Here is a 57,671-nt window from a genome sequence, read left to right as displayed (position 1 = left end):
AGCAGCACAGCCTCGATCGGCCGGCCGGGTGGTGCCGCGAGGACGATTCCTGCAAAGGGGACGTCTTGGGTTGTCGTGGCGTAGTGGAGCGCGTGGAGGGTCCCTTCACTGTTCCCGAACCCGACGATCCTCGAGGAATCGACACACTGCAGCCCGGACAGCACCGTGACGGCCTCCACCAGCTCGTTCAGATGCGACTGCATGCTCATCGTGCCGGTCAGCGCCTCGACGTTGTCCATCGCGTGTGGACCGGATGCCCGCTTGTCGTAGCGAAGCGACGCGATACCCGCATCGGCGAACGCCTCTGCCATGAGCCGAGCGCTCCCATTTTTGCCGGGCAGCAGTGGCGAACACCAATCGCGGTCGGTCGGCCCGCTACCGGCGACGAAGACCACTGCAGGGAAGGGCCCCTTACCGTCAGGGCAGACCATCGTGCCTTCCATCGTGATGCCGTCCAGCGTCCATGTGACCTCGCAGGTGTGTGTCATGTGTGCCTTTCTTTCGTCCGGCCGCGAACCGCGGCGGAACTGATGGGGTTGGGCGGAATCGGTCGGTAAGCGGCCTGGAGCGGCGTCGGCTGATATCGCTCTTGCCACATCGGCGTTATGGTTGGGGCTCCGATCGATTCGAGCGAGGGGTGCCCATGACGTGGAGCACCAGTGAGCTCGCAGAATTGGCGACGACCACCGTCAACACCGTCCGGCACTACCACCGGTGCGGCCTGCTCGACGAGCCACATCGTCGCTCCAACGGTTACAAGCAGTACGGCGTCACGCACCTGGTGCGTCTCCTGCAGATCAGGCGGCTACGCGACATCGGCGTTCCACTCGCGCAGATCGAGACCACCGGTTCGGGCGTCGGCACCTCGGCCGAGGTGCTCACCGCCATCGACACGAATCTTGCCGACGTCATCGAGAGCAGCCTTCGCACTCGCGCCCAGATCGCATTGTTGCTCGAGCACGGATCGATCACCGAGGTCCCGGCCGGCCTCGAGCACACCGCGCTGGGCATGACTCCTGCCGAACGATCCATGGCTCTGGTCTACTCGCAGATATACGACCCCGAAGCGATGGACGATGTCCGAGACATCATCGAATCCGACGACGACGCGGCTACGATCGCGTTCGAAGCTTTGCCTGCCGACGCCGACGCCGACACGCGTACGCGCCTCGCCGACGAATTCGCGGACACCATCGCCAAAGCAATGGTCGAGTACCCGTGGATGAGCGAACCGAATTCCCGTCTGATGGGAAGCCCGGCGTTGGCGGGAGAGGCCATCGCCGAGACCATTCGAGAGTTCTACAACACTGCGCAACTCGACGTACTGCTTCGTGCCACCGTCATCGCTCGACGGCGACACCGCTGACCGGTCTCCCGTCACAAGACGCAGAGTGAGTCGTCGGAAGGCATCACGAGGTCGATGAGATAGTCGGCAACGATGTCGTCTACGCACGCGTTCCCCGCGATGATCGCTCCGTGCTGCTCACCCTGGACGGTCACCAGGCTGCCACCGAGCGCGTCCGCAAGGTTGACGGCACCCTGGTGCGGAGTCAACGCATCGCCGGTCACGGAGACCGTCAAAGTGTCTGGTAATCCTTCGATTTCAGTCGAATAGGGGTAGCCCAATGTGGGCTCGACGGGCCATTGCTCGCACGTATCCCGCACACCCTCGACCGATCTTCCCGAATCGACGAAAGGATTCGCATCGAATGCTGCGCGAATCAGTGCTGTTTCCTCGGCCGGACTGTGGCGTTCTTCGTCGATACAGTTGATCGCACCCGTCGCTTCGAGGGTGTTCGCGTAGGTGCCGTCTGCGCTGCGATCCTGGTAGATGTCGCTGAGTGCAATCAGTGAGTCTCCTCGGCCGTCACGCAGTTGGGCAAGGCTCATGACCACGGGCTGCCACGCCTCCTGTGAATAGAGACCGAGGACAACGCCCCCGATTGCTTTGGTGAATGTCAGTTCACGACCGTCCGCGGCCGGCAGTGGTGCATCGATCAGGGGCCGCACGAGGCTGTGGAACACCTCGGTTGCCTGCGCCGGGTCCGGTCCCAGTGCGCAATCAGGTTGTGTGGCACAGAACTTCGCGAGCTCGTCGAATGCACGTTGCATCCCGCCGGCCTGCTGAATGCGTCGTTCCTTCGTTCCGGCGAGCGGGTCCATCGCACCATCGAGAACAAGTGCCCTGACGTTCTCCGGGAACATCTCCGCGTACACCGCGCCCAAGCGGGTTCCGTAACTCGCACCCGCGTAGGTGAGTTCGTCGTCGCCCAGCGCGGCGCGCATGACGTCCATATCGCGTGCCACATCACGTGTACCCAGGTGGGCCAACGCGTTCTCTCCCCCTGACCCTGCGGCGCAGTTCTCATAGAATTCGCGGGTCGATTCTTCGGACATCGCATGCGGCAGAACGCTGATCGCAGCGCTGATCGCGTCGGCTTCACGCTCGTCGTCGTCGAAACAGTTCACCGCGGGTGTCGACGCACCCACACCACGCGGATCGAACCCGACCAAGTCGAACCTGTCGGTGATGTCGCTCTGCGCCCACGCGTCCGCGGTGGTTGCCGCGAACTCGGTTCCCGAGAACCCGGGGCCACCCGGATTGAGCACAATGGAACCGATCGGATCAGCCGAACGTGCCGGAATCCTGGACAGCGCGATCTTGGCCGTCTCCCCCTCTGGATTCATGTAGTCGAGTGGCACATCCATGCGTGCGCACTGGTATTCCATTGGTAATCCAACAGTTTCACCAAGCGGGAGGTTCGAAGCAGGCGGGGCACAATCCTCGAAGTTCAATTGCTGGCTGTAGAACTTGTCGAGAGATCCGGCGTCGGGCTCGCCGTCCTCGGGTGCGGTGTTCTGGCTGCAGGACGCGAGCAACGCCATCACCGCCACAGCCGCACCCGCTTTCAGTCCTAAGTGAGTACGCATACGCCCATTACGCACTATGTCGTCGGCACACAGTCAAGAACGATGTGGTCTCCGCAATCAGTCGGTCGCGGTGGTGTGCCGGCGAACGGGCTGCCGATGTCCCCATGTGCCCCAACGCCACAACCACTCGAGCGGTCCTTGCATGAAGTGCCGTAGCCACAACACGCTGGCGACCCATTGTGCGAGGAGTATCGCGCCTGCCGTACCCAACAGTGTTGCCCACGAGGAGCTGTCGGAGAAGTTCAACACCCACCCCGCCGCCAGCATCAACGGTGCGGCACCGACGTAATTGGTCAAAGCCATCCTGCCCAACGGACCGAAGGCCACTTCCAGAATTCGCGACACACCGGTGGACATCAGCAGGGCGAGCGACGACATGTACACCGCTGCGACAGCAAAACCCGCTGCAGCGGACTCCGTACTGAAATACGACATCTCGATCGTTCTGGTCTGCAGGTAGAGCAGCGGAATCGCGGCAACGGCACCGACGATCAGCACGATCGTCGCACCACGGCGCGACCGACCGATGGCCGACACGACACGGTACCGGGTGAGGACAGCACCCAGAAGGAGCATCCCCGGAGTCAGGCTGCTACCACCGCCCGTGAGAAGAAGGCTCCCCACGATGAGTGCAACCGCCGCAACCGCGGAGACCCGCCGCGACATCCACGTGCTCGGAAGCAAGACGACGAGGCCGACTACCGCCAGCGGTAGCAACGCAGATCCGGGTTGGAGCACGTTGAACGGGATTCCGATGGCGAGCAGGAGCAGCAGTCGCCGGAGCAGGAGTAGCCGGGGACGTATCACCCGGCGGGCAGCGGACTCGTAGAACATCGCAAATCCGATGCCGAAGAGTAGAGCGAAAATCGGGAAGAAACGTTGTTGCACAAGTAGGTGCAACCAGCCGCCTGTGTTGTCGAGCGAAGGACGCTCGTAGAGGCCCGGTGCGGTACGGAAGCCGGTGAGAGGCCCGATGTTGACAAAGATGATGCCGCACAATGCAACACCACGAATCACATCGAGGGTGGGTATTCGGCTGACGCCGGTTTCCAAAACAGACTGCTGCTCAGTGGATGTCACGTGCTGATCTTCCTCCGCAGGTTCGAGCGTGGCCATCCGCACATCAACGGGCGGAAATCCACGACTCGAACGCGTCGGTGAACTGCTGCGAGAAGGGCAACGGCTCTCCGTACTCGGCACCGGTCGAAGGTTGGTCGCCTACATCCTTGAGGACATGGTTCGCCGTCTCGAGATGCGTTGTGCTGAGCTTCGTCTGCGCCAAGACGTCGTTGAGACCGGCCACGTCGACGCACCGAATTTGCATGTCCTTGTCCGAACAGCTTGTGAATACTGCCATCGAGGGCGGCAGGGCCGCCGCCATGGCGATCGGATCGAGTTCGTCCTGAGTGGCCAGCATCGTGGCACCCGCCGGAACCATCCCTATCGAACGTAGTGGTTCCGGGAGATCGTTCGGAATTGTCCCTGAAGTGCGGATCTGGTCCACCGTGCGGTTCAAGGACGATACGAGGTCGACACCATCCACATCCACCAGCTGTCCGGATTCCACGAGCCCGGCGACCTGACGCATCATGATGTCCAATGTTCGCGCCGTCTGTGGTTGCACCAGGCCCATCGATGTAATGGGCGGCACCTCGCCGGCCTTGCCAGTGGCCAGCGCCAACGCCACAAGGGCACCCTGGCTGTGCCCGACCAGGCCGATTCCAGAATTCTCGATACCCGGCCGATCGGCGAGGAAGTTCGCCGCCGCGGCGGCCTCGTGTAGGTATACATCGTGCCCGAGTTTCGACGAGTCCGTCTCTGGGTCCAATTCCGTTGCACCGGTGCCGGATTTGTCGTACCTCAGGCTGGCAATGCCGTGGCGAGCCAAGACGTCGGCCAAATAGCTCAGTGTGCCGATCGATCCTTCGGCGTGAACGTTGTCGCCATTCCTATCCGTCGGCCCGGAACCCGCGATCAGCAGTACGGCCGGAACAGCTATGCCGGTGTCGGCCGGCATTCGTAAGCTTCCATGAACCGTTTGCGCCCCATTCTCGAACGCGACTTCTTGATCCTTGCCCACCGACTGTGCAGCTGGGCTCGCACTCTGCGTGTCCGGAACGGAAGGGCCTCGCGTGCACGACACGATGGTCAATAAGAAAACACCGGCCAGTACCGCCGTCAAGTTCGTGAGTTTCATGTCCTTCTCTCCAAAGTTGCCCGGTCAGAGCCCAAGTCGGTGCCCTACGCTCACACACGCGCTCGCGTTCCGTCAGCGGTTCAGGAATCGAACGCGCCGCGAACCGAAACTAGTGAGTGTTCCAAGGACAGGGTCAAGCCCGAGGGTTTCGACCTGTCCAACCTGTCCGACCGGTTCACCGGGTTCGGCAATGCTCACCTGCCCGTTTCCGCACGGATGGTCGGATCGGTGAAGCTGGGTGCCGGGCCGTCGTGCTCGGAGCTTCCCTCGATCGGCGTCCAGGACTCGTAGGTGAATTCCTCCAGGGGCATGGGCTTGGCATGTGCAACGATCATCCGTGGTGGCCGATCCCCTCCGCGAAGGAAGTCGATCACCGGTCGATCGACTTCATCTGTGCCATAGGGGAAAACACCATGAACGCTCTCGTTGTCGACCGCGATCAGGCTTGTATTCGGCAGCTGCGTGCCCGCGACCTGACCGGCTTCCCACGGCGTCATCGAATCCAACTCGCTCTGCAAAACGATGGTCTCCGGGAAGTCCTCGCTCAACGGAGGCATCGCCGAGTCCGTCGGCCAGAAGGCACAGGCCTGCGGCCCATCGAGCAGTCCACTCTGCGCCGAGAAGGGCGCAGCGAGCGCCGTTCGCTCGTTGAATTCCTGCCAGTATTCGAGGCCCTGAACCCACTGCCCATCGGTGCATTTCGTGAAGTCGATGACCTCGTCGTAGGTACCGCGAATCAAACCGGCGGAATCGTCTTCCGGTGACGCGGACAGCGCCGCCAGGACTTCGTGGGCCGCCGTGCGTTGCTCCTCGGTGAGGGTGTCCATCCCGTCGACGATGCGGCTCGCGGAGGCAACAGGAATCGTAGGGGTCGCGGCGCTCTCACCTTCGGCGATGATCAGCGAAACAAGCTGTCCAGCAAACGGATAGACCACCGGGCTGGAGAACGCAACGTTGAGATTCGTCGACGCCCATGCGTAACGGGCAGCGAGCGAGCGCTCCGGGCCACTGGTAGCCGCGAAGTAGCGATTCCAGATCACCTCGGGGTCGCCACCGAGACCGTACGTGGCGTCGTTACGCGCAATCCAGTTCATCATGTGCAGCCGGAACTGCCGATCGCGGCCCTCGTGCGCCACGTCGTACAGACTTTGAATCGAGTCCTGCGTCGGGTCCGTGGCCGAATCGAGAACCATGCGCTCGACGTTGGCCGAAAAGAGGCTGCCGTACCAAGCGCCGAGCCACGTGCCGTACGAGTAACCCATGTAGGTCACCGATTGGAGCCCGAGAAGGTGGCGGATGAAGTCCATGTCGAACGCAGTCTGTTCGGTCGTCATGGTTGCGACATCGGGGTCGACCGAGCACGATTCGCCGATCGCGCGCGTCTCCGCGTCGGGTCCATCGGCCGGATCGTATCCGTACTCGCACTGCGCATGACTGGACTGGCCGAGGCCACGCTGATCGAAGCTCACATAGTTGGTGGTCGGCCGCAATTCGGGGGTGTACATCTGGACGGTCGAGCTGTAAGACAGACCAGACGCGTACGGCCCACCTGGGTGGGTGACGACTGTAGTGTGGTAGTCAGGATCGGACCGATCGATGTTGTGTGCCTGCGAGATTCGCACATCCCACGTTTTCTGCGTATCGGGATCGTGCCAGTCCCGCGGGACCTCGATCGTCGCGCACTCGACGTTGGACACGTCCGCGCCTGGAATCGGCGGTCCGTCGTCGTTGAACTCGCACGGTTCCCAGAGGAGTTGCTGGTCGGCCAGAGGTCCTGCGAGCGCCGCAGTATCGGGCATCGCGCTGCCGGGTCCATAGCCGCTGACGGTCGAGGCGGACTGCGGCGGCGATGCCATAGTTGCCATCACCACGACGCCGGCCAATCCGATGACACCGGCAGCAAATGTGGCCGAGAGCAAGTACCTCCGCCGGCGCGCCGCTGTACTCGGCACGGTCTCGTCCAACGGCACGTGAGCTCCTCGTCATCGGACACCGCTCGATCGCGACCAGCGCTCAACGCGGTGTCCTGGTATGACGGTAAAGCTATTCCGTGTTCCGGGAACAGGGTCAACAATGCAACCGTCGCAGTTTCCTGAGCAGGATGTCGTTCATCACCGAGATCACTCGAATCATTCTGCACAGCAGTCATATTGCATTCTGTCCATTCCACGGTTGCGTCCCGAACTGCGGCCTCAGCCGGGCGCGACCACGTCGAGGGCGAAATCGAAGTTCCCGACCCATGTCGAGCGAGGCCGATCATGACCAGACCCGTTCCTTCCAGGTAGTGCGCCATTCTCACAGCGCCGACGTCCCGCGGGCGAAGCGCGAGGGTGTCGACGAATGCCGCAACGGCCGCCTTTGCACCCTCGTCGTCACCGGCAATGAAGAACTCCATCGGTTGCCCTTTGGCCAGAACGGCACCGAAGGTGGTGTTGAATGCCTTCACCACATGGGCAGATCGATGGACACGAACTGGCTGAACCCTCGTGAGCGCCGCGCCTGCGATGCGTCGTCGACGCACGCCATCAGGTGAGCGTGCACCTCGAGCGAGGCCTGCAGAAGTCGGGTCTGTCCGGGGCCGATTACGAGGTCCTCGCGTTGCTGTCGGATCACGAGCGAGACCGCATGCCGTCCCATGAGCTGCGCGATGCACTGGGGTGGGAGAAAAGCCATCTTTCGCACCATTTGCGGCGCATGCCGAAGGGCGGGCTGATCGGCCGCGAGCCCAACCCCGACGACGCTCGCAGCACCCTGGTCTGTCTGCTGGCGGTCGGGCGCTCCGCCGTCGAGCAGGCGGCACCCGGGCATGTAGCGGATGTCCGCCGAAATTTCATCGATCTACTCACCCCGACCGAGCTCGACCTGCTCGCCACCCTCAACGAACGGATTCTGCAGCACCTCGGCACGAGTGGCGACTCCCCCGCCGATGACGAGTCTTCGTGAACCTCACTCACCGGCTGCGGACCCCTGCAAACACGGCAACTCTGTACATGGTGGCGCGTCACCTTCGCGCGATCACGCCGGACTCGCGGCGGCGATCACGCGCCGACCTACCGTTGTCGTGACGACCGATGTCACCACTGCAGCGACCGTCAGGACACCGATCGCAAGCAACGGCGACGCGGCCGCCACCGGGTTGCCCAGCTTGACGTAGGCAAAAGGCGCGACAGCAATTGCTGCCCCCACAATCCCAACCCATCCGGCCGTCACCACTGCCAGCGCGGATTCGATCGACAGCATGCGCCTCGTCTGCGTCGGCGTGGCCCCGATCAGCGACATCGACGCGAACTCACCCCGGCGGTGCCCGAGCGCGGCGACAGAGGTGTTGATCGCCGCGATGGCCATGAATGCTGCGACCACTCCCACCACCGCGTAATTGATCGACGCCATCAACTGCCCCTGCGGACCCGTTGCGCCCGAGGCATTCTCGATTCCCTGCATACTCAGTGTGCCGACCGTGACTCCGATGAACAGCGTCAGAAACGTAACGATCGGCCGAACGCCCTGCGTCCGAACCGCATTGATACTTGCTAGGTGGCCACCGGCGCCGAGTGCGGCAAGCGGAACAGCGAGGAGCGTGCACGTCGCGGTCAATGTTTCCTCGGCGCACAGCCCCAATCCGATAGCGATGAAGACCGTTCCCGGCCCGGCTGTCGCGGTGGCCGCGGCACCATTGGGGTCTACCGCGAACGCCGCGGTCGATGACGCTAGCCCCACCATGACGAACCCCACGGCCACTCCACGCCGCCGACGAGTTCTGCTCGCCCGACGCACCTTCGTTCGTATCGAACCGTATTGTGCAGCAACACCACTCGCAGCCGAAAGGATCAGTGCCGCCAGGATGGGCAATGTGACGCCCGGCGCGTAACCGGTAGAATCGTCGACGATTCCGATCGAATGCAGTCGGCCGAGGACCACCCGCCCCAGACCGATGCCCGACGCAGTGGCCGGAACAGACACAGCTGCCGCAACCAGCGTGATCTCGATGGTCACGAGTAAGCGCATCTGACGGTCGCTTGTGCCGACCCGGCGCAAGATGTCGAACTCCACCGAGCGGGACTGCGACACGACACCCACCGTCGACGACACAGCGAACAGTGCAATCGCCAGGATCCATCCGCCGAGGATCGCGGGAAACAGCACCAGGAACCAGCGATCGTCGGCGCTCGATGCATCCACGCTCGACGCAAACAGACCCACAAAGGCCGAGACCAGCGCTATCCCACCGAACAGCACGACGACCGTGGGTAGATAACGCTCGCGGCTGAATCGCAGGGAGTGGATTGCATAGTGCAACATGCTCACACTCTCGAGACGAGATCGGTCAACCGCGCGGCCGCAGCGGCCGCAGTCGGAGCGTCGAGTCGGTCGACAATCCGGCCGTCGGCAAGGAACAGAACACTGTCCGACGCGGCCGCAGCCACTGGATCGTGCGTGACCATCACGATGGTGCGACCCGAATCGGCAATACCGCGCAGAATCCGGAGAACGACTGCCGCACTCGAGAGATCGAGCGCGCCGGTCGGCTCGTCCGCGAACACGATCCGCGGATCGTTGACCAAAGCGCGCGCGATGGCCACGCGCTGCTTCTGTCCTCCCGAGAGCTGATCGGGTCGAACGTCGACACGACCGGCCGCGCTCTTTCCCCAACCTCCAGCCACCTCGGTGAGCCCCACCATCTCGAGCAGGCGTGTCGATCGAACCGCGTCCGGCCTCCCGCCGTCGAGCCGTAGTGGAAGCTCGACGTTTTCGCGAATGGTTAACGCGGGCAACAGATCGAACGACTGGAAGACGAAACCCATTGCGCGTCGGCGAAAGCGGGTGAGATGGTCGCCCCGAAGCGCAGTGACATCGGTGCCGTCGAGAACAACTCGTCCCGTCGTCGGTGATCGCAAGCCAGCCGCACACAGCAAGAGTGTGCTTTTGCCGGATCCCGACGGCCCCATAACGGAAACGAACGAACCCGCAGGGATGTCGACGTCGACACCCGATAGCACCGGTACTTCCCGTCCACCTTCCTCGTAGCTGCTGGACACATTCTCGAGTGATAGGAACACGGGAACCCCTTACCTGAACGATCGTTTAAAACGAACGTTTATATAATAGCAGTGTTACCGTGTCCAGGTGAGTCACCGAGACAACTTGTTGTCGGCCGCGCGTACCTGTCTGCTGACCAAGGGGTACGCCCACACCACCGTTCGCGACCTGGTCACGTCATCCGGTGCGAATCTGGCGTCCATCAGCTATCACTTCGGGTCGAAGGATCAGTTACTCACGCGCGCTTTGCTCGAGCTCAACGCCGAATGGGGTCGCGAGCTGTTCGCCGTACTCGACGTGGCCCACGATTCGACACCGGTCGAGCGCTGGGCCCGCATCATCACGTCGATCCGGTCGAACAGGCCACTGTGGTTCGTGAACTTCGAGTCCATCGGGTACATCGATCGCGATCCCGAGATCAAAGCGCTCAACACCGAGGGCCAGCGCCGATCACGGACCGCACTGGCTGCCGCGTTCGGCGACCTCGAACCCGGTGCGGATGCAGCGACGATCCACGCCGTCGGATCCCACTACTACTCACTCCTCACCGGGCTCGCGATTCAGATTCTGACCAACCCAGACGATGCGCCTACGGCCGAGAACATCGTCCACGCGGACAGCCGTGACGCAGAGTCCATCCAGCCCTCCGGTAGACGGCCGACTCCAACGACGTAGGACCCTGTTCGGGGCCGATCGAGCCGGACCGCGCGATCGATTCGAGTGATACCTCGAGTAGTACGCCCATCCACGACGAGTTGCAGAACATTCTGGGCATCGCCACCACCGACAGAGATCGCAGCGTGGAATCGCTCATCGAAACCGCACCCGAGACTGGACCCCGACATCCCCGGGGGCGACATCAGCGAGGCTGGCGACAGCACGAGAAAAGCAACACGCTGCCTTCGCCGCGTACCAGCTCGCCAAAAATCAGGAGCACACCCTCGCTGGCGCGAGGGGACAATCCGACCCCGATATCACACTGGTCGTCGAGGACGACGAGCTTCGCAGTGCGCCGTGCAACCCTTCCGCTCTATCGTCGACAGCGACGCCGTGGTCTTCAGCGCGGATTCCCCGAGTCGTTCCATCCTCGACCAGATAGCCGACAAGTGGTCGACCATGTCCGTGCTCGACAAGCCACGACGCTACAACCAGATCAATAGACGCCTCGAAGGCCGAACCCCCGATGCTCAACGGCCGCAACGATGCCGACCAGAGTTGGTGCCGAAGATTACGCCCACGGACCGACGAGCTCGCTTCGATAGAACGTTGCCAGAGATTTTCGGCAATCTGGACGGACTCGGGAAGCAGACAATCTAGGTGTAATGCCCAACGGCCACATGGAGTTCGAGCCGATCGACTGCAGCGATCGAAGTCTCGAAATCGGCGAATCGACTATTGCCGTGCGCCAGGAGGAAAGCCATGCCGCCGTGCAGCAACTGCGGCGAACAAAGTGAATACGATCAGACCGAGGGTGACGACAGGAAACCACCCTGGTCCGGCACCGCTGAGAAGTACCCCACCCAAGGCACTTCCGAGGAAAATCGCTCCGTTCGCGACAGTCGTCAGGATCGAGTTGGCAACGTCGGCGTCTCGACCGGATACATCGGCGAGTGCGGTTTGCAAGAGCGGCGCGGCACCGCCGAAAGACATGCCCCACAGGATCACTGCCGCCACGAACACCGCCGGATTGCTTCCCACGACAGCCAAAGCGGTGGCTCCCAGAGCGAACGCGATCAAGTAGATCAGGACGAGCCGTCGCAGAATGCGGTCCGCCAGCGCTCCCACAACGGCAATGCTGGCCATCGCGGCCACCCCGAACATCGCCAGCACCACATCGACTCTGAGCCCTACGTCCATATCGTCGACGATGGGTGCGATGTACGTGTAGAGCAGGTTGTGGGCGAGGAACCATCCGAGCACCACAGCAATGATCGGCGCGACGCCGGAGAGCAGAAAGACGCGGCTCAACGGCGTTTGCGCAGTGGAATTCTGTCCGTCGGAATCGGGAACTGATACCACCACCCACGCGATCAAACCGAGGGCGATCACAGACATCAGACCGAAGGTCCATCGCCACCCGATCAGCGTTCCGAGATACGTCGCAAGAGGCGTGCCGACGGCGAAAGCAACAGGCGTACCCGCCATCGCCACGGTCAGCGCCTTTCCCGCCAACGCGGGCGGCGCTATTTTCCGGGCGTACCCAGCGAGCATCCCCCAGACCACCCCGGAGAAAGCCCCCGCAACGAAACGCGCCAACAGTGCAATCTCGAACCCAGGCGCAAGTGTTGTGATCGTATTGGCCACCACGAACCCACCAACCGCGATGAGCAGAATCGGTTTACGTCGCCAACCACGCGTGAATGTGATCGCAGGAATCGCGAACAGCACCGCTCCCAGTGCATACGCGCTGATCAACTGCCCTGCCGCGGCCTCCCCGACACTCAAACCCGCTGAGAGCTGAGGTAGAAGCCCGGCAGGAAGTGTCTCGGTCATGATGACGATGAATGCGGTCGCTGACATCGCCAGCAGCGCTGACCACGGAAGTCGCTGTTTGCTTCTACCTCCGGCCGGCGTCGGAGTTGTCGAGCTGTCGGTGCTGCCCTGAATGACTTCTGGATTGGTCATTCCGTAAGTCAACACCACCGGCACCCCTGTTGCCAAATAATTGGATCGATTAGTCTGTAATTCACCGAACATCGAAACACGGAATGGAACCGCAATGAGCAGAACCGGGAGGCCACGCCAGTTCGACGAGGACCGCGCTCTCGAAGCGGCTATGGTCCTTTTCTGGGAGAACGGCTACGAGGCCACGTCATTGGCGCAACTACGAAGCAGCATGGGTATGTCTTCGGCCAGCTTCTACGGTGCGTTCGGATCCAAGGAAGGGTTGTTCGCCGCCGTGGTCCAGCGGTACATCGACAGCTACGGCCGCGCGACCGCCCCACTGGCAGACGAATCCATGGACCCTCGAGACGCTCTGGAGAAGACGTTGCGTGGCTCGGTAGCCATGCAGACCGATGCGACGCATCCCCTCGGATGCCTGGTCGGGCTGGGCGGAATAATCGACGGTCCGGACGCCGGAAAGCACTCTGCTCTGGCAGCCCGGAGGTCTGTTGATCGCCGCAACATTGCCGCGCTGATCGAACGAGCTGTCGATCGAGGTCAACTCGACCCGAGCATCCCGATCGACGCAACCGCGACACTGTTTCACAGTTTTCTACTCGGACTGTCACCGCTGGCCAGAGACGGTGTAACCGCCGATGCACTTCAGGCATCGGTCTCGGCAATGATGACGTTCTGGGATTCGATGCACTCGCGGTAGCCGAACCACCCTCTGCCACAACATCTCCGGCCGCGGACCTTACCGACGATCAGGGTGCGGGGGCCGAGGCGAGGTCGCACTGGGCACCGGGTGCCGGCGATTCGAGGTCCACCAGGTAATCCGCGACTATCTCGTCGACGCATGCATTGCCCGCGAGGGAGGCACCGTGTTGCTCACCCTCGACCGTGAGCAGGCTGCCGCCGAGCGCCTCGGCAAGCGCGATGCCTCCTGCGTGTGGAGTGATGCCGTCGCCTGTCACGGATACTACAAGGGTGTCGGCGAGGCCGTCGGGCTCGTCGGCCAAAAGTCGGTTCAGCGTGGGCTCGACTGGCCAGTTCTCGCAACCGTTTCGCGAGTTCTCGACCGCAGTGCCGGGGTCTATGAACGGCGCGGCGTCGAACACGGCCCGCTTGAGCGCCGTCTCCTGTTTCGGGGTGTGGCGATCTTCGTCGAGGCAATTGATCGCGAGCAGCGACTCGAGATCGCTCGACGAGGTGCCGTCTGCAGCACGGCCCTGTAGCGCGTCCCGCAGCGCAAGCAGCGGAGCACCGTTGCCGGCTTTCAGTTCGCTGATCCCCTCGAGCACGATGGGCCACGCTGCGTCGGTGTAGAGCCCCACGATGACGCCGGAGAGGGCACCGATGAACGTCAGGTCGCGGTCGTCGGTTGCGGGTGCTGGGGACTCGACGAGCGGCTGCACGAGGTTCTGGAACTCGGTCGTGGCGGCGGCAGGATCGGTTCCGAGAGGGCAATCGGTCTGCGTCGCACAGAATTTCGCCATCTGGTCGAACGAGCGACCGATGCCGTCGAACTGCTGGATTCGCAGATCGTGCGTGCTCATGCCGGGGTCGAGCGCGCCGTCGAGCACAAGAGCACGCACGTTGTCGGGGAACATCTCGGCGTACACGGCACCCACGCGCGTTCCGTAGCTGAGCCCAGCGAAGCTGAGCTGCTCGTCGCCGAGCGCCTCGCGCAGCACGTCCATGTCGCGAGCGACGTCGCGCGTGCCGACGGCAGCGAGCACGTGCTCTCCGCCCGAGCGCTCCGCGCACTGCTCCGCAAGGTCGCGAGTCTCGTCTTCCGTCCAGTCTTCTGCGCCGGAATCGTAGGAGGTGAACTCGGCGTCGGCATCGCGCTCGGTATCGGTATAGCAGTCGATGGCGGGTGTCGATGCTCCGACGCCACGCGGGTCGAAGCCGACGATGTCGAATTTCTCGGTGACCGGGCTGTTCGCCCACGCCAGCGCCAGGGTGGGCGCGAACGCTACACCGGACATGCCAGGGCCGCCTGGGTTGACCACAACTGAACCGGTCACGTCGTCGCCGCGCGCAGCCACTCGGAGGAGAGCGATCCGAGCGGTGTCGCCGCTCGGGTTCGCGTAGTCGAGAGGAACCTCGAGCGTTGCGCATTCTGCTGCCACGCCAGGCGGCGGAAGGCCGGGTGCCTGCGCGGGTGCCTCGCATGCGGCGAACTCGAGCGTTTGGCCGTAGAAATGTCCGAGCGAGGTGTCGCGTTCGGGCGTTGACGCGTCGGTTGCGACACATCCGCTAAGCACGAGCAGAACGCTCGCGCTCACTGCGGGGACGAGAGTAAAAGCGCGAAGGCGCATGGTGTCTCCTTAGGACGTGCAATGGTGGTCGCGAACCATCAGAAAGAGCGTTCCCGGGGCGAGGTCAACCGTGGCGTCGAAAATGCTGACTCAACCAAAGGGAGGCCAGTGCCATGGACCCGCGTTGAACGATCTTTCACGCACAACCACTGCAGAGTTCGTTGTGCATGGGCAAATTCAGCACTATGTCCTTGGGACACAGTCAAGAACAGGGCGAGTCTTCTGCTCGGTCATTGTGCCCCGCGGTGCACTTGCGTGCACCGGACGCCGAGCGGTTCAGAAGCCATGCCTCTGACCCTCCCCCTCGCATTCGATCTAGTGGAGTGCACCGATGGGAACCAACAAATCGACGTCGATGTCGATCCGACCTCGACGACATTGAAAGCACAGAACCGAATGCTCTGATGTAGTTGCGCGCAAGGGCTTTTTGGGACTGGACGGGTCTGCGGTCGCCATCGTGCTGCGACATGTTGTCCGTCAGCTACTCCTGGCGTACTGTCCGTGCCACCCGTATGGACGTTGTGGCCGGGAAGCATCCCTGCGTGTCCACTACCGGCGGCGCGTTGTGACGTAGCACGCTCGATGTCGCCACAACCGAGGCGAACGCGAACGTACCGCCACCGAAAGGTGGTTACTTTACTACTGTTGCGCCACAATGACTTTCGCTGATCGATGGTCGTCGTATCGGCACCCTCTATGTGATTCGCGGTGTCGCATTTCGTGGCGTCATCTTGTCAACATCGGACCCCTGACCGGATGTCGAACCAGGTTACGGCAGCCACGATCGTCGGGATTCGTGATCAGTGACATGGGCACGCCTGATCGGGTCCGCGCGGCCACAGCTTCTTCACCAACCGCGAAGGCCCTGACACGAGCGCCCTGGTCTGCGAGTACGCCTTGCGTCACCCCAAGAAGTGACGCAACGCCTTGCCCATCCGCCCACAACCGTCCGACGATGCGTCCCACCGACCGTAAGGAGTCATGATGACAGTCCCCAGTTCCGTCACTCGTCTAGAAGCCGCAATCAACTCGCACAACGCGGAGGACATTGCCGCATGCTTCTCGATTGACTACGTCTCCGAAGTTCCGCAACATCCGATGCGGAACTTCGTAGGTCGCGAGACCGTGGAACGTAACTGGACGGGGATTCTGGCTCGCACACCCGACCTCCACGCCCGAGTGCTTCGGACCGCTATCGGCGGATTCGAGGTTTGGTCGGAGTGGGAGATGGAAGGGTCGACCGCCGACAGGTCTCCTACCGTCATCGCCGGGCCAGTCATCTGGCGCACTGACACAGATGGTCTCGTCTCGTGGGCGCGCTTCTACCTCGATCCCGTCACCAGCGACCCGACAGGTCTTCCGTAGATCGGTCGCCGTTCGATGTCATGCCCGCAACGGCTTGTCCCGGAGTCACCGATGGACTGATTCACTGACGTAGGATTTTTGCATCAGCCGGGCAATGACGTAGCAGGTCAACCGATCTCGGTTATCGGATTGTTCCACTTTCAATGTGATGAGCCCCAAGGGCTCTCCCGAACGCGTCGACATTGGGATGAACCACGTCGAACTTGTCCACCGAGAAGGATTCTGAACGACTAGCGGGCATTGCTGTGGACAGCACGTGACCATGCCGCACCTAGAACAGCTTCGACCCCGCCAAGACATTCCGGCCACGTTGCACCGGAGCCGTCACCCGGTGCCAGTTCGGTTCGGGCAGAATGCCCTGCTCGGGATCAAAGCCACCCGTTTTTCTTGAACCGCCAATGCAATGTCGTCGCAACGGAACTCATCAGAGTCAGTGCAAACGGGTAGCCGAATGCCCATGTGAGTTCTGGCATGCTGTCGAAGTTCATTCCGTAGATCCCTGCTACGAGGGTCGGCACCGATGCGATCGCTACCCAGGCCGATATCTTGCGCATATCGGCGTTCTGCCTCAGATTGACCTGGGTCAAGTTTGCATCGAGCATGCTGTCGAGTTGACTCCGCATTCCCTGAACCCTGGACACCACGCGGTGCAGGTGTCGATCCAGCTCGGCGATTCCGTCTGCATCTATCGTGTCTCCGTACTCGCCCGAGGTGACCCAGCCGGGTGCCCTGCGTCGGAGCAGGCGACTCAATGGCTCGCCGGTCAACGGCGTGGTTGCTCTCTCCATCTCGGTGACAGACCGCCTGAGCCGATAGATCGCTTCCACCGAATGTCCACCGGAGCGGGAAAACACCTCCCCTTCGACGCGGCGGATGTCACGGTCGAGTAGCTCGATCACTTCGACGTAATTGTCGATGACCATCTCCAGTGCGAGATGAAACGCTCCCAGTGGAGTCCGTTCGGCTTCTCCGCCGGCGGTGTTGGGACCTCGATGCATCGTGGGGAAAGTTGATTCCGGCGACTCGCAGACGGTGGCCAAAGCAGATGGACTTAAGGCAAAGATGACATCGCCAAGCTCGACGCCGCTCTCGGCGGATACGTATTTCGCCGTTGTGAGTGCGAGAAACAGTTGTTCGCCGGACACCTCCATCGTCGGGCGAATCGGTGTATTCGCTACCCGATGAAGTGTATCGACGTCGATCTCAGAGGCGTCCAGCTTCGCCGAACCAACCTGGGTGACGTCCGAGATGCACGACCATGTGAAGGGTCTCCGGCCCTCGAGTTCGGTGGTCATGTGCACACGTTGTCGTCGTACCACTGCGCGGCGTCGATGATCGCAATGTCGATGTTTCCGGGCGAATACCCGAGTTCGCGCTGCGCTTTACCCCAATCCGAGGACTGGGGTGAAGACAGATATCTGCCCAGGCCGCGGTCCATCGACGGCGGGCGTCCCGTAACCATGGCCGAGACTTCCTGACCGGCGCCGTACGCGACCAACGCGCTGCGCGGGAGCCTGATCGGGCGACGCTTCGCACCCACCAATTCGGCTATACGCGAGAACATTTCTGCGTAACCAACGTTGTATCCCGAGAGGTTGTATCCCTCACCGCATCGTCCACGCTCTGCCGCGGCCAGAATACCGGCCGACACGCCTCGCACGTCGCAGAAGGACGACGTACCGGAGAACGCGAACGTCGTCTTACCCTCGTGCATGTCGCGAATCACCCGACCGAGCTGCAGTGTGTGGTCGAACGGCCCGATCATGAAGCCCGGATAGACCACCACGACGTCCAGGCCGTCGGCCATCCTGTTCCGAACCTGTTGTTCCCCAGCAACTTTGGTATCGGCGTAGTCGTATCCCATGCCGGTCAGAGGATTGCTACCTCCACGTTCGTCCACTGGTGATCCGTCGCAGTTGCATCCATGCACATCGATCGTGCTGGTGTGCACCAGACGAACGACTCGGGCGTCGACACTCGCGTCGGCGACAATACCTGCGGCGACGACGTTCACTCTGCGCCTGCGTGCCGAGAGTCTGCGCCAGGTCGATGTGTCACCTGCAAGATGGAAGACCCAGTCCTGACCTTTGACCAGCGAATCAACAGCGTGACGATCGAGCAGATCTGCCAGCTGGATGTTCACGGGAAGACCGCTCAGAAAGCGTGTCGTAGACCCAGGCGCACCGCTCGCGAGAACCTCGTGTCCGGCATGGACCAGGTCTCTGACCAGATTGCTTCCGACGAATCCTGTTGCACCGGTTACCAAGCACTTCATATCGTGTCTCCATCTTCGTTTCGTGCGTCGGTCACGTCGGTGGACGGAACCGTGAACGGCTGGGGCCATGTCAATCTCGCGGCCGCTGAATCAGCCCGCTATGCCGAACCGCCGCATTCGCTTGTAGAGCGTCGTACGGCTGATCCCGAGATGCCGTGCTGCGGCGAGCTTGTTCCCCCGATGCGCGATGAGCTTGTCCTCGATAACGGTCCGTTGAGCGCTGTCGATTGCGCTGAGCAGCGGCATTGCAGCTCGCTCCCGCAAGCGCCCCAGATCACCGACGCTCACGTCACCCACCGAACGTGTCCGGCTTGCGGCGAGCACCTCCGCTTCCAGTTCGGCCACGTTGCCGGGCCAGTCGTGTGCGAGGAGGAGGCGCATTGCGCCGGCAGTGAAACGGATGCGGGCACCCATGCCCTCGAGCATCGCGTCGATCAGTGTGGTGATCTCGTGCTTGCGCAACCTCAGTGGAATCAGCTCGACGCGCGTTCTGCACGAATCGATCAATCGATACACGTCCGGTGACACCGTGCCGAGCGGTGCGCTGGCGAGTGCAAACCATCCGGCCGACCGAGATGTCGACTCGTACAGACCATGAGCAGCCAACGGCGACAACAGATGTACGTTGTCGACCACAACAGGACGCAGCCCACTGTCGAGCGCCACCGCGACGGCGCGAATCCATTCCATTTCGGTCAGACGAAGCAGGTCCAGACCGTCGAACCAGACGGGATGGACTCCCTCCGTCAGCTCCGCCAGCAACGTTGTTCGGCCCGTTCCTCGTTCTCCCGACACGGCGAGAGAGGTTTTGGTCAGTCTCGTGTGCTGCAGAGTGTCTCGTCGGCGCTCGATGCGCGAGGGGCACGTGGTCGACTCGGATGATCGAGCGGTCGATGGACCTCGGCGTGACACCCTGGACGTCGTGGTCACGAGTGCATCCCGGCCGGCGACGTCAACCCGAACTCGTCGCGGATCTCCGACAGCACGTGCTGGTAGGCGTGCGTTTCCACATAGTTCGCGTGGCGTGGTGTGTCTATGTAGTCGACTCCGCCCCGAAGGTCGGGCCGGTGCGACGCCTTCAGCTCGGTGAATCGCTTCTTCTTCTCGCCGTCGAGCGAAAGATCCAGTGCGACAAGCTGTGCCATCTCCTCGAATCGCTTATACGCGGCGTCGGCGAACTCGACGAAGCCAACGACGTAGAGAGAATCGACGGTTCTGTTGAACACGTTGAGATACAGCTGTGGGTGTCCGTCTTTCCACTCGAAAAGACTGTCGTCGAGGAACGGCACTTTCTGCTCGTATCCCGTCGCCAAGACGATGACGTCGACCTCCTCGGTACTGCCGTCGACGAATACTGCTGTGTTGCCGGCGATCCTGTCGAGCCCCGGCTTTGCCGTGATGTCACCGTGTGTGAAGTGGTGAATGATCTGATCGTTGACGATGGGATGGGACTCGAGCAGGTTGTGATCGGGTGCGGGCAGACCGAATCGGGTCACATCGCCGACAAGCGCATCCACCAAGGCATTCGGGTCCTCAGGGAGGGTGACACCCGCAGGAGCGGCTGCACCGGATCCGATGAACACGTCCAGCGGTACACCGAAGACGTGCTTTGGGAGGAATCGGTAGCCTCGCCGCACGCTGAGGTATGCGCGGTCCGCACTTCTGGCCGCGTCGCAGGCGATGTCGACTCCCGAGTTTCCTGCACCGACGATCAATACCTTCCGGTCGTCGAACAAGGATGTGTCGTGGTACGCGGATGAGTGGATCAGCTGCCCGGTGAACGTCTCACTGCCAGGGATGCTGGGCTGGTTGGCGAGCCAGGTGACACCGGGAGCGACAACGAGTGCACGGTAGTGGCGCATGGAGCCATTGACTGATATCTGCCAGGTGCCATCGGCCTGCAGATCTGCGGACTCGACGGACGCATTGAAAGTGATTGCCTCGTAGAGGTCTTCGTCGACAGCGAACTGTCGGATGTAGTCGCGGATCTGACGCCACGACGGGTAGTCGGGATAGTCCTCCGGCATCTCGTGTCCGAAGAATCCGCTCGTGTACTTGGAACTGATGAAGTGGGCGCTCTTGTAGATCGGACTCCCCTCGTTCTCGGGATCCCAGATGCCCCCGACGTCGTGATGCTTCTCGAAGTGGTCGTAGGCAATGCCCGCCGCACGGAGCTGACGAGCGACGACCAGCCCGGACGGACCTGCACCGACAACGCACACGCGCTCCGATTCGATCGATGTAGCAGTCATCTGCAACTTCCTCACTGTGGTCCCTCGACCGGAACGGAAGGGGTGTCCATGAGAGTAAGTTGGTCAATTGACCAAGTCAAGGGACCTGGTTGTAGGATCCCGTATATCAACCACGAGATTTGCCCGACAGGAGCGCGACGGACTATGGCACGAGTACCGGTCGGACAGCGACGACAAGAGTTGGTGGAGGCGGCATTTCGCGTCATTGCGGCATCAGGAATCCAAAAGACCACCACCCGGGCGATCTGCGCCGAAGCCGGCGTGAACCAAGGGATCTTCCATTATTGCTTCAACTCGAAGAAGGAACTGTTCCAGGAACTGATCCGATCGGTCGTCACTGGAATGGTCGAGACATCAGCCGAGATCAAGCCAGCTCGTTCCGACACCGACACCGACACCGCTACCGCGGTCCGCACCGTCTTCGACACCGCATGGCAGCACGCACGAGCACATCCGGATCGACACCTCGTCGGCTACGAACTGACGACGATGGCCCTGCGCGACGACGAACTATCCGACCTCGCCGCCTGGCAATACCGACAGTACTTCGAGCAGTCCGTACGCGCTATGGCCGCTGTCGAGGAGTCGGCGCACATCCGGTGGTCGATACCGATGCCGGTCCTGGGCCGAATGGTCGCAACGATCCTGGACGGACTCGTTCTCGGTTGGCTGGCCGACCGTGACGACGACGCGACCGAACGAGCGCTCACCCAGTTCGCCGACGTCGTCGCTGAACTTGCCATCGAAGGCTGATCGCCGACGCTCTCATTTTATTGTTGTGCAGCCTCTTCTACCGTTTGCCGCAGCTCTGTCTTGAGGATTTTGCCCGACGCGTTCAGTGGGAAATTGGAGACGAAGTGCCAGCGTTGCGGAATTTTGTACTTGGCGATCTGCGGAGAGAGAAAGCTCTGCAGTTTGTCCACGGTTACTGGTTCTCCCACATGGAGCCTGACGAACGCGGTGACCACTTCGCCCCAGTACGGGTCAGGTGTTCCGACAACGGCAGCCTCGGCGACGGCCGGGTGCGAGACGAGGGCGGTTTCGATCTCGCCAGGAGAGATGTTTTCCCCGCCCCGGATGATCATGTCTTTCGATCGCCCTTCGATGCGAACGTTTCCGGCGACATCCATCGAGGCCAGATCGCCTGTGCGGAGCCACCCGTCGCTGTCGATGACGTCGGCCGTCCGGACAGGATCGTTGTGGTACCCAGCCATGACATGATAGCCGCGAGTGCACACTTCCCCGATTTCACCGCACTCGACGATCTTGGTCCCGTCGCTCGTATCGACGATCTTCAGTTCGACACCGGGCAGAACGCGACCCACGGTTGTTCTGCGTACGTCGGGTGAATCATTGGGTTGCGTCACGGTCATACTCGGAGAACACTCGGTTTGCCCGTACGTGATGGTCAGGGGAACCCCCAGACGGTCTTCGACCCGAGCAACCAGGGCCGGCTCGATGAGGGAGCCGCCGGTCATTGCCGCGGTGATCGACGTCAAATCGGTCCGAGCGAAGTGGCGGTGATCGACAAGGGCCTGGAGCATTGTCGGAACCCCGGCGAACAACACCGATCTTTCGCTTGCGATCAATGCGAGCTGGAGCGCGGGATCGAACGACGGCATCAGCACGAGCGTCGACCGGGTTTGGATTGCACCGAGTGTCATGACAACCGAACCCGCCGTGTGAAACAACGGCAATGCGGAGACGATCGGGGCGTCGTGCACCCCGGGAAGACCGCGGAGAAAAGACAGCCTCGCGTTGTTGACGATGCCGCGATGCCGGAGCTCGACCCCCTTCGGTCGCCCGGTTGTGCCGGATGTGTATTGGATCTGGGCAAGATCGCCCGGTGATACCTCCGGCAATTCTCTGAGTACGTTTGTGTAAGTGCAGAATTCGTCCCACTTGGCTAGACGGATGGCATTTCGAAGATCCGGTAACTGTGCACCGAGAGTTGCAAGGCATTCGGCGAGATCTGTACCGCGATATTCGTCGACATGGAAAACCAGTACTGCTCCGGAGTCTCGAAGCACGTGGCCGGCTTCCTCTCTTGTCAAGGCCGGATTCACGGTCACCAGCGTCAGACCTGCGAGCGCGGCACCCATTTGGACGAAGATCCATTCCGGAACGTTGTTCGCCCAGATTGCGACCTTGTCACCGGGAGCGACGTGTTCGAGCATGACGCGGGCAGCTGTCTCCGACTCGGTCACGAGTTGGGAGTAGGTCCACTGGCGACGTCGTCGACCGCGGGGCAGTCCCTCGACCAGCGCGATCGATTCGGGTGCTTGCTGTGCGGCGCGGCGAAGGACGACGCCCACGGTCGCATCTTCGATGCTGTCTGTGTCACGTAACGGGACGGCGGCGTTCAAGCGGTGCTGGGATTCGGTCATCGATCGCTCCTCGTGTGATGTCGTGGGCACGGATGCAGACCGTTGCGAGTAGTGCGCCGCATTCATGCGCGCATCGCGGCGACGGCTACCCGTAGAAGTCGACGCCAGGTTCGCTTCGCCTCGAATCGTGTGAGGGCTTCGCTAGTGGATCGTCCGCTGCGGGAGGTGACGAACCACAACGGTTTCGGAGACAGGGACATCTCGCCGCCGAGAATCGAGCGGGGGAAAGGCAGGAAGGGACCTCGCACCACTGTGCGCTCGGTACGGTCGATCAGGTAGGCATTGTGCACGACTCCGATTCCGCTCTGCGCGTCGGAGAGTGTGTGTCCGGGGAAGGCCCCCCACGTCGCTCGCGGAAGTGCGAAACCGAGCAGCGTCCAGACGTTGACGCCGACGTTTCCGTACTGCAACGGCTCCAGGAGATGGTCCAGTGGGGGTTCGAGCGTGCGTTGGGTCTCCGGGTCGACAATGATTGTGGCACCGAGCGTTCCGGTCAGTTCGTCGTTGGCGTATGTCACTGCGGCGGTCAGAAACTCGGCACCGACGCCGGGAATAGTGGTGAAAGCAAGGGCGGTTGCGAAAACTTCTGTCGTTGCGAAAGAGGTCGACTCGCCTGCATCGAGATCGAGGAGCAGACGGTCACCGGTCGGTCCTCGGTGCTCGGTGTGGCCCGTATCCTCCTTCAATTGCTCGAGTCGGGCTACAGCTCCGGGATACCACGCCGGACGATGAGGGGCGTGGTCGAGAACATCGCGGACAGCAGCTATGAAATCGTCTTTCTGCGGCCAGTCACTGCTGACGATCATCACCTGGGTGCCGTTGCAATTGTGGCCCGCGTTGTGCAGGCGTGATGTGACCACGTTCTCTGCTTGATACTGAATGTCCGCTGCGCTCCAGGTTCCCGGAACGACGATCACGGGCGACACACCGCCGAGTTCGCTGCTGATAGTTTTCGCCAGAAGGGGCGTTCCGGCTTCCTGTCGAAGGCGGCCGTCGTCACCGGAACCGAATACTACGACGTCGTGGGTCGACAGACTGCCGGTGATGTGAACGTGGCTCACGCTGTCGTGGTGGGCCAGGTATTCGCCCACATCGACGCCACCCGCGACCATGCGCAGGACGCCCCACTCGATCAACGGTGCCAGCGCGCGTTCGATGATCGGCGTCAACTCGTCGAGAATCGGGTTGACCTTGAGCGCAACCACACGATTGTCGGCGATCAATTGGTACAGCAAGTCCAGAGGCGCAATCGACGTCACGTTGCCTGCGCCGAGCACGACTGTGATACCTGCAGTTCGGGTCGGGTCGAGTGCACCCAACCCCGCGGATGCGCGCGCTGCCTTCTCGCTCACCTCGGGTTGCAGCCAGATATCCGCTCGGAATCCCCCGAACATCAACCGGTCGGTCACGCTGACCGGAAGTGCACGAACTGTCACGCGGTTACCAGGGGCGCGTCCGAAGACGGCACCGTCGAGCGGACTCTGTCCGCGCTCGATTTTCGTCAACGTCGCGACCAGCGCATTGAGACCGGCCAGGAACGCGTAAGGACCACCGGCCCATTCCTCGCCTGCCAGTGGGGACTGGGGATCGAGCAGCTTGATCTCGGATGCCATGTCCGCCCATTCTCGCGCGACCTCTGCAGTAGCTACCCGCGTACGTGTCAGCAATGCGATTCGTTCGAGAATTGTGGTGTCGGCCCATACCTTCTCGCCCACAGCAAGATCGGCGAGAGCTCGATCCACGTGAGTTGCCGTTGTCGGTGTCATTTTCCTGTACTCCATCGCTCGTGCCGCGGTGAGAACCGTCGATTCGACGTTGTGCCCGTGTCGATTTCGTCGGTTCCTTCTCGAACACAACCCTCGCTCGAAGTACGAGCATGGATTGTCCAGAATGTGCACAGAGTGCGTGTGATCGATCACGTGATCACGGACACGGAGTCTGTCCAGTTCATGGACACAACGCCCTCACGGATTCCTCCACTGTTGTGGCATGAACCAATTGAGCGGATCACCGACCATCATTCCCGGACTACACGGTCCGACACACCCACCATTCGACTACGTCATCATCGGCGCGGGAACAGCCGGAAGCGTCCTCGCAGCGCGCCTGAGCGAAGACGCACACGTGCACGTTCTACTCGTCGAGGCAGGATCCTCCGAGGCCCTCCCCGCAATGGCCATCCCCTTCTCATGGCCCGAACTGATGGGGACAGCGGCCAACTGGGGCGAATCGACTGTGCCTCAGAAGTTCTCGAACTCATCGGTTCCGGTACCCCGAGGACGCGCCCTCGGCGGATCGTCCGCCACCAATGGACTCAACTTCGTCCGCGGACACCGGGCAAGCTACGACGCCTGGGTCGACCAGGGGGCGAAGGGCTGGGGGTTCGACGACCTCTTGCCGTACTTCAAGCGGTCCGAAACCACCACCGGGCGCGACTCCGAGATCCGCGGAACCAGCGGCCCACTCTCGGTCGGTCCCATGACAGCGCCGAGCCCCATCGCCACAGCCGCGCTGAACGGTGCGACCGAAATGGGATACCCACTGGCGCAGGACATAAGCAGCGGGGTCGAGATCGGCTTCGGACTATCGGACGGAAACATCAAGGACGGGCAGCGCCAAAGCGCGTCCGACGCCTACCTCGACCAGGCGACCCTGGATCGCCCCAACCTTCATGTGGTCACCGACGCCATGGTGCAACGCATCCTGGTCGCAGACGGAGTGGCAATGGGAATCGAGTACCTCCGCGGCGGATACACGGTGCGGGCAAAGGCAACCCGCGAAGTCATCCTCACCGCCGGTGCCATCGGCTCCGCGCACCTGTTGCTCGTATCCGGAATCGGACCGAAGGAGCATCTGCAGGACAACGGAATCGACGTGGTCCTCGACCTGCCCGGTGTCGGAGAGAATCTGCACGATCACCCCATGTCCACCGTCCTCTACGAGTCGACCGCACCCCTCCCCCACAACCAGCACAACCTCATGGGTCAGGCGATCGGCCTCGTCGAGACACCGGGTGCTGTAGCCGGTCCGAACCTGCAGATCCTGGCGATCACGGCACCGATGCGAGCGCAGACTTTGCCCGGCCCCGACAACGGTTACGCGATCGCCTTCTCGGCCGTGACGCCGTTCAGTCGAGGATCGGTACGTGTGGCCGACAAGTCGGTTTCCGTCAGCCCCTTGATCGACCCCAACTATCTCGGTGACGAACGAGATGTCGCGGTGATGGAAGCAGGGCTCGAGATCGCTCGTTCGATCGGTAACGCTCCGGCACTGGCCGGGTGGCGAGGTGAGGAGATGCAGCCAGGCACAGCCATCGGCGACAGCGCATCGGTGCGCGACTACCTCGCGCGAAGCCTGGTCGTCTATTTCCACTACGCCGGAACCTGCCGCGTGGGCACCGACGACATGGCCGTCGTCGATCTCGACCTGCGCGTGCGGGGCATCGACGGACTCCGGGTCGCCGACGCATCCATCATGCCGTCGCCGGTGTCCGCCAACACCAACGCAACCGTCTACGCAATTGCGGAAAAAGCGGCCGACCTCATCCGCACCTGACGCACTCCGAACCCACAAGGACTCCCCATGAACAATGCCGAAGAAGCCGGCCCGCCAGTCGCGCTGGTCACCGGCGGCACGAGTGGTATCGGCTTAGCCATCGTGACCCACCTGGCCCAGCAAGGCTATCGCGTATTCCTCTGCGCCCGAGACGAAGACAAAGTCGAATCCACGGTGACCGAACTGCGCGAGTTGGGACTCGATGTCGACGGCGTACCGGGTGACGTCGGATCGACAGCGGATGTCGCGCGCGTCGTGCGCACCGCGGTAGAACGCTACGGCCCCATCGATGTTCTGGTCAACAACGCTGGAATCAGTGGCGGCGGAGTGACCGCGGACATCACCGACGAGCTCTGGTTCGATGTCATCAACACCAACCTCAACGGCACGTTCTTCGTCACGCGCGAAGTACTCACCGCCGGCGGTATGCGTTCCAAGAAACAGGGACGCATCATCAACATCTCCTCGACAGCCGGCAAACTCGGCGTAGTCCTCGGCGCGCCGTACTCCGCATCCAAACATGGAGTCATCGGCTTCACCAAAGCGCTCGGCAACGAACTCGCCCCGACCGGCATCACCGTCAACGCCGTATGCCCGGGATACGTCGAAACTCCGATGTCTCAATGGTTTCGAGAGAAGTACGCTGCCCAGTTCGCGACCACGGAGGCGGAGATCGAGAAGAAGTTCCTTGCCAGGATCCCCCTCGGACGTTACTCACGTCCCGACGAGGTCGCCGGCCTCGTGGGTTATCTCGTCACCGATTCAGCCGCATCGATCACCTCTCAGGCGATCAACGTCTGCGGCGGTGTCGGCACCTACTGATCCACTCGCGGCGGCGACATCACTTCGATGCCGCCGTCGCGAACACACCCCCAACCAACAGGAGAACCTCATGGCCAAGACCTTCGTCCTCGTACACGGAATATGTCACGGAGGGTGGGCCTGGAACCCGGTCGCAACACTCCTTCGCGCGCAGGGACACGCGGTGTACACACCCACCATGCCAGGACTCGGTGCCGACGACGCGCGTGCCGATGTTCATCTCGTCGACACCGTCGACTACCTCGTCGAGTACATCGAACAGCGCAACCTCACGAATGTCGTTCTCGTGGGACACAGTTGGGGTGGATTTCTGGTCTCGGGTGCATCGCAGCGCATACCCGACCGCATCGAACGACTCGTGTACTGGAGCGCGTTCGTGCCTCACACCGGAGAATCACTGATCGACCTGTGCCCGCCCGAGTTCGGTGAGATGTTCCGCTCGTCGGCACACGCATCGAGCGACAATTCCGTAACTTTCCCAGCCGACGTCTTCGCAGCTGCACTCATGCAGGACGCGTCCCCCGAAACGCAACGGGTGTTCCACTCACTCCTCGCGCGCCAGCCATTCCACACGATGAACGAATCCCTGAACCTCGATGAATGGCAACGCCTCCGTCTTCCGGCAACGTACATCGTGACCGACGACGACATATCCCTGCCGGCCGGTGACCTCGGTTGGGCACCACGCTTCCCGGACCGCCTTTCCGACGGCCACGTCATCTCCACGCGGGGTAGTCACGAGGCGCTGATCACCGAACCCGAGTCCCTGGCCCATGCATTCGTCCGCGCGAGCGAAGGACGGTGACAATGCTTGACACCGCTTCGGCGGTGTCAAGCGAGGCGGACGGGCACTCCCGGCAACCCGGTGATCGATCGCGCCGCGGGGACGTGACTCAACCCCGACAATTCAGGGCCGACACCAGATCGACCATTTTTTCCATCACTACGGTTCTGCCGTGCCGGCGATCGTAGACAACCGCCACGTTCACGAACGACCGGATACCGATGCTCTGCAAGCCGTTCTCGTCGACGACCACTGCAGGGCGGGCGGCTACTGCACCGATTCCCATTGCAAGGCTGGCACCGCGCTGGAGTTCGGGTGTATGGACAAGCGCTGACTCCGAAGTGCAATCGGTGATGGCAATGGCACCGGAGTCGCCGACAGTCGCAGCGGCGACAATCGACTGGCCGACTGAACCCGCACGCCGCAGCTCTGTCACGTCCACTTCGTACAGCAGCATGCCCGGGGCGCGATGAGGCGATGCAGAATCACCACTCGAAATCTCGGCTATGACCATCCCGCCCCGAACGGGCCTTCCCACTTCAAGTTTCGTCATCAGCAGGCCGTGTGTGCCCGCGTGTAGCTCGGACTCGGCGCGCCCGAACCGAATGTCGGCCAGAACATCCCCAGGCTCGACCGCTGTGCCGTCTTCACAGAACCACTCCGTCACGACGCCGACGTCAGTCCATGGGTCGAGGGTTGGCATCATGACAAATGCCGCGTCACTCACCTGGTCACCGTTTGCAGGCTGGGCTCCAGAATCGACTTCACGCGCTCTACGATGCGCACTGCGGAGGGAATAACGGCGTTCAGTAGACTCGGAGCTGCAGGAATGCGGACCGCGGGTGTGCCCATACGCACAGGAGACTGACGAAGTGGCACACCACTTTCGACCACTGACGCCACCACTTCAGCTCCGAGGCCCCCGAATTCGTGTGCTTCGTGCACCACCATCAGATGCCCGGTTCTGCTCACACTTGCGAGGACCGCTTCGATGTCGAGAGGGCGCATCCAGCGCATGTCGATGACTTCGGTCGAAATACCCTCCCCCTCTAGGATATCGGCCGCTTCGATCACGCGGCCCTGAATTGCTCCCCACGTGACAACGGTGATGTCGTGACCCGCGCGGCGCACCACAGCACCGCCTATCGGTTCGACCGGGCCGTCGAGCTTCACCGACTGCTTGGGCCCGTGGTAGAGATTTCTGTTTTCGATGACAATCACCGGGTCGTCACTTTCGATGGCCGAGAGAAGGAGGTCATGCGCGTCCTGCGCCGTGGCAGGCATGGCAACGATCAGACCAGGGATGTGCGCGAACAGTGCTTCCAGATTCTGCGAATGCTGCGCGCACGCACCGGGCCCACTCCCCTGCTGGGTGCGTATCGTCAGCGGCGCGTTCAAGTGCCCCTTCGACACGTACCGAACATTGGCCGCCTGGTTCACGATCTGGTCCAACGCGACCAAGGTGAAATCTGCCCACATGATCTCCACGATCGGCCGGCGCCCCACCAGTGCGGCACCGATGGCACCGCCGAGGATGGCCGACTCGGATATCGGTGTGTCGAACACCCTGTTCCCGAACCGCTTCGTCAGGCCCTTCGTCACGCCGAAAACGCCGCCCGGGATGCCCACGTCCTCACCGAACAGGAGTGTGGTCTCGTCCTCCTCGAGCTTCCTGCGAAGTGCTCGGTTCACTGCTTCTGCATAGGTCAACAACTTTTCGGTCTGCTCAGGCATGAAGGTGCTCCAGAACTGTCGAAGGGTCGGCAAACGGGGCCTGCTGGGCAAGGGCACTCGCCTTCGCGACTGCAGCGTTGGCATCGGCGACGACCTCGTCGAGGGTCACGCGTGCCACGCCCGAGAAAAGGAGTTTCGCCACCAGTGTCGCGATGGGTTCGTTGGCAAGTGCACTTTCCAATTCGCCGTCGGCGCGGTAAGTCTGTGCGTCTCCGATGTAGTGTCCGACGATGCGATCGGTCATCGCCTCGATGAGGGTAGGACCTTTCCCTGCTCGTGCGCGTGCGGCGGCAGCGGCGACGGTTACCTCGACCAGTGCGGGATCGTTTCCGTCGATCCGAACTCCCGGCATTCCGTAACCCGATGCGCGTTTGAAAAGCCGATCGGAGGTCGTGGTCGCCGTGATCGGGGTCAATTCGGACCAATGGTTGTTCTCCACGAGGAAGATGACCGGAAGCTCGAGCACGGCCGCAAAATTGAGTGCTTCGTGAACCGCTCCTTGGTTGACGGCACCGTCACCGAACGCGGCCACCGTCACCCGACCCGAGTTGTCGTAGCGCGATGCCAAAGCTGCACCTGCTGCGATCGGTGCGCCCGCTCCGACGATCGAGTTCTCCCCCATCATGCCGACCTCGGGTACAGAGAGGTAGGCGGATCCACCTCGGCCTCCGTTCACGCCGGTCTCGCGGCCCATCAGTTCGCCGAACATGGCTTCGAGCGACGCACCGCAGGCCAGCGCCCAGCCGTGTCCGCGGTAGGTCGGGAAGACCAGATCAGTAGGTAGGTCCAACGCAGCTGTTGCTCCGACGTAGATGGCCTCCTGCCCGTTACACAGATGAACGGACCCGACGATGTGACCGACCATTCGGAGTCGGTAGACCTCTTCCTCGAAGGCCCGTATCTGCTGCATCGACGAAAGTTGTTGCAGCTCAGCAGACATAGCTGTGCCCTGAGACTGTCGTAGCATTGTTTCTCCTGGTGCTGTGGTTCAGATGGAGCGGATGAGACCGCCATGGACAGCAATGGTCGCCCCGGTCAGATACGGGGTGGCCGAGGACGCGAGAAAATGCACCGTGTTGGCGAGTTCGTCTGGCGTACCGGCTCTTCCGAAGGGTATGCCGTCGTTCTGGTTCTGGCCGGTGGCCGTGTATTTGTCGACGAGTCGTTGGGTGCTGATCGGGCCCGGCGCGACGAGGTTCACGCGTACTCTGTGCGGTGCCAGATCTCGCGCAAGGTAAGTGCTGTAACCAGCGAGGGCAGCCTTTGCGGTGCCGTAGTGCGCGTAGGCCCCGTTGTCGGTGGATTCCATCCCGTTGATGGAACCGATGGTGACGATCGAGCCATGGCCTTGTTTCTTCATGTGGCTGCTGACCGCGACGCACGCGTGCACAACGCCGAACAGGTTGAGCTGAAGTGCTCGCAGAAGCTCGGTTGCGGTCAATTCGGAGGCGTGATTGTCGTCTAGTCCGCCGCTCCCACCGCCGGCGGCTGTGACGAGAATATCGATTCGACCCCTACGATGCGCGACCGCGTCCACGGCCTCGACCACAGCGCGTTCATCGCATACATCTACTGCCATCGATGAGATCTTTGGCGAATCGACCCGATCGCGGTCCAAAACCGCCACATAGGCCCCGGCATCACGGAACTTTTCTGCGATTGCTCGTCCGATTCCGCTTGCCCCGCCGGTGACGATTGCCACCTGACCGGTCAGGTCGAGAAAGCTCGCGGTCACTGAGCTGTCCTGGCAACTGCACTGTCACTGGAGGCCGTCGGCACCGAGAGTCGACCGGTTCGAAGCAAGTTGGTTGCCAGCACACCTGCCTCACGGACTTCGGAGGTCAGCGAGTTCCGCACTTGCCCGTATCGCGAGACCGGCACCGACACACTGAAAGATCCCGCCGGATCGCCCGATGCGTCGAAGAACGGGGCCGAAACGCAACAGATGTCTGACTCGAACGCCTCGATGTCCAAGGCGAATCCTCGGCGACGGACCGAGGCCAGTTCGGTGACGAGCGCGTCGTAGTCCGTTATTGTGTTCGCGGTCAATCGGGTGAGTGTGACTCCTGAAAACATCGTGCGCACTTGGCTTTCGGGTAGGAATGCAAGAACGGCCTGGCAGGATGCCCGGGCATGCATGTTCCCTGCGTATCCGACGTCGAGATTTTTGACGTTCAGTGAATGGAGTCCTGTGATCACCTGCTGGCGCTGGATCGTTCCGTGGAACCATCCACAGACGTATGACGTCTCGCGGGTTTTGTTGTGCAACCGGGTCAAGATCACGGAGATATCCGGTGCCGGACCGGTCCGCGCAGACACACTCTTGCCGAGAGATGCACCCCGGGGGCCCACGTCGAACTGTCCGGTCGACAGTCGTACGACATAGCCGCCTGCCCTCAGTGTGCGCAGCAAGTGATAGCACGTGCTTTGCCTGATCCCGAGTTGTCGTGCCAAGCCCTTGGCTGTCGCAGTGCCTGCGCGTTCGGCGACAGCCTCGAAGACGTCAAGTCCACGAAGGAGGGTTTGCAGAACCGTTCCCTCGCGCGAATCGTCACCGCCTGCGGGGTGACCGCCGAGTTCGGCGGTCACTTGTGTGGCCAGGCAGTCAGTGAATGCGCCAGGATTTCGCGTGCCCGTACGACATCGATGTCAGCGATCTTCTCGTTGGGAGAGTGCGCATATTTCATGTCACCGGGCCCGAAAACTACTGTGGGTACTCCCGATGCAACGAGAAGGCCCGCATCGCATCCTGCGGTCATGCCCTCGATCCTGTCTTCGAATCCGGCTCGGCGTCGACCCTCGACCAGCGACTCGACGACTGGATCGTCCATCGACGTCTCCCAACTCGGTAGGCCGTCGTGATCCCACTGCACAACAGCGGGATGTCGCATCAGCCAGGGATCATCTGCACTGGCGTCAAAGACACAGTCGATCAACAGATCCCGTACCGTTTGCAGGTCCTCACCGGGGAGCACCCCGATCCGGCCGGACAGCAAACCTTCGGCGGGCACTGCCGCCCGCCAGCCACCGATTCGCACTGTTCCTATTGCGAGTGGAACCGCGCTCGGAAAGGGCATCAGGGAGTGAGTGTGCGTGCGGGCCCGTTGCTCCCCCAGCCTGGTCAGCGCCTCGTAGATTCGCAGGATCTTGGGTCCGACGTCGACTCCGTGCCACGGCACCGACGTGTGCGCCGCTCTACCGAGCACCTCGACGGTGAAGAAGAGCAAACCCGATGCCAACGGGACCACTGCGTTGTCCGTCGGTTCGAGAACTATCGTTGCGAGCCGGTTCGGCATCAGCTCGAGCGCCGCTTGCGTGCCGACCCCTGTCGTCTCCTCGCCCACCACGAGTTCGACCGCCACGTCGAACGGGAGCTCGATACCCACGCGGTCCAGCGCGTCCAAGGCGAACAGTGCCGCGGCGATTCCCCCTTTCGTATCCACCGATCCACGCCCGTGTACGAACCCGTCGGCTCGGTCTCCGGAAAACGGTGCACGCTCCCATTGCGCCTCGTCCATCACAGGCACCACGTCGATGTGGCCGTTGAGGACGACGGCGGGTAGACCTCGAGGTTGTCGATACCAGCCGACGATATTTTCGCGTTCCGCAGTCCGCGTCTCGGTTGCTCCGCGAGCTGTGGTCGAAACTGCCGCGGAAGCAAGATTTTGCGCATCGACACGCCATCCCCGGGCTGTGAAGAAATCGCGGTAGATGCCAGACACTCGATCTTCGAATCCGCTGATGCTCACATGACGGACTGAATTTGCCAGGAAATCGAGCATCTTGTCGGTGTCGGATCGAGCGGCTGCGGTAATTGCTTCACGTGGGTGCGACCGTACCGGCGTCATCGAGTGCCTTTCGTTCGATCGAGCGGTGTGTTACTCAGTACACAAGCCCACGTCCGGCAAGTCCACAGTGCGTAAGAGTAGTTCCAATATTTGAAATACCCGCCGTCTGGCGATTTCCGTACTGGTCTTCTGCAATGAAGTTACGGTTGTGTGAACTGGGTCATAGCGAAATTCTCAGATACTCGAAATCAGATTGCGGCGACTGGTGTCGCACCGGCAGGTGGTCCATCTTTGGCTCAGCGGCCGGCGAGTACCTCTCGCCCCACTCACGCTCAGGAGAACAATGAGTACAACCTCTGCAGAACCGCAATCTCCGGATGAACGCGCGGTCAACGCCGATGCCGACGACGGTTACGAGAAGATGACCCCTCGGGCCAAGAGAGGAATTGTCGCGGCGTGTATCGGTAATTTCATCGAGTGGTACGAATTTATGTTGTACGGCTACTTCGCCACCGTCATTTCAGCTCAGTTTTTCCCCGTCGCCAATCCGACTGCGTCGCTACTGCTCACATTCGCAGTGTTCGGAATCAGCTTCCTGGTTCGCCCACTGGGCGGGATCGTTTTCGGATATGTCGGCGACCGCTACGGCCGTAAGGTCACACTCTCGACCATAATTTTGCTGATTTCCGGAGCCACGGCCGCGATGGCACTGGTCCCGTCATACGACCAGATCGGACTGCTGGCTCCCGCTTTGATTCTGGTCTTGCGCTGCATTCAGGGTCTCTCGGCGGGCGGAGAGTGGATGGGATCCGCCTCGTACATCATCGAAAATGCCCCGTCTCACAAGCGGGCGACGTTCGGCGCATGGCAGCCGGCAACGATCGTGCTCGCAATGATGACCGCGTCGCTCGCGGCAATCGCAGTCACAGCCGCAACCGGCGCGCAGGTCGAACATTGGGGCTGGCGGATCCCGTTCCTTGCTGCGCTCCCGTTGGGATTGGTCGGCCTGTATTTGCGCTTACGCCTCGATGAGTCGAAGGAGTTTGCGGAGGCCATCAAGGATGAGGGCGTCGAGAAATCTCCGCTGCGTACTACCGTCAAACGTGATTGGCGATCGATCCTCCTCGTCACGACACTCGTGTGCTCGCCGACGATGGGGACGTATGTCATCTTCTCGTATGCTCCCACTTTTTTGGCCACCCGCCTCGGCATTTCCTCGGCAACAGCGCGCCTGAGCGGGTTGATCGGCATGGTGTTCGTGATCGCCATGATTTTTGCGTTCGCCCGTTATGCCGACATGCGCGGCCGTCGACCCCTTCTGATAGCCGGATCGGCCTGGGTGCTGGTATCGGCACCGGTTACGTTCTGGCTGTTCCAACAGCGCGGTTTTGCGTCGTTGATACTCGGGTTCATTCTGATCGGAGTGGGTCTGTCCATGATGTTGGCACCGCAGGCCGCGGTGTTCACCGAGCTGTTTCCCACTACCCGGCGATATGCGGGCTTGGCGATCGGGTACAACCTCGGTGCGATTCTGTTCGGCGGAGCCGGGCCTTTCGTTGCAACCGCACTGATCAGTCTCACGGACTCCGACTACGCCCCGGCGGTCTATTTGAGCGCTGGTGCCTTGATCAGCCTCGCGGCCGCTCTCGTCGTACCCGAAACTCTCAAGTTCAGCCTTCGCTCCGGCCGCGAAGCACCGAAAGCGTGACACTGCTGGCAGGGACGGTGTCGATCGTCACCGGTGCTGCGAGCGGAATCGGACGGAGGATCGTCCAGGCCTTTGTTGCAAGTGGCTCGTCGGTGATCGCCCTGGACACCGATGCGGAACTGCTGTGCGAGCAATACGACGGCACACAGGTCGAGTCGAGTGCCGTAGACGTAACCGACTCCCGAGCGGTGGAGCAAACGATCGCCGCTGTTGTTGCACGCACGTCTCATATCGACATATTGGTCAATGCAGCAGGCGTCTACCGAAGTGGACCACTACTCGACTTCGATATCGCGGTGGCCGAAGAATTACTGCGAATCAACGTTCTGGGCACACTGATTCCCTCCCAGTGGGCCGCACGGGCTATGAGACACACGGGTGGTTCCATCGTCAACATCTCGTCCGTTGCGGCTCAGCTGTCCACCGAAACGAACGGGATGTACGGGGCGACAAAAGGAGCGGTCGAATCGCTTACCCGTGGCCTAGCTGTCTCGCTCGCCGAGCACTCGATACGGGTCAATGCTGTTGCACCCGGACCGATTCATACTCCGATGACCGCAGACACACTGTCCGACCCTGAGAACGCATCGAGAATGCTCGATCGGATCGTACTCAACACACTCGGTACACCCGCCGATGTCGCGAACGCAGCATTGTTCCTGGCTTCCCCGTCCTCAGCGTGGATCACCGGAACGATTTTGACCGTAGACGGCGGAGTGCGAGCACTGCGATGAAGAATGGACGACACGTGAAACCTTGGAACCCAACCTCCGTTCCTGCGCCGATCGGTAAGTACAGCCATCTGATCGAAGTAGATTCCGCCCCGCGCTGGATCTTTATCTCCGGTCAGGTCGGCGTTCGCACAGACGGTTCGGTCGCGGACACGATGCACACACAGACCCTCCAAGCCTTCGCGAACATAGACGCCCTACTCGACGAAATGAACGCAGGCCCAGGCCATATCGTCCGGCTACTGACATTCGCAGTCGGCGTTGACGACGTGCCGGACTTCTACCGCGCACGTGACGAGGTCTACGCGCGGTGGTTCCCGGACGGTCTCTATTGCGGGCACTCGCTGGCGGTTGTAGCAGCTCTTGCAAGGCCCGAGATCGTCGTCGAGATCGAAGGGTGGGTCGCGGTCCCCGCCATCGGAACCGCGCGACCATGACACCCGGCGAGTTCCGAAATCTGTTCCCTGCGTTGTCTACTCACGTGTGGTTGGATACTCCAGCCTCACCGCCCGGAGCTACACCCGTTGTGGATGCCGCGCGTGCAGCACTCGAGCACTGGACGACAGGCCGATTCGATTGGCTCGAATGGGACCACCAACCGCAACGTGCACGCACCCTGATCGCGACATTGCACAATGTGCAGCCAAGCAACGTCGCGCTGGCGGGATCGGTGTCAGAAGCGGCAGCCACCGTCGCATCCTCATTGCCACCGGGTCGAATCCTGATACTGGACACCGAATATCGCAGCGTCTTGTTCCCTTTCATGCAGCTCGACCCGGTACGAAACTCGGTTCGGCTGATATCACCGCGTCTTGGACAAGATCGAACATCCGCACTGATCGAGGCGCTCAGCGACGACGTGGTTCTCGTCGCCGTCAGCGAAATACTCAGCAGCGATGGGGAACGAGTAGATATCGCGACTCTTCGAACGGCAACGTGGTCGATGGGTACACGGTTGTTCGTCGATGCCACCCAAGCCATGGGGTCACTGCATACCGACTACGCTGCGTTGGGGGTCGATTACGTGGCCCTACACGGTTACAAATGGATGTTGTGTCCACGCGGAGCAGCATGGTGGGTAGTAACAGACGAACGATTGCACGAGCTCCGTCCACTCATGCCGGGCTGGAAGTCGACTTCTCTGCCGCATGGGTATTTCGGAGGCCAGCTCGAATTGGCTGGTGGCGCAGCTAAACTCGACAGTTCACCGGCATGGTTCTCCTGGATCGGAGCTGTCGCAGCGCTCGAACTTCAGCTGCGATTGAACAGACCCGCTGTGCAAGAGCACGTCGGAAACCTCAGAACACAGTTCGTCGAACGCGCCGCCGATCTCGGATTGCGGGCGCACCCGAGCGCACTACCGAGCAACATCGCGGTGGTCGGCTTCGATCGAATCGAAGGTTTCAGCGAGAGGCTTGCCACCGCAGGCATCAAAGCCACTGCCACCGACAGACGACTCAGACTCGGCTTCCACTACTTCAACGACCAGTCCGACATCGACGCGGTCATCGACCATCTTTCCACCGCGCTTGCCCACCGAAGGAGTTCACGGACATGAACGAAATACGCAACGAGGGCGTCTCCTTGGCCGAACGTCACCGGAAGGTGATGCCGTCGTGGACGTCGCTCTACTACGACGACCCGCTCGAACTGGTGGAGGGTCACGGTCGACGCGTGACTGCAGGCGACGGCCGAACATACCTCGACTTCTTCGGCGGCCTGCTCGCAACCATGATCGGTCACGACATCCCTGAGATCTCGGACGCAATCAGGGCACAAACCGGCAAAATCCTGCATTCTTCGACCCTGTACCTGATCCGGTCGCAGATAGAACTGGCCGAAAAGATCAGCGCCCGCGCACCCATCGACAACCCGCGTGTGTTCTTCGTCAACTCCGGATCCGAGGCCGTCGAAACCGCGTTCCTGCTCACCACCGCTGCCCGGGGATCGAATCAAGTCATCGCCCTTCGAGGTAGCTACCATGGGCGATCGTTCGGGACAGTCGCCGCGACGGGTATTCGAAGTTGGTCTGCCACCTCCCTCAGCCCGCTGCATGTGACTTACGCCCACAACGGCTATCGCTACCGCAGTCCGTTCGGTCACCTCGACGACGAGTCGTTTACAGCCGCATGCGCCGACGAACTGCGCACCATGATCGAGACCGGCACGTCAGGCAATGTTGCTTGCTATATCGCCGAACCCATCCAAGGGGCGGGAGGTTTCGCCACACCACCCGACGGCTTCTTCGTGGCCGTGAAGTCCGTGCTCGACGACTACGACATACCGTTCGTCTCGGACGAAGTGCAATCGGGCTGGGGCCGGACCGGACGCTCCTACTTCGGCATCGAGCACTACGGCGTTCGCCCACAGGCCATGACCTTCGCCAAGGGGCTCGCCAATGGACTTGCCATCGGTGGAGTCGTCGCCGAAGAGAGACTGATGAATTCCATCCAGGCGAACTCCATTTCCACCGCAGGTGGCAACCCCGTCGCGATGGCCGCAGGTAACGCCGTCATCGACTTCATCGACTCGCACGAACTGCAAGAGAACGCAGACCGCATCGGCCAACACCTCTTGTCGTCCCTTGCTGCGATCTCGAGAAGCAATTCTTTGATGGGTGAGGTACGTGGATCCGGATTGATGATCGGCGTCGAACTGATCGAACCCGGCAGTAAGACCCCTAACCGGGTTGCGACGGATGCCGTACTTGCCGAGGCGAAAGCCGCGGGGCTACTCCTTGGCAAAGGTGGCCTACACGGCAATGTTCTACGTATCACTCCACCCATGACGGTGACATTGGACGAGGCAAACGAGGCGTTGCAGACGCTCGAGTCGGTGCTGTCCAAGGTCGCCGCTCAAACGATGACGAGTTGACTTCCCAGACAGCGAGGCGGTCGCAAGAGTGCTCCGCACTTCGTGGAAACCCTCGGCGGCTGAGGCGGCGTTGAACAGCTTGTTTTGGAAGTATCCGCGGCCGCCGTAGTCGAGGCTGAACAGCACCGAACCCGACATCCCCAACTGCGCGCGCAACGTCAGCCACTCCGAGATGAAACTGGTCGGAGACGGTGCCCAGCACGAACACCGGATGCCCATGACGCAGATCAGTTATCCACAAGCAGATTGCAGCAGAGCTGCCATCGACGAATTCGTTACGAGGCCGGTGACTTGCCCGGAATTCTCATAGTCGCGCTTCTACTGGGTTCCCGGGCATCGGGACATCTGACGGCGCGGCCACCATCTTGAGATCAATGCCGACTCGCCCGCATCTGGGGCTGCATCAAAGGTGGTGCTGCCGCCTCGACCGCGACCGCGACGTGGACCGGTTCGCCGCCGCCGGACTCCGTAGCTACTTGACAGCGAACCAGCTGAATCAAGTGGCTCCGTCCGCTCAGGTCCGTTCGATCGACGCACGCAGATCGCCGGACACCAGTGGATACACCTGGACACCGCCTCAGCGCCGAGTTCGACCGTGTAAGTACCGAGTAGTGACACCCTCGCGGCACTCAGACAAAAAAGGCGGCTTCGGATTTCTCCGAAACCGCCTCTGGCCTGCATCTACTTGTCGGGCTGACAGGAATTGAACCTGCGACCCCTTGACCCCCAGTCAAGTGCGCTACCAAACTGCGCCACAGCCCGCCGCGCCTCGAAAGGCGCTTGCTGAGATTACCCCAGCCCTACCCCTGAGAGGAAATCGCCTGCTCAGGGGCAAGACCGGGAAACGTCAGCGGTTGTTGCCCTTGCCCGGCCGCTCCCGCTTCTCACGGATACGCACCGAGACGCGCACGGGGCTGCCGTCGAAGTTGAACTCTTCACGCAAGCGCCGCTCGATGAAGCGCCGGTAACCAGCCTCCAGGAACCCCGTGGTGAACAGCACGAACGTCGGCGGCCTCGTGCTGGCCTGCGTCGCGAACATGATGCGCGGCAGACGTCCGCCACGCATCGGCGGCGGAGTGGCCGCCACGACCTCCTTGAGCCACGTGTTGAGGCGTCCGGTGGGCACACGCTTGTCCCACGACTCCAGAGCCGTCTCCAGAGCGGGAACCAGCTTCTGGACGGCGCGGCCCGTCTGCGCCGAGATGTTCACTCGCTGCGCCCACGGCACCCGAGCGAGATCGCGATCGATCTCCTTCTCGAGCTGTTGACGACGATCGTCGTCCACCAGATCCCACTTGTTGAACGCCAAGACCAGCGCGCGGCCGGCGTCGGAGACCATGCTCAGAACCCTCAGATCCTGCTCCGAGATCACCTGTGAAGCATCCAGAAGCAGAATCGCGACCTCGGCAGCCTCGATGGCGGACTTGGTGCGCAGCGACGCATAGAACTCGGCACCACTGGCATGGCTGACGCGCTTGCGCAAGCCTGCGGTATCGACGAATCGCCATGTCTTGCCGCCCAATTCGACCAACGAGTCGACCGGGTCGACGGTGGTGCCGGCAACATCGTGCACCACCGAGCGCTCGTCACCCGAGAGCTTGTTGATCAGCGACGACTTGCCCACGTTCGGCTTACCGACCAGAGCGACACGCCTGGGTCCCCCACCGGGGATACCTTCACGCGGTGTCTCGGGCAATGCCTCGAGCACACGGTCGAGCAAATCGCCGGTGCCGCGGCCGTGGGTGGCCGAAACCGACAACGGCTCCCCCAGACCGAGCGACCACAGGGCGGCAACCTCGGACTCGGTGCGACCGTCGTCGACCTTGTTGGCCACCAACAGAACCGGAGTCTTCGACCGGCGCAGCACTCGTGCCACTGCCTCGTCCGTCGTCGTCGAACCGACACGAGCGTCGACGACCAACAGGATCGCGTCGGCGGTATTCATCGCCAATTCGGCCTGGCGCGCAACGGATTGCTGCAGCCCCTTGGCGTCGGGCTCCCAACCGCCGGTGTCCTGCACCAGGAAGCGTCGACCACTCCAGTTCGCCTCGTACGACACGCGGTCGCGGGTGACGCCGGGGACGTCCTCGACCACGGCCTCACGTCGTCCGATGATGCGGTTGACGAGCGTCGACTTACCGACGTTCGGACGCCCCACCACGGCGAGAGTCGGTACCGCTACGGCATCTTCGCCGTCTTCGCCCTCGTTGAGGTCGACGTACTCCCACTCGCCCTCGTCGCTCCATGTTCCGTCGCCCGCGGTTTCCGCTGCGCCGGAGAAGAATTCTTCGCTCACTGCACTGCTCCAGTTCTGTCGTTGACCACGAGCAGCAAGCGCTCCATCACACCGTCGAGATCCAGCTCGCTGGTATCGACGATCACCGAATCCTCGGCGGGACGAAGCGGTGACACTGCTCTTGTCGAATCTGCATGGTCACGGCGTTGCACGTCCGCGAGCACGGATTCGTAGTCGTCTGCACGACCCTGTTCTATGTTCTGTTTGTTGCGACGCTCCGCCCGCGCTTCCGGGGACGCCGTGAGGAACACCTTCACGTCGGCGTCGGGAAGTACGACGGTGCCGATGTCCCGGCCCTCCACCACGATTCGCGTCGACGAGCTCGCGAGGTCGCGCTGCAGCTGCACCAACAGCTCTCGCACAGCAGGCACAGCAGAGACGGCCGAGACGGCCCTGGTGACGGCATCGCCGCGGATTTCGCCGCTGACGTCCTCACCGTCGAGCAACACGGTCTCGGACAGTGGGTCCTTCCCGATCTCGAGGGGCAGTGCTGCAACAGCTTTCGCAACCGCATCCGAATCGGTGGGTTCGACACCCGATCGCAGCACCCACACCGTTGCGACGCGGTACATCGCACCGGTGTCGAGGTAGCTTGCTTCGAGAGCCGACGCGAGCCGGCGCGATACCGACGACTTACCGGTGCCCGAGGGCCCGTCCATCGCCACGACGAGCGCACTCATCACAGGCCTACGGATTCATAGAGCTTGCCGATCTCGCCGCGGCCGAGAACACGTAGTGTTCCTGGACGCTGATCGCCGAGCACGATGTTGCCGACATCGGTACGCACGAGGCGTCCGACCGGGAAGCCGACCTTGTCGAACAACCGACGCACGATGTGCTTGCGGCCCTCGTGCAGGGTCACCTTGACGAGTGATTTGCCGTCCGAGATGTCGAGCAGCTGGAAGCCGTCGACCTTGACAGGGCCGTCGTCGAGAGTGACGCCCTCACGCAGCTGCTTGCCGAGTGTGCGGGGGATGGTGCCGAACAGCGTCGCCAAATAGGTCTTGGAGACCTCGAACGACGGGTGCATCAGGCGGTGAGCAAGGTCACCGTCGTTGGTGAAGAGCAACAGCCCTTCGGTGTCGGCATCGAGGCGGCCGACGTGGAACAGTCGCTGCCCCGCCTGGACGCGCTCGGAGACGATGTCGCCGACGCACGGGCGCCCGAGGTCGTCGGACATGGTGCACTGCCATCCACGCGGCTTGTTCATCGCGAGATGAACAAGCTCTTCCTTCACGACGACGCGGGTGCCGTCGACGCGGACCACGGCGATGTTCGGGTCGATACGGATGCCCTGTTCGGTGACGATGCGTCCGTCGACCTCGACGCGGCCGTCGGCGATCAGTTCCTCGGCAGCGCGACGCGATGCGACACCGGCCTGCGCGAGCACCTTCTGCAGACGAACACCTTCACCGGCAGGCACGTGCTTGCGGGGCGAGGAATCTGTGTGCTGGTGCTTTGCCGGCTTGGCGTTGCTGATCGTGGTCGTCGGAACCTGCTTCTTCTGCGGCTTCGGCGGCTTGGGACGCGACGGCTTCTTGCGGGGCACCGCGTCGTTGCTGCGGTCGTTGATGCCCGTGTCGGCAGGCTTGTAATCGAATTCGTCCTGCTCGACGCCTCTGCGGGGATCCGGTCGGCCTCCGGTTCGGGGTGCTCCGGTTCGGGGAGCGCCTGCGCGGGGTCCTCCGGTTCGAGGTGCACCGGCGCGAGGGGCGCCGTCACGGGGCGCAGCGTCGCGGGTGCGATCTCCGCGGCGTGCGTCACGCGGGGTCTCCGACCTACCTGCGGTCGGCTTCCTGCGTGGGTCTTGTCTCTTGTTACGGTCCGGTGTGCCATCACGGCGAGCGGGCTTGTTCACTTGTCTTACCTATCAGTCGTCCGAGTCGAGCTCGGCTGCCGGATCGGGTTTCGATCCGCGGTTCTTGGTGGAGCGGGTCATTCTCGGGTCGGTGTCCATGCTGTCACTGATCTCGTCGATCAGATCCACACCCGGCAACAGCGGTGCCAGTTCGGGTAGATCACCGAGCGACGCGAGCCCGAGCCGTTCGAGGAACAGCTCGGTGGTGCAGTACATCGTTCCGTTCGTCTCCGGGTCCGTTCCTGCTTCGGAGATCAGTCCACGGGCGAGCAACGTACGCATCACTCCATCGACATTGACTCCACGTACGGCGCTGACTCGTGCGCGGGTCAACGGTTGACGATAGGCGATCACGGCCAGGGTTTCCAATGCTGCGCGTGTGAGCTTGGACCGAGCGCCATCCAGAAGTAGCCGTTCGACATAGGGCGCGTACGCGGTTCGGGTGTAGAAACGCCACCCGTCACCGGCGTAGCGAAGATCGATTCCGCTGCTTCGCTCGGTCAGTGCTCCGGCCATCTCGTTCAACGAGGCGCGCACCCGAGCGACCGATGCACCCACGGCGGAGGCGAGCTGCTCGTCCGACGCGGGGGTGTCCACGATCAGCAACACAGCTTCGAGCGCCGACGCGAGGGTGGCGTCGTCCAACTCCTCGGAATCGTCGACGTCCTCGAGCTCGAGTTCGGGGTCGGCACTCACGCGTAGTCCTCTTCCGTGACCACGATGGGTCCTTCGTCCTTGCCGGTCCAGCTAACTCGGAGATCGCCCAGCGGCTCCGGTTGTTCGAACGCGATCACCTGTTGGCGGAACAGCTCCAGCAACGCCAGGAATCGCGCAATTATTTCGACCTGCACCTCGCAGTCCTGCACCAGCTCCGAGAACGACGCCCATTCGTTCAGGCCGCGGCCCTGCAAATTCTCCAACAGCCACTCGGCCTGCTCGGGAATCGAGACGGCGTGCTGATGGATGTGATCGAGCCCAACCTGCGGAATCGGCTTGGGCCGAAAGGCGGCAGCGGCGATGTCTGCGAACCTGGCAGGGTCGACGCCGAGCAATACCTCCGGGATCAGATCGGCGTACCTGTCCTCCACCGACACCGATCGCGGATACCGCCGCAGCGCAGCAGCTTCCAGCTCACCGAACAGCAGGGCCACCTGCTTGTAGGCGCGGTACTGCAGCAATCGCGCGAACAGGAGATCTCGCACTTCGAGCAGCGCCAGATCCTCGGCATCCTCGACGTCACCCGAGGGCAGCAGACGAGCTGCCTTGAGATCGAGCAGCGTGGCGGCGACGACCAAGAACTCCGTCGTCTGATCCAGTCCCACATCGGCACCGAGAGACTTGGTGAACGAGATGAAATCGTCGGTGACGGTGTGCAGCGCCACTTCGGTGACATCCATGCGGTGCTGACTGATCAAGGACAGCAGCAGGTCGAACGGACCCTCGAAGTTGAGCAACCGAACCCGGAATTTCGACGGATCCGCGTCGGCGGGAACCTCGATCGGGGCCTCGTCGGCAGCGTCGACGGTCACGGACCCGACCGGTAGATCACCTCGCGCGCCAGAGCGCGGTACGCCTGCGCGCCGCCGGATTTCGGAGCCCATGTGGTGATGGGTTCACCGGCCACACTGGTTTCCGGGAACCGGACCGTACGAGTGATCACCGTGTCGTAGACGACGTCCCCGAACACCTCGACCACCCGTGTCATCACCTCGCGAGAGTGCAGCGTTCGGGCGTCGAACATCGTCACCACGATGCCGGCCAACTTCAGCCGAGGATTCAGCCGATCGCGCACCTTCTCGACGGTGTCGTTGAGCAGTGCCAGGCCGCGGAGGCTGAAGTACTCGCACTCCATCGGAATCAGTACTTCGTCGGCGCATGTGAGCGCATTGACAGTCAGCAGACCGAGCGAGGGCTGGCAGTCGATGAGCACGTAGTCGTAGCGATCCAGAATCGGATGCAGCACCCGTCCGAGCGTCTGCTCGCGCCCCACCTCGGTCACCAACTGAATCTCGGCGGCCGAGAGATCGATGTTGCTGGGCATCAGATCGAGATTGTCGACGCGAGTCCGCATGATGATGTCGTCGGCAGAGACCTTCGCCTCGACGAGAAGGTTGTAGACCGTGAGATCGAGTTCGTGATGCGCGACGCCCAAGCCCGCGGACAGTGCGCCCTGCGGGTCGAGGTCCACCAGCAGCACGCGACGACCGTAGCCGGCCAGCGAGGCACCGAGATTGATGGTCGACGTCGTCTTGCCGACGCCACCCTTCTGATTGCACATCGCGATGATCTTGGCCGGGCCATGACTGGCCAGCGGCTGGGGATCCGGAACCGACCGCGTCTTTCGACCGGTGGGCCCGAGTTCGTTGGGAGCGGGAATGATGTCGCGCGACTCGCGACTGGACTCCGGTTGACGCGTATGGAACAGCGCGCCTTCGAGATGCGCACGATCCGAGGCTGACTCCGCCGCTGGCGGCTGCGGTGTCGACACGTTCCAGCGCTCCCCTGTCCCGTTCGTCTTCGAGTAGTTCACGCAAACGCTACCGCTTGAGGCACCGGCACTGTCATCGGACACGCTGAGAGGCAGCGGTCGACCTCGTGCTACTGCGCCCGCGGGTGCGCTCCCGCCCACACTTCGCGCAGTGTGGTGACGGTGACGAGAGTGTAGATCTGCGTAGTCGTCACCGACGCATGCCCCAGCAGTTCCTGCACCACGCGTACATCGGCACCGCCGTCGAGCAGATGCGTGGCGAAGGAGTGCCGAAGAACGTGTGGTGAGACGCCGGAGGTGATCCCGGCCCGCTCCGCCGAGTCCTGCAATACCTGCCATGCGCTCTGCCGAGACAACCTGCCGCCGCGCACATTGAGAAACAGGGCCGGGTTGGACCGCGCAACCAGGCCTGGTCGTCCACGCACCAGGTACGCGTCGATCGCCTCGATCGCCGGCCTGCCGACCGGGACGATGCGATGCTTGCCGCCTTTGCCTCGCAGCAGCACCGAGCGTGACTCGGTATCGATATCGTCCACATCCAGACCGACGGCCTCCGAGATTCGAGCACCGGTGGAATACAACAACTCCAGCAGCGCTCGATCACGCAGTCCGCGTGGTGCATCAGGTCCGGCGATCGACGCCGATTCGAGCAGTGCCACCACTTGATCGATGGGTAGCGATTTGGGCAACCGCTTGGCAGGCTGCGGCGGCTTGACCTCGCTCGCGACGTTGCGCTCGACCATCCCCTCGGCCAGCGCAAAGCGATGCAATCCGCGCACGGCAATCAGCGTGCGCGCGGCCGAACTCGCTGCGAGAGCGGTGAACTCGTCATCGCCACGCCGGAGGTACAGCACGAACTCGGTGATGTCGTTCTCGGTGACCTTGGCCAGATCGGCAATTCCGTAGCCGCTGAGAAACCGCTCGTACCGCACCAGATCGCGACGGTAGGACGACACCGTGTTCTTCGCCGAACCGCGCTCGACCACCAGATGGTCGAGGTACGTCTGAATCTGCTGGCCGATCACGGTGGCTACTTTCGTGAACTCTTCCGCTTCTCGAAGGCCGTGGGCAGATCGGGCCACGGGGCATCGGCCGGGCGCAGTTCGGTGCCTGCGGCGCGGGCGGCAGCGAATGCAAGCACGCCCGCCACGGCGGACGCGTTCACGATCTCTCCTGCCAGTGCGCGACGAACGGCCTCGTCCATCGGCACGAAGAAAAGTTCGATGTCTGCTTCCTCGTCGTGTGCTTCGGGCCGATCCACCTGTGTCAGGTCCTGCGCGAGGAAGATCCGCACGGCCTCGTCGGTGAAGCCGGGAGAGGCCAGCACGTCGACCAACACCGACCAGGTACCGGCGGCAAGGCCGGTCTCCTCGGCGAGCTCACGCTGAGCCGCCAGTACCGGCTGCTCCCCCGGCGCGTCGAGCAGGCCGGCCGGCAATTCCCACAGGCGTCGCCCGATGGGATGCCGGTACTGCTCGATCATGGCCACCCGATCCTGATCGTCGACGGCCAGAATCCCGACCGCGCCGTGATGCTCGACCACCTCACGCTCGGCCTTGCGCCCGTTCGGCATCGCGACCTGATCGAGCCGAAGCGCCAGAATGGCACCGGAGTACGCCGCCGTCGAGTCGAGGGTGGTGAACTCGTGTCGGGGCTGGTTCATCCGACGGTCTCGGCGGCGGCGTCCGACTCCTCCGCCGCCACGGTGTCACCGTGAACGTCGACCGGCAGCCGCTCTGCAGCCTTGTACTTCAGAGCCGCATTGATCAACGATGCGAACAACGGGTGCGGACGGGTCGGCCGGCTCTTGAGCTCCGGATGCGCCTGGGTGGCGACGAAGAACGGGTGCACCGAGGCAGGTAGCTCGACGAACTCGACCAGATGGCCATCCGGAGAAGTACCGCTGAACACCAAGCCGCTCTTGGCAATTCGATCTCGGTAGTCGTTGTTGACCTCGTAGCGGTGACGGTGGCGTTCCGAGACGTTCTCGGCACCGTACGACGCCGCGACGACCGAGCCCTTCTGCAGTGTCGCCGGGTAGGCACCGAGGCGCATCGTTCCGCCGAGATCGGCGTCACCGGCGACGGCATCTTCCTGATCGGCCATCGTGGAGATCACCGGATCCTTGGTGTCCGGATCGAACTCGGCGGAATTGGCGTCGGTCAGACCGACCGAACGAGCCGCCTCGATGACCACACACTGCAACCCGAGGCACAGACCCAACAGCGGAATCTTGCGCGTGCGGGCGAACTCGATCGCCCCGAGCTTGCCCTCGATACCGCGGATACCGAAACCGCCGGGAATGAGCACGGCATCGACGTCGCCCAACGCGGCCTGCGCCCCCGCGGGCGTCGAGCACTCGTCGGACGGAACCCACTTGATCTCGACCTTGGCGCGATGTGCGAATCCGCCGGCACGCAGCGCCTCGGTGACCGAGAGGTAGGCGTCGGGCAGGTCCACGTACTTGCCGACGAGGCCGACGCGCACGGTTTCGCGTGGCTGATGGACGCGCTCGAGCAGTCCGCCCCAGATGGTCCAGTCGACATCGCGGAACGGCAGACCGAGCTGACGCACGACGTAGGCGTCGAGGCCTTCCTTGTGCAACACCTTCGGAATGTCGTAGATCGACGGCGCGTCGGGCGTGGAGATGCAGCCGTCGACATCGACGTCGCACATGAGCGCGATCTTGTTCTTCAATCCCGGCGGCACGTCACGATCGCAGCGCAGGATCAATGCGTCGGGCTGGATGCCGATGCTGCGCAGGGCAGCCACGGAGTGCTGGGTGGGCTTGGTCTTGAGTTCACCGGACGGCGCCAGGAACGGAACCAGCGACACGTGCAGGAAAAAGACGTTGTTGCGGCCGACGTCGTGGCGAACCTGGCGCGCTGCCTCGAGGAAGGGCTGAGACTCGATATCGCCGACGGTGCCACCGATTTCGGTGATGACGACGTCAGGCTGGTGGCCCTGCAGATCCGGCCCGTTCATGGCCAGAATTCGACGCTTGATCTCGTCGGTGATGTGCGGGATGACCTGAACGGTGTCGCCGAGGTACTCGCCGCGACGCTCCTTGGCGATGACCGTCGAATAGACCTGGCCGGTGGTGACATTGGCGAATCCCGACAGATCCCGGTCGAGGAAGCGCTCGTAGTGTCCGACGTCGAGGTCGGTCTCGGAGCCGTCCTCGGTGACGAAGACCTCACCGTGCTGGAACGGGTTCATCGTGCCGGGATCGACGTTGAGGTAGGGATCGAGCTTCTGCATGGTCACGCGGAGTCCGCGTGCGGTCAGTAGCTGGCCGAGGCTCGACGCCGTCAGACCTTTTCCGAGCGAAGACGCGACGCCCCCGCTGACGAAGATGTGCTTGGTGTCGGAACGCGACTGAAGGCGTGACAATGAGGCTCCCGTGACGAATCTGCAGGGCTTGCTCCTACCAGGGGGCTGATAAGAGAGGTACAGCATGAAAATTGGGCCTGCTACCCACGGGACTTCACGGTAACACCAGTACGTACCTCACCGCCAACGACACGCTCGTTCCGGGCACCGATCAGCTCGCGGGCGCTCCGACGGTGACGGCATTCGCGTTCGCTCCGGTGCCGTACCGACCCGACGCACCGTCCAGCTGCTCCGCCAAGGCGAGAACGGTGGTGATCCGTCCAGCTTCACGGTCGACGTTGTCCACCGTGCTCAGTGAGGACGACAGAGCCGAATCGGCGCGTACGACGGCAATGGATTCGTTGCCTTCGGCGGCGGCGGACCGGCCGGCTAGCACAGCACCTGCACCGCGCGAATCGAGAGCACCGGCAAAGCGAGCGACGATGGCCCCGCGATTGCCGTCCTCGACGTTCGAGGAACCGGAACCGGTGACGACGACCGCCAGCTGGGCGGGTGCGACGGCACCGTTGTCGTAGGCGATGAACCCGCCGCTGCGCAGCGTTTCCAGAGCGAGCGAAAGCTCCTCCGGGGTGGACTGGGGTTGCGCGGTCTGCGCGTTGAGCAACAGCACCGAGCCCAGCAGATCACCGGCCAGGCTCCCCTGATCCACCGCGCCGGTGCGCAGCTGCACGCCGGCGGGAATGACGTTGGTCAATCGGGTGCGCAGATCATCGCCGTTCGCCGCGGAGACGAACGCGTCGGTCAGCGACACTCGGCCGGTGACAGTCGCACCCGACGCTCCGATCGAGCGGGTGACCCCGTCGACATCTCCGGGATCTGCGTCGGGTGTCGTGATGACCACGACGGAACGATCGACCAAGGTGTCGCGCAGAACCCGGCCCGATACAGCGGCGTCGAACCCGTCGGCAGAGTTCAGCTGCTCGCCGAGCTGATTGTTGGTCGCCTGCAGATCGTCCACCTGGTTTTCGAGACCGGTCTTGTCGTCACGAAGACCCGAGACCAGTCCGCTCGACAGCAGACCCGAACCGAGCACTATGCCGATGGCCAATGCGACGAACACGGCCGCCAGTGAAATGGCATGTTGGCGAAGCGAAATCACGGAAGCAACCCCTGGAACCACAGAGCGAACCGGTTCCACAGGTCGATCGCCCAGTCCAACGATTCACCACCGATGTTGGACACTGCCAACGCAACGATGACGGCAACGAGGGCCGCGAGAATCAGCAGGGCAATCGCGCCACCGGAAACTCGGCTTCGGTACAGAGTGGCCACAGCTTTGGCGTCGACCAGCTTGGCCCCGACCTTCAGACGCGTCATGAACGCGGCCGGGTTGGTGTTGCGACGACCACGATCGAAGAACTCGTCGAGGCTGGCCGGGCTACCGACCGACACGATCAGCGAGGCTCCGTGATGATCGGCCAGCAGCAGAGCGAGATCGGCCGCGGCACCGCTCGCCGGGAACGTCATGGCACCGATTCCGAGGTCCTGAATGCGTTCCAGTCCTTGCGCGTGACCGTCCGAATCGGCCGGAAGTACGACCTCTGCACCACATTTGAGCGTCTGAGCGGTGACGTCCTCGGGGTCGCCGACGATGAGATCGGGCCGGTGACCCGCCTTCATCGCGGTGTCGGCACCCGCACCGACGCCGATGATGACGGGCGAGTACTCCTTGATGAACGGCTTGAGGTTCTTCAGGTCCTCGGCATGACCTGGTCCGTCGGCGACGATCACGACGTGACGGCCCTTGAGATCGATGTCGATATCCGGCACTCCGACACCGTCGATCAGCAGCGGGCTTTCGGTGCGGATGAACTCGATCGTGTTGCCCGAGAACGCTTCCAGGTGATCGACGAGTCCGGTCTTGGCCTCGATCATCTTGTCGGAGATCTCGGCTTCGCTCTGCTCGTCACCCTTGGCGAGACGCCGATCGCCGGTGTAGACACCGCCGTCGTTGAGACGGATCTTGGTGCCGTCCTTGATCTTCTTGAAGACCTCGGTGCCGGCCGAGTCGATCAAGGTGATGCCGTTGGCCACGATGACCTCGGGACCGAGGTTGGGGTAACGCCCGGAGATCGACGGCGACGCGTTGACGACCGCGAGCACCCCCGCCTCGACCAGCGCATCTGCGGTCAGACGATCCAGGTCCAGCTCGTCCAGGACGACGATGTCGCCGGGCCCGACCCGTTTGAGCAGCTTGGCCGTGTTGCGATCGACTCGCGCGATCCCGGTGATTCCAGGCAGCGAATCCTGACTACGTGACAGCAGAGCCGGCATCTTCATGAGGACCATGATGACCCGATCGACACGCCCGGCGATGGAGGCGCGCCGAAACAACTACCACACTGATCACATCAGCACCAAAGGTTACAGGGCGGCTCTATCGGCGTTTGCAGTGGCCAGCAGCTCCTCGGCGTGCGCGCGACCGGTCTCCGTATCGTCCAGACCCGCGAGCATCCTGGCGAGCTCTACGACCCGCTCCGACGACGACAGCGTCCGAACGCCGCTGTTCGCCGCACCCTTCTTCGCATCGGTCTTGTCGACCACCAGATGTGTATCGGCGAACGCTGCGACCTGAGGCAAGTGAGTGACCACGATGACCTGATGGGTGCGAGCCAACCGGCCGAGCCGACGCCCTACCTCGACGGCAGCGCGACCACCCACTCCGGCGTCGACCTCGTCGAACACCATCGTCGCGCCCTTGTCCGAGCCCGCCAACACCACTTCGAGGGCCAGCATCACCCGTGAGAGCTCACCGCCCGACGCACTCTTGCTGATCGGCAGAGCCTGGGCACCGTCGTGTGCGGACAGGCGAAACTCGACCTCGTCGACGCCGTTGCTGCCGGCATGCAGTTCGGCACCGTCGACGACGATCGGGGCGGTGTCCGACGGACCGGCAGGCAAAGCTCGAACATCGATCTGCAGCTTGGCTTTTCCCATCGCCAACCCGGCCAGCTCGACGCTCACCGCCTTCGAGAGTTTCACCGAAGCCTTCGCGCGGGCAGCACTGAGCTTCTGCGCCGCCGCCGCGACGTCGACCGCAGCCGCGTCGACCTTGGCACTCAATTCGGCCAAGGCGTCGGCCGAGGTGTCGATGCGCGAGAGGCGCTCGCGGGCATCCTCCGCCCAGGCGATGACCCCGTCGACGTCGGCGGCGTACTTCCGCGTCAACGACTTCAGCTCGGCCTGGCGGTTCAGGATCGCGTCGAGCGCACCCGGATCGGACGGCAGATCCGTCAGGTACGAGGTGAGATCGGCACCGATGTCGCCCACGATGGCCATCGCGTCGTTCAGTCGCGGCAGCAGCTCCGTCAGAGCAGCGTCGTCGGCATGCTCCAAGCGAGAACGAGCCTCGCCCAACAGATACAGCGCGGATGTCGTGTCCGACGCCTCCTCGGTGCTCCCGACGAGTGCCGCCGAGGCACCCTCTGCGGTCTCACGCAACGAATCCAGATCACCCAGCCGACGCACGTCCTCGGCCACGGAACGATCCTCCCCCGGCTCCGGTGCGAGAGAGTCGATCTCCTGCAGGCCGAACTGCAGACGATCTGCCTCTTGCGCCAGCTCGCGACTGCGTTCGGTGCGGTCGATCAACTCGTTGCGAGCGTCGAGCCACGTCTTGCGAGCGGTGCGGTACTTCGAGACCAGGGACGCCACCGCGTCGCCGGCAAATCTGTCCAGGGCACCGAGTTGCTGATCGGGCCGCAGCAGACGCAGCTGGTCGTTCTGACCGTGCACCGTCAGCATCGAGTCGGTGAAGTTCGACAGAACCGATGCGGGCACACTGCGCCCACCGAGGTGCGCACGAGAGCGGCCGTCGGAGTTGACGGTCCGCACAGCGATGATCGAGTTGTCTTCGTCGCGTTGACCTCCCGACGACTCGAGTACCTTGTCGACGTCGTCGATCACCTGTTCCGACGCGGTATCGGTACTGAATCGCCCCTCGACCACAGCGCGCTGCGCGCCCAGCCGAACCCGGCCTGCGTCGGCGCGGGCACCCGACAACAGATGCAGGCTCGTGACCACCATGGTCTTGCCGGCACCGGTTTCACCAGTGAGGACGGTCAGCCCCTCGTGAAACTGTGCGCTGGCACCGGAAATGACTCCGAGGCTGTCGATCCGAATCTCTTCGAGCATCCCTACCTCGCTCTCCCCCGCCACCCGGTGACGGGCAGTTCGAATTTCTTGACCATGCGGTCGGCGAACGGTGCCGAATCGAGTCGGACCCATTTGATCGGTGACGCGCCCCGCACCACCTCGACGCGAGCACCGGCCGGAAGGCTCAGCGTGCGCCTGCCGTCGCAGAATACGAATCCCGCGTGCCCGCCCGCATCGATCTCGACCGCGACGATCGACTCGGGGCTGGTGACCAGCGGTCGCGCGAACAACGCATGTGCATTGCTCGGAATGACCAGTATCGCTTCGAGTTCCGGCCAGACCACAGGTCCACCGGCCGAGAAGGCGTATGCCGTCGAGCCCGTCGGTGTGGAGACCAGGACTCCGTCGCAGCCGAACGCGGAAACCGGTCGACCGTCGACTTCGAGCACCACCTCGAGCACTCCGAGCCTCGACCCGTTCTCGATGCTCGCTTCGTTCAGTGCCCATCCGCGGTCGACCACCTGATCTCCGACGCGAATTGCGATGTCCAAGGTCATGCGTTGCTCGATGCGGTAATTGCCGGCGATGACGCGGGCCAGGGCATCTTCGAGATGGTCGGCCTCTGCTTCGGCGAGAAAGCCGACGTGGCCGAGGTTGATTCCGAGAACTGGAATGGAGGCTGCTTGCGCGAGTTCGGCTGCGCGGAGAAAGGTTCCGTCGCCGCCCAGAACCAGGACCATCTCGCAGCCGACCGCCGCGTCGGGGCCGAATTCCACGACGTTGAGCCGCATGTCCGCGACGAACACGTGGTCGTGCTCCTGCTTGTCGGACGCCTCGATCTTCGAGGGCTCCACTTCGTCGACCAGTACGCGTAGGCAGATGCCCGCCTCGTCGAACACTTTGCCCACTCGACGTGCGGTCTCGGCGATGTCCGGTCGGCCCGGATGGGCGACGAGAAGGATTTCTCGAGACGACTCCAGTTCCGGTGCTGCCTGGGACGGAGTCACTGTGGTCCTTCCTCGATCGCGAGCCGGACGAGTTCCGGGATGTCGGTACGCGGCAGATCCTCGCCTGCACCTGCCCTCAGCCACAAAAAGTACTCGACGTTGCCCGACGGGCCCGGCAGTGGGCTTGCCGCCACCGCGCGAACAGTCAGACCCAGGCCGACCGCAGCGTTCGCCACGTCCTCTACGGCCTCGGCTCGCAGCGCCGGATCTCGCACGACGCCACCGGCACCCACGCGATCCTTGCCGACCTCGAATTGCGGTTTGACCATCAGCACCATGTCGGTGCCCGGCTTCGAACACTCGACGAATGCCGGAAGGACGAGCTTCAACGAGATGAACGACAGGTCGGCGACGATCACGTCGACGGGTCCACCGATCGTCTCGGCATCGATCGACCGGACATTGGTGCGGTCGATGACGTGGACACGATCATCGGACTGCAGCCGCCACACCAGCTGGCCGTATCCGACGTCCACGGCGACCACCTCACGTACTCCTCGACTGAGAAGGACGTCGGTGAATCCACCGGTGGACGCACCGGCATCGAGGCATCGAGCATGCTCGACGGTCAAGCCCAGCGGCTCGAACGCGTCGAGCGCCCCGAGCAGTTTGTGGGCACCTCGCGAGGCCCAACTGACCTCGTTGTCCTCTTCGGCAACCAACAATGGCGTGCCCGGCTCCACCGCGGTGGCCGGCTTGGAGGCCACAGTCCCGGCGATCTTCACCCGACCGGACTCGATCAGCTCCGAAGCATGTTCGCGAGATCTTGCCAATCCACGGCGAACCAGTTCCGCATCGACCCGTGCGCGACGAGCCACGTCAGGTCTTGTCGACGGTAGTCAGGGCGCGCACGAGCACCTCGTGAGCGCGGTCCAGCAGACTCGCATCGCGCGAGAGGGCGTCCGAATCCACGGTCTCGGGTTCTTCGTGGTCCGACGACACAATGGTGAGCTGGCTCAGGAGCGAGGCGACCTCGGCTCGAACGGTGTCGGGATCGGCCGACGACTCATCGCCGGCGTTGCTCGGCCGGTGCTGTCCTGGTAACGGAATCGACGTGCTCATCGCCCTTCACGCTATCGGATAGATACGACGAACGCCTGATCGCCGCCGCTATCCGGACGCTGTCAACACCCGAGCAGCGAACGCAGATCGCCGAGACCAGTGCCCTCGAAGCGCACCTCAGTGAACTCGGAGTCCGACCACGCAACGTGCAGCACGGCCAGAGCACCCTCGAACACATCCGGTGCCGTGTCCCGGTCGAATCGCACCGACAGCACTCCGCCGTCGATGCCGACCGCCCAACCGTCCTTGCTGCCGACGCGAGACGCGGACTCGTCCTGGTTGAGCACCCCGAGGTCGGGGCCGATGTGGGTGGGTCGCAGATGCTGGGGAGCACGAAGCAGCTCAGCGGCGGTACTCACACCGGTCAACACCAGTAGCGACGGCAGCTCGATTTCATTGGCTCCCGCGATGTCCGTGTCCAGCCGGTCTCCGACGACCAACGCCGAATGCGCTCCGCTGCGCTCGATGGCGTCGTGCATGATCGGCGCTGCCGGCTTGCCCGCCACAATCGGCTCGACGTCGGTGGCGTTGCGAACCGCTGCGACCATCGAGCCGTTTCCCAGAACGAGTCCTCGTTCGGTCGGCAAGGTGGCATCGATGTTCGTTGCTACCCAGAGAGCACCCGCACGAACAGCGAGGACCGCCTCGGCGAGCATCTTCCAGCCTGTATCGACCGAGTGACCCTGCACGACTGCGACCGGGTCGTCGTCGGCAGATCTGACCGGCTCCAGGCCGACCTTGGATATTTCGTTCGCCAACGCGTCGGTACCGACTACGAGGACACGCGCACCGGCGTTCAGTTTGCCCGCGAGAACACGCGCAGCTGCCTCGGAACTGGTGACAACGAACTCCGCAGAAGTGTCGAACCCGAGACCACGAAGATGCTCGGCAACGTCCTGCGGCGCACGACTGGCATTGTTGGTCACGAAGTACTGCTTCTCGGAACCACCCGAAAGCGCCTCTACTGCAGCGGGAATGGGGTCCTTACCGGCGTAGACGGTGCCGTCCAGATCGAGCAGCAGGACATCGTGGGCGTCGCGCAGCAACGTCACCGACTGCCTCCGGACAGCTCCTCGACTCGCTCTTCCGCGTCTGTCTCACCATCGACATCGGCCGCAGCAGCGTTGAGGAACCACTTCACACCCTCGTCGACGCGACCTGCCGCCACCAGTGCGTCGGCGTAGACGTAGAACAGGCGAGCTGCAGCGGTTCCCGAGCGCGAGGCGTCGAGATCCGGGGTCTGCAGGGTCACGACAGCCTGGTCGAACTGGTTGAGGTCCATACGAGCACCGGCCACGACAATTCGGAGTTCCGACGCTTCCTCGCCGGTCAACTCGCGAGCCTCGTCGCTACGGCCGAGTTCGATGGCGCGCTCGGGACGTCCGAGTCCGCGTTCGCAGTCGGCCATCACGGCAATGAGACCTGGCCCGCCGGCCATGCGCCGGGCGGCGCGAAGCTCGGACAGGGCTTCGGCCCATTCACCGGCGTGGTAGGCCGCGATACCCGCGGTTTCACGCACAACGGCGATACGACCTGCTCGCTGACGAGCAGCGCGCGCGTGCAGCAGCGCCAACTGCGGGTCGTCGTCGAGCAGCCTGCTGGTCATCACGAGGTGACGGGCCACAGCAGTGGCATTGTTCTTGTCCAAGCTCAGCAGATCTCGGCGCACTGCCGGCTCGAGCTGGCCGGCTTCGACCTCGTCGGGCAGATCCGGTTCGTCGGGACGCGGGGGTCGACGGTCGGATGATGCGCTGTTACCGCGGCGATCGCCGGAGAACCCACCCTCACCACCACGTCTGCGAGGAGGACCGTCCGAACGACGCGGGTCGGCGCGACGGTCCTGAGCGCGAGGGTTGCGATCTCGGGACTCGCTCGGGCGGTTGCCGCCGTCCCCTCTAGAGGGGCGACGATCGTTGTTGTCTTCCGACACGGGCGTCCTTTCGGATTTTGGATACAAAACGCAAAAAGGGGACCCACCAAGTGGGTCCCCTTCTTACAACGGGTGTTCGGCGGTGTCCTACTCTCCCACACCCTGTCGAGTGCAGTACCATCGGCGCTGGAGGGCTTAGCTTCCGGGTTCGGAATGGGACCGGGCGTTTCC

At 62.7% G+C, this 57,671-nt stretch carries 53 protein-coding genes, 1 tRNA gene and 1 rRNA gene (1 of these 55 running past the window's edge); 15 read left to right on the top strand and 40 right to left on the bottom strand.

All coding sequences use genetic code 11. The features are described from left to right. A protein-coding gene (locus CH286_RS20915; RefSeq protein WP_094610283.1) for an alpha/beta hydrolase family protein crosses the window boundary here: on the bottom strand, positions 1-488 show its beginning. 508 nt of this gene lie to the left of the window's left edge; only the first 488 of its 996 coding nucleotides appear in the window; the start codon lies at positions 486-488; its stop codon lies beyond the left edge, outside the window. 155 nt (positions 489-643) lie between these two features. Between CH286_RS20915 and CH286_RS20910 the strand changes: the two genes are divergently transcribed. Beyond that, positions 644-1,366 carry a MerR family transcriptional regulator gene (locus CH286_RS20910; RefSeq protein WP_037150257.1) on the top strand — a complete coding sequence of 241 codons (723 nt, stop codon included), beginning with the start codon at positions 644-646 and terminating at the stop codon, positions 1,364-1,366. An 11-nt stretch (positions 1,367-1,377) separates the two neighbouring features. Here CH286_RS20910 and CH286_RS20905 read toward each other — a convergent pair whose 3' ends face one another. The 4 genes from CH286_RS20905 to CH286_RS20890 all read right to left on the bottom strand — a co-directional run bounded on the left by CH286_RS20905 (position 1,378) and on the right by CH286_RS20890 (position 7,098). After that, positions 1,378-2,931 (bottom strand): alpha/beta hydrolase, encoded by a 1,554-nt coding sequence (locus CH286_RS20905; protein WP_094610282.1) that lies wholly within the window; start codon positions 2,929-2,931, stop codon positions 1,378-1,380. Between the two features lie 57 nt (positions 2,932-2,988). Beyond that, the gene (locus CH286_RS20900) at positions 2,989-4,011 is read right to left on the bottom strand and encodes a DUF418 domain-containing protein (protein ID WP_217902945.1); all 1,023 of its coding nucleotides are present in this window, start codon (positions 4,009-4,011) and stop codon (positions 2,989-2,991) included. Positions 4,012-4,054: 43 nt separating this feature from the next. Next, the gene (locus CH286_RS20895) at positions 4,055-4,948 is read right to left on the bottom strand and encodes an alpha/beta hydrolase family protein (protein ID WP_094610281.1); all 894 of its coding nucleotides are present in this window, start codon (positions 4,946-4,948) and stop codon (positions 4,055-4,057) included. Positions 4,949-5,322: 374 nt separating this feature from the next. Beyond that, on the bottom strand, positions 5,323-7,098 hold the full coding sequence (locus tag CH286_RS20890) for an alpha/beta fold hydrolase (RefSeq protein WP_094610280.1): 1,776 nt from the start codon (positions 7,096-7,098) through the stop codon (positions 5,323-5,325). 269 nt (positions 7,099-7,367) lie between these two features. Between CH286_RS20890 and CH286_RS28285 the strand changes: the two genes are divergently transcribed. Both CH286_RS28285 and CH286_RS20880 read left to right on the top strand, forming a co-directional pair. Continuing rightward, positions 7,368-7,661, top strand: coding sequence for a hypothetical protein (locus tag CH286_RS28285; RefSeq protein ID WP_255182729.1), 294 nt, complete (start codon positions 7,368-7,370; stop codon positions 7,659-7,661). A 2-nt stretch (positions 7,662-7,663) separates the two neighbouring features. Beyond that, positions 7,664-8,071, top strand: a complete 408-nt coding sequence (locus CH286_RS20880) for a MarR family winged helix-turn-helix transcriptional regulator (protein WP_255182728.1) — start codon at positions 7,664-7,666, stop codon at positions 8,069-8,071. Between the two features lie 72 nt (positions 8,072-8,143). Here the strand turns inward: CH286_RS20880 and CH286_RS20875 are convergent, their stop codons facing one another. Further along, complete coding sequence (locus CH286_RS20875) at positions 8,144-9,427, bottom strand: FtsX-like permease family protein (RefSeq protein ID WP_094610279.1); 1,284 nt, start codon at positions 9,425-9,427, stop codon at positions 8,144-8,146. Between the two features lie 2 nt (positions 9,428-9,429). Continuing rightward, positions 9,430-10,185 (bottom strand): ABC transporter ATP-binding protein, encoded by a 756-nt coding sequence (locus CH286_RS20870; RefSeq protein WP_037150243.1) that lies wholly within the window; start codon positions 10,183-10,185, stop codon positions 9,430-9,432. Between the two features lie 67 nt (positions 10,186-10,252). Between CH286_RS20870 and CH286_RS20865 the strand changes: the two genes are divergently transcribed. Next, complete coding sequence (locus CH286_RS20865; protein ID WP_094610278.1) at positions 10,253-10,840, top strand: TetR/AcrR family transcriptional regulator; 588 nt, start codon at positions 10,253-10,255, stop codon at positions 10,838-10,840. Positions 10,841-11,557: 717 nt separating this feature from the next. On the opposite strand, the gene CH286_RS20855 is transcribed toward CH286_RS20865, so the two are convergent. Beyond that, a complete protein-coding gene (locus CH286_RS20855) occupies positions 11,558-12,790 on the bottom strand; it encodes an MFS transporter (protein ID WP_094610395.1) in 1,233 nt (410 codons plus the stop codon). 94 nt (positions 12,791-12,884) lie between these two features. Between CH286_RS20855 and CH286_RS20850 the strand changes: the two genes are divergently transcribed. After that, entirely contained in the window at positions 12,885-13,487 is a 603-nt protein-coding gene (locus CH286_RS20850; RefSeq protein ID WP_037150240.1) for a TetR/AcrR family transcriptional regulator, read from the top strand. Between the two features lie 49 nt (positions 13,488-13,536). Here the strand turns inward: CH286_RS20850 and CH286_RS20845 are convergent, their stop codons facing one another. Next, entirely contained in the window at positions 13,537-15,096 is a 1,560-nt protein-coding gene (locus tag CH286_RS20845; RefSeq protein WP_094610277.1) for an alpha/beta hydrolase, read from the bottom strand. A gap of 984 nt (positions 15,097-16,080) precedes the next feature. Between CH286_RS20845 and CH286_RS20840 the strand changes: the two genes are divergently transcribed. Then, the gene (locus tag CH286_RS20840; RefSeq protein WP_094610394.1) at positions 16,081-16,461 is read left to right on the top strand and encodes a nuclear transport factor 2 family protein; all 381 of its coding nucleotides are present in this window, start codon (positions 16,081-16,083) and stop codon (positions 16,459-16,461) included. Positions 16,462-16,829: 368 nt separating this feature from the next. On the opposite strand, the gene CH286_RS20835 is transcribed toward CH286_RS20840, so the two are convergent. The 4 genes from CH286_RS20835 to CH286_RS20820 all read right to left on the bottom strand — a co-directional run bounded on the left by CH286_RS20835 (position 16,830) and on the right by CH286_RS20820 (position 20,988). Continuing rightward, positions 16,830-17,756: a CorA family divalent cation transporter gene (locus CH286_RS20835; RefSeq protein ID WP_094610276.1), complete on the bottom strand. Its 927-nt coding sequence runs from the start codon at positions 17,754-17,756 to the stop codon at positions 16,830-16,832. After that, a complete protein-coding gene (locus tag CH286_RS20830; protein WP_176458306.1) occupies positions 17,753-18,736 on the bottom strand; it encodes an NAD-dependent epimerase/dehydratase family protein in 984 nt (327 codons plus the stop codon). The genes CH286_RS20835 and CH286_RS20830 overlap by 4 nt, the downstream gene beginning before the upstream one ends. Before the next feature lie 90 nt (positions 18,737-18,826). Then, complete coding sequence (locus tag CH286_RS20825) at positions 18,827-19,531, bottom strand: helix-turn-helix domain-containing protein (protein WP_141215881.1); 705 nt, start codon at positions 19,529-19,531, stop codon at positions 18,827-18,829. Between the two features lie 131 nt (positions 19,532-19,662). Then, positions 19,663-20,988, bottom strand: a complete 1,326-nt coding sequence (locus CH286_RS20820; RefSeq protein WP_052058360.1) for a flavin-containing monooxygenase — start codon at positions 20,986-20,988, stop codon at positions 19,663-19,665. A 144-nt stretch (positions 20,989-21,132) separates the two neighbouring features. On the opposite strand from CH286_RS20820, the gene CH286_RS20815 reads away from it, so the two are divergent. Beyond that, positions 21,133-21,741: a TetR/AcrR family transcriptional regulator gene (locus CH286_RS20815; RefSeq protein ID WP_176458305.1), complete on the top strand. Its 609-nt coding sequence runs from the start codon at positions 21,133-21,135 to the stop codon at positions 21,739-21,741. A gap of 17 nt (positions 21,742-21,758) precedes the next feature. On the opposite strand, the gene CH286_RS20810 is transcribed toward CH286_RS20815, so the two are convergent. Continuing rightward, a complete protein-coding gene (locus tag CH286_RS20810; protein WP_094610393.1) occupies positions 21,759-23,375 on the bottom strand; it encodes an AMP-binding protein in 1,617 nt (538 codons plus the stop codon). A gap of 62 nt (positions 23,376-23,437) precedes the next feature. Then, positions 23,438-25,141, bottom strand: coding sequence for an aldehyde dehydrogenase family protein (locus tag CH286_RS20805; RefSeq protein ID WP_255182727.1), 1,704 nt, complete (start codon positions 25,139-25,141; stop codon positions 23,438-23,440). A 223-nt stretch (positions 25,142-25,364) separates the two neighbouring features. On the opposite strand from CH286_RS20805, the gene CH286_RS20800 reads away from it, so the two are divergent. From CH286_RS20800 to CH286_RS20790, 3 genes are all read left to right on the top strand, one after another. Next, entirely contained in the window at positions 25,365-26,930 is a 1,566-nt protein-coding gene (locus CH286_RS20800; protein ID WP_094610273.1) for a GMC family oxidoreductase, read from the top strand. A 27-nt stretch (positions 26,931-26,957) separates the two neighbouring features. Then, positions 26,958-27,752, top strand: coding sequence for a 3-oxoacyl-ACP reductase FabG (gene fabG, locus CH286_RS20795; RefSeq protein ID WP_037150227.1), 795 nt, complete (start codon positions 26,958-26,960; stop codon positions 27,750-27,752). Positions 27,753-27,822: 70 nt separating this feature from the next. Then, on the top strand, positions 27,823-28,557 hold the full coding sequence (locus CH286_RS20790; protein WP_094610391.1) for an alpha/beta fold hydrolase: 735 nt from the start codon (positions 27,823-27,825) through the stop codon (positions 28,555-28,557). 88 nt (positions 28,558-28,645) lie between these two features. Here the strand turns inward: CH286_RS20790 and CH286_RS20785 are convergent, their stop codons facing one another. The 6 genes from CH286_RS20785 to CH286_RS20760 all read right to left on the bottom strand — a co-directional run bounded on the left by CH286_RS20785 (position 28,646) and on the right by CH286_RS20760 (position 34,019). Further along, positions 28,646-29,263: a hypothetical protein gene (locus tag CH286_RS20785; RefSeq protein ID WP_094610272.1), complete on the bottom strand. Its 618-nt coding sequence runs from the start codon at positions 29,261-29,263 to the stop codon at positions 28,646-28,648. Then, complete coding sequence (locus tag CH286_RS20780; protein ID WP_094610271.1) at positions 29,260-30,270, bottom strand: alpha-ketoacid dehydrogenase subunit beta; 1,011 nt, start codon at positions 30,268-30,270, stop codon at positions 29,260-29,262. Before CH286_RS20780 ends, CH286_RS20785 begins: the two co-directional genes overlap by 4 nt. Beyond that, entirely contained in the window at positions 30,263-31,180 is a 918-nt protein-coding gene (locus CH286_RS20775; protein ID WP_255182726.1) for a thiamine pyrophosphate-dependent dehydrogenase E1 component subunit alpha, read from the bottom strand. Before CH286_RS20775 ends, CH286_RS20780 begins: the two co-directional genes overlap by 8 nt. Before the next feature lie 78 nt (positions 31,181-31,258). After that, entirely contained in the window at positions 31,259-32,005 is a 747-nt protein-coding gene (locus CH286_RS20770) for an SDR family NAD(P)-dependent oxidoreductase (protein ID WP_094610269.1), read from the bottom strand. Then, a complete protein-coding gene (locus CH286_RS20765) occupies positions 32,002-32,859 on the bottom strand; it encodes an IclR family transcriptional regulator (RefSeq protein WP_094610268.1) in 858 nt (285 codons plus the stop codon). The genes CH286_RS20770 and CH286_RS20765 overlap by 4 nt, the downstream gene beginning before the upstream one ends. Further along, on the bottom strand, positions 32,856-34,019 hold the full coding sequence (locus tag CH286_RS20760) for a M20 family metallopeptidase (protein WP_217902944.1): 1,164 nt from the start codon (positions 34,017-34,019) through the stop codon (positions 32,856-32,858). The genes CH286_RS20765 and CH286_RS20760 overlap by 4 nt, the downstream gene beginning before the upstream one ends. A 382-nt stretch (positions 34,020-34,401) precedes the next feature. Here CH286_RS20760 and CH286_RS20755 point away from each other — a divergent pair, with 382 nt between their 5' ends. Genes CH286_RS20755 through CH286_RS20735 form a run of 5 tightly spaced genes read left to right on the top strand, consistent with a single transcriptional unit; the run spans position 34,402 to position 39,371 of the window. Then, the gene (locus CH286_RS20755) at positions 34,402-35,766 is read left to right on the top strand and encodes an MFS transporter (protein ID WP_094610266.1); all 1,365 of its coding nucleotides are present in this window, start codon (positions 34,402-34,404) and stop codon (positions 35,764-35,766) included. Next, positions 35,763-36,500 (top strand): SDR family NAD(P)-dependent oxidoreductase, encoded by a 738-nt coding sequence (locus CH286_RS20750; protein ID WP_094610265.1) that lies wholly within the window; start codon positions 35,763-35,765, stop codon positions 36,498-36,500. The genes CH286_RS20755 and CH286_RS20750 overlap by 4 nt, the downstream gene beginning before the upstream one ends. A gap of 14 nt (positions 36,501-36,514) precedes the next feature. Then, complete coding sequence (locus CH286_RS20745; RefSeq protein WP_176458304.1) at positions 36,515-36,934, top strand: RidA family protein; 420 nt, start codon at positions 36,515-36,517, stop codon at positions 36,932-36,934. A 50-nt stretch (positions 36,935-36,984) separates the two neighbouring features. Next, the gene (locus CH286_RS20740; protein WP_217902943.1) at positions 36,985-38,055 is read left to right on the top strand and encodes an aminotransferase class V-fold PLP-dependent enzyme; all 1,071 of its coding nucleotides are present in this window, start codon (positions 36,985-36,987) and stop codon (positions 38,053-38,055) included. After that, positions 38,052-39,371: an aspartate aminotransferase family protein gene (locus tag CH286_RS20735; protein ID WP_094610263.1), complete on the top strand. Its 1,320-nt coding sequence runs from the start codon at positions 38,052-38,054 to the stop codon at positions 39,369-39,371. Before CH286_RS20740 ends, CH286_RS20735 begins: the two co-directional genes overlap by 4 nt. 688 nt (positions 39,372-40,059) lie before the next feature. Here the strand turns inward: CH286_RS20735 and CH286_RS20730 are convergent. The 19 genes from CH286_RS20730 to rrf form a co-directional block, all read right to left on the bottom strand. Beyond that, positions 40,060-40,133: transfer RNA gene (locus CH286_RS20730), tRNA-Pro, on the bottom strand. An 85-nt stretch (positions 40,134-40,218) separates the two neighbouring features. Continuing rightward, positions 40,219-41,667, bottom strand: coding sequence for a ribosome biogenesis GTPase Der (gene der, locus CH286_RS20725; protein WP_032377998.1), 1,449 nt, complete (start codon positions 41,665-41,667; stop codon positions 40,219-40,221). Further along, complete coding sequence (gene cmk / locus CH286_RS20720; RefSeq protein ID WP_094610262.1) at positions 41,664-42,347, bottom strand: (d)CMP kinase; 684 nt, start codon at positions 42,345-42,347, stop codon at positions 41,664-41,666. The genes der and cmk overlap by 4 nt, the downstream gene beginning before the upstream one ends. Then, positions 42,347-43,525 carry a pseudouridine synthase gene (locus CH286_RS20715; RefSeq protein ID WP_094610261.1) on the bottom strand — a complete coding sequence of 393 codons (1,179 nt, stop codon included), beginning with the start codon at positions 43,523-43,525 and terminating at the stop codon, positions 42,347-42,349. Before CH286_RS20715 ends, cmk begins: the two co-directional genes overlap by 1 nt. A gap of 12 nt (positions 43,526-43,537) precedes the next feature. Further along, positions 43,538-44,221, bottom strand: a complete 684-nt coding sequence (scpB, locus tag CH286_RS20710; RefSeq protein ID WP_094610260.1) for an SMC-Scp complex subunit ScpB — start codon at positions 44,219-44,221, stop codon at positions 43,538-43,540. Then, entirely contained in the window at positions 44,218-45,054 is an 837-nt protein-coding gene (locus CH286_RS20705; RefSeq protein ID WP_032378001.1) for a segregation and condensation protein A, read from the bottom strand. The genes scpB and CH286_RS20705 overlap by 4 nt, the downstream gene beginning before the upstream one ends. Continuing rightward, positions 45,051-46,013, bottom strand: coding sequence for a ParA family protein (locus tag CH286_RS20700; protein WP_255182725.1), 963 nt, complete (start codon positions 46,011-46,013; stop codon positions 45,051-45,053). The genes CH286_RS20705 and CH286_RS20700 overlap by 4 nt, the downstream gene beginning before the upstream one ends. A gap of 110 nt (positions 46,014-46,123) precedes the next feature. Next, the gene (xerD, locus tag CH286_RS20695; protein ID WP_094610258.1) at positions 46,124-47,038 is read right to left on the bottom strand and encodes a site-specific tyrosine recombinase XerD; all 915 of its coding nucleotides are present in this window, start codon (positions 47,036-47,038) and stop codon (positions 46,124-46,126) included. 5 nt (positions 47,039-47,043) lie between these two features. Further along, positions 47,044-47,676 carry an NUDIX domain-containing protein gene (locus CH286_RS20690; protein WP_094610257.1) on the bottom strand — a complete coding sequence of 211 codons (633 nt, stop codon included), beginning with the start codon at positions 47,674-47,676 and terminating at the stop codon, positions 47,044-47,046. Beyond that, complete coding sequence (locus CH286_RS20685) at positions 47,673-49,406, bottom strand: CTP synthase (RefSeq protein ID WP_094610256.1); 1,734 nt, start codon at positions 49,404-49,406, stop codon at positions 47,673-47,675. The genes CH286_RS20690 and CH286_RS20685 overlap by 4 nt, the downstream gene beginning before the upstream one ends. A gap of 151 nt (positions 49,407-49,557) precedes the next feature. Continuing rightward, the gene (locus CH286_RS20680; protein WP_094610389.1) at positions 49,558-50,505 is read right to left on the bottom strand and encodes a copper transporter; all 948 of its coding nucleotides are present in this window, start codon (positions 50,503-50,505) and stop codon (positions 49,558-49,560) included. Beyond that, positions 50,502-51,686 carry a putative cytokinetic ring protein SteA gene (gene steA, locus CH286_RS20675; RefSeq protein ID WP_032403723.1) on the bottom strand — a complete coding sequence of 395 codons (1,185 nt, stop codon included), beginning with the start codon at positions 51,684-51,686 and terminating at the stop codon, positions 50,502-50,504. Before steA ends, CH286_RS20680 begins: the two co-directional genes overlap by 4 nt. An 84-nt stretch (positions 51,687-51,770) precedes the next feature. After that, complete coding sequence (gene recN, locus CH286_RS20670) at positions 51,771-53,540, bottom strand: DNA repair protein RecN (protein WP_176458303.1); 1,770 nt, start codon at positions 53,538-53,540, stop codon at positions 51,771-51,773. Between the two features lie 2 nt (positions 53,541-53,542). Continuing rightward, positions 53,543-54,508 carry an NAD kinase gene (locus tag CH286_RS20665; protein ID WP_052058357.1) on the bottom strand — a complete coding sequence of 322 codons (966 nt, stop codon included), beginning with the start codon at positions 54,506-54,508 and terminating at the stop codon, positions 53,543-53,545. Beyond that, positions 54,505-55,326 carry a TlyA family RNA methyltransferase gene (locus CH286_RS20660; protein ID WP_032403534.1) on the bottom strand — a complete coding sequence of 274 codons (822 nt, stop codon included), beginning with the start codon at positions 55,324-55,326 and terminating at the stop codon, positions 54,505-54,507. The genes CH286_RS20665 and CH286_RS20660 overlap by 4 nt, the downstream gene beginning before the upstream one ends. Before the next feature lies 1 nt (position 55,327). Continuing rightward, positions 55,328-55,570 (bottom strand): hypothetical protein, encoded by a 243-nt coding sequence (locus tag CH286_RS20655; protein ID WP_032403535.1) that lies wholly within the window; start codon positions 55,568-55,570, stop codon positions 55,328-55,330. Between the two features lie 62 nt (positions 55,571-55,632). Further along, positions 55,633-56,622: an HAD-IIA family hydrolase gene (locus CH286_RS20650; RefSeq protein ID WP_094610254.1), complete on the bottom strand. Its 990-nt coding sequence runs from the start codon at positions 56,620-56,622 to the stop codon at positions 55,633-55,635. After that, positions 56,619-57,500 carry a tetratricopeptide repeat protein gene (locus CH286_RS20645; RefSeq protein ID WP_080737267.1) on the bottom strand — a complete coding sequence of 294 codons (882 nt, stop codon included), beginning with the start codon at positions 57,498-57,500 and terminating at the stop codon, positions 56,619-56,621. The genes CH286_RS20650 and CH286_RS20645 overlap by 4 nt, the downstream gene beginning before the upstream one ends. 74 nt (positions 57,501-57,574) lie before the next feature. Beyond that, positions 57,575-57,671: ribosomal RNA gene (gene rrf, locus CH286_RS20640) — 5S ribosomal RNA — on the bottom strand; the annotation flags it as partial.

This window comes from Rhodococcus sp. WWJCD1, from assembly GCF_002258735.1.
Taxonomy (GTDB): domain Bacteria; phylum Actinomycetota; class Actinomycetes; order Mycobacteriales; family Mycobacteriaceae; genus Rhodococcoides.
Note: the sequence above shows the minus strand (reverse complement) of the source record. Positions and strands in the feature narration are given on the sequence as shown.

Bases quoted from the DNA above. Each gene is read 5' to 3' on its own strand.
- CH286_RS20810 (WP_094610393.1), bottom strand. From the start codon at position 23,375: ATGACCGAATCCCAGCACCGCTTGAACGCCGCCGTCCCGTTACGTGAC.
- CH286_RS20875 (WP_094610279.1), bottom strand. From the start codon at position 9,427: ATGTTGCACTATGCAATCCACTCCCTGCGATTCAGCCGCGAGCGTTAT.
- CH286_RS20895 (WP_094610281.1), bottom strand. From the start codon at position 4,948: ATGCCGGCCGACACCGGCATAGCTGTTCCGGCCGTACTGCTGATCGCG.
- CH286_RS20755 (WP_094610266.1), top strand. From the start codon at position 34,402: ATGAGTACAACCTCTGCAGAACCGCAATCTCCGGATGAACGCGCGGTC.
- CH286_RS20850 (WP_037150240.1), top strand. From the start codon at position 12,885: ATGAGCAGAACCGGGAGGCCACGCCAGTTCGACGAGGACCGCGCTCTC.
- CH286_RS20845 (WP_094610277.1), bottom strand. From the start codon at position 15,096: ATGCGCCTTCGCGCTTTTACTCTCGTCCCCGCAGTGAGCGCGAGCGTT.
- CH286_RS20775 (WP_255182726.1), bottom strand. From the start codon at position 31,180: ATGCAGCAGATACGGGCCTTCGAGGAAGAGGTCTACCGACTCCGAATG.
- CH286_RS20655 (WP_032403535.1), bottom strand. From the start codon at position 55,570: ATGAGCACGTCGATTCCGTTACCAGGACAGCACCGGCCGAGCAACGCC.
- CH286_RS20690 (WP_094610257.1), bottom strand. From the start codon at position 47,676: ATGAACCAGCCCCGACACGAGTTCACCACCCTCGACTCGACGGCGGCG.
- CH286_RS28285 (WP_255182729.1), top strand. From the start codon at position 7,368: ATGTCGAGCGAGGCCGATCATGACCAGACCCGTTCCTTCCAGGTAGTG.
- steA (WP_032403723.1), bottom strand. From the start codon at position 51,686: ATGAAGATGCCGGCTCTGCTGTCACGTAGTCAGGATTCGCTGCCTGGA.
- CH286_RS20830 (WP_176458306.1), bottom strand. From the start codon at position 18,736: ATGAAGTGCTTGGTAACCGGTGCAACAGGATTCGTCGGAAGCAATCTG.
- CH286_RS20855 (WP_094610395.1), bottom strand. From the start codon at position 12,790: ATGACCAATCCAGAAGTCATTCAGGGCAGCACCGACAGCTCGACAACT.
- CH286_RS20735 (WP_094610263.1), top strand. From the start codon at position 38,052: ATGAACGAAATACGCAACGAGGGCGTCTCCTTGGCCGAACGTCACCGG.
- CH286_RS20840 (WP_094610394.1), top strand. From the start codon at position 16,081: ATGACAGTCCCCAGTTCCGTCACTCGTCTAGAAGCCGCAATCAACTCG.
- fabG (WP_037150227.1), top strand. From the start codon at position 26,958: ATGAACAATGCCGAAGAAGCCGGCCCGCCAGTCGCGCTGGTCACCGGC.
- CH286_RS20805 (WP_255182727.1), bottom strand. From the start codon at position 25,141: ATGACACCGACAACGGCAACTCACGTGGATCGAGCTCTCGCCGATCTT.
- CH286_RS20780 (WP_094610271.1), bottom strand. From the start codon at position 30,270: ATGCCTGAGCAGACCGAAAAGTTGTTGACCTATGCAGAAGCAGTGAAC.
- recN (WP_176458303.1), bottom strand. From the start codon at position 53,540: ATGCTCGAAGAGATTCGGATCGACAGCCTCGGAGTCATTTCCGGTGCC.
- CH286_RS20815 (WP_176458305.1), top strand. From the start codon at position 21,133: ATGGCACGAGTACCGGTCGGACAGCGACGACAAGAGTTGGTGGAGGCG.
- CH286_RS20835 (WP_094610276.1), bottom strand. From the start codon at position 17,756: ATGACCACCGAACTCGAGGGCCGGAGACCCTTCACATGGTCGTGCATC.
- CH286_RS20910 (WP_037150257.1), top strand. From the start codon at position 644: ATGACGTGGAGCACCAGTGAGCTCGCAGAATTGGCGACGACCACCGTC.
- CH286_RS20800 (WP_094610273.1), top strand. From the start codon at position 25,365: ATGAACCAATTGAGCGGATCACCGACCATCATTCCCGGACTACACGGT.
- cmk (WP_094610262.1), bottom strand. From the start codon at position 42,347: ATGAGTGCGCTCGTCGTGGCGATGGACGGGCCCTCGGGCACCGGTAAG.
- CH286_RS20820 (WP_052058360.1), bottom strand. From the start codon at position 20,988: ATGACTGCTACATCGATCGAATCGGAGCGCGTGTGCGTTGTCGGTGCA.
- CH286_RS20905 (WP_094610282.1), bottom strand. From the start codon at position 2,931: ATGCGTACTCACTTAGGACTGAAAGCGGGTGCGGCTGTGGCGGTGATG.
- CH286_RS20790 (WP_094610391.1), top strand. From the start codon at position 27,823: ATGGCCAAGACCTTCGTCCTCGTACACGGAATATGTCACGGAGGGTGG.